At 43.9% G+C, this 57671-nt stretch carries 51 protein-coding genes; 21 read left to right on the top strand and 30 right to left on the bottom strand.

Annotated features, from left to right (window positions below; translation table 11 throughout):
- Positions 1–26: 26 nt before the first annotated feature.
- On the top strand, positions 27–209 hold the full coding sequence (locus tag BIW53_RS00295) for a PA3496 family putative envelope integrity protein (protein WP_070989517.1): 183 nt from the start codon (positions 27–29) through the stop codon (positions 207–209).
- Positions 210–251: 42 nt separating this feature from the next.
- Here the strand turns inward: BIW53_RS00295 and BIW53_RS00290 are convergent, their stop codons facing one another.
- Positions 252–734 carry a glutathione peroxidase gene (locus BIW53_RS00290; protein WP_070989515.1) on the bottom strand — a complete coding sequence of 161 codons (483 nt, stop codon included), beginning with the start codon at positions 732–734 and terminating at the stop codon, positions 252–254.
- Positions 735–1006: 272 nt separating this feature from the next.
- Between BIW53_RS00290 and BIW53_RS00285 the strand changes: the two genes are divergently transcribed.
- Positions 1007–1648, top strand: a complete 642-nt coding sequence (locus tag BIW53_RS00285) for a cytochrome b/b6 domain-containing protein (RefSeq protein ID WP_070989513.1) — start codon at positions 1007–1009, stop codon at positions 1646–1648.
- 47 nt (positions 1649–1695) lie between these two features.
- Here the strand turns inward: BIW53_RS00285 and BIW53_RS00280 are convergent, their stop codons facing one another.
- A complete protein-coding gene (locus BIW53_RS00280; protein WP_415839106.1) occupies positions 1696–2115 on the bottom strand; it encodes a c-type cytochrome in 420 nt (139 codons plus the stop codon).
- Between the two features lie 372 nt (positions 2116–2487).
- Here BIW53_RS00280 and BIW53_RS00275 point away from each other — a divergent pair, with 372 nt between their 5' ends.
- Positions 2488–5961 (top strand): S8 family serine peptidase, encoded by a 3474-nt coding sequence (locus BIW53_RS00275; protein ID WP_070989510.1) that lies wholly within the window; start codon positions 2488–2490, stop codon positions 5959–5961.
- A 66-nt stretch (positions 5962–6027) separates the two neighbouring features.
- On the opposite strand, the gene BIW53_RS00270 is transcribed toward BIW53_RS00275, so the two are convergent.
- Positions 6028–6537, bottom strand: coding sequence for a TlpA family protein disulfide reductase (locus BIW53_RS00270; protein ID WP_070989508.1), 510 nt, complete (start codon positions 6535–6537; stop codon positions 6028–6030).
- Positions 6538–6615: 78 nt separating this feature from the next.
- Between BIW53_RS00270 and BIW53_RS00265 the strand changes: the two genes are divergently transcribed.
- On the top strand, positions 6616–7053 hold the full coding sequence (locus tag BIW53_RS00265) for a YqaA family protein (RefSeq protein WP_070989506.1): 438 nt from the start codon (positions 6616–6618) through the stop codon (positions 7051–7053).
- A gap of 4 nt (positions 7054–7057) precedes the next feature.
- On the opposite strand, the gene folX is transcribed toward BIW53_RS00265, so the two are convergent.
- The 6 genes from folX to BIW53_RS00235 form a co-directional block, all read right to left on the bottom strand.
- Positions 7058–7417 carry a dihydroneopterin triphosphate 2'-epimerase gene (gene folX, locus BIW53_RS00260; RefSeq protein ID WP_070989504.1) on the bottom strand — a complete coding sequence of 120 codons (360 nt, stop codon included), beginning with the start codon at positions 7415–7417 and terminating at the stop codon, positions 7058–7060.
- A 9-nt stretch (positions 7418–7426) separates the two neighbouring features.
- Positions 7427–7981 (bottom strand): GTP cyclohydrolase I FolE, encoded by a 555-nt coding sequence (folE, locus tag BIW53_RS00255; RefSeq protein WP_070989502.1) that lies wholly within the window; start codon positions 7979–7981, stop codon positions 7427–7429.
- 11 nt (positions 7982–7992) lie between these two features.
- Positions 7993–8700, bottom strand: a complete 708-nt coding sequence (gene folM / locus BIW53_RS00250; RefSeq protein ID WP_070989500.1) for a dihydromonapterin reductase — start codon at positions 8698–8700, stop codon at positions 7993–7995.
- A 186-nt stretch (positions 8701–8886) separates the two neighbouring features.
- The gene (gene nadE / locus BIW53_RS00245; RefSeq protein WP_070989498.1) at positions 8887–9717 is read right to left on the bottom strand and encodes an ammonia-dependent NAD(+) synthetase; all 831 of its coding nucleotides are present in this window, start codon (positions 9715–9717) and stop codon (positions 8887–8889) included.
- 58 nt (positions 9718–9775) lie between these two features.
- On the bottom strand, positions 9776–10399 hold the full coding sequence (locus BIW53_RS00240; RefSeq protein ID WP_070989497.1) for a YceH family protein: 624 nt from the start codon (positions 10397–10399) through the stop codon (positions 9776–9778).
- Positions 10400–10422: 23 nt separating this feature from the next.
- Positions 10423–13638: an ATP-binding protein gene (locus BIW53_RS00235; protein WP_245699318.1), complete on the bottom strand. Its 3216-nt coding sequence runs from the start codon at positions 13636–13638 to the stop codon at positions 10423–10425.
- Positions 13639–13994: 356 nt separating this feature from the next.
- On the opposite strand from BIW53_RS00235, the gene BIW53_RS00230 reads away from it, so the two are divergent.
- Positions 13995–16289: a penicillin acylase family protein gene (locus BIW53_RS00230; protein ID WP_070989493.1), complete on the top strand. Its 2295-nt coding sequence runs from the start codon at positions 13995–13997 to the stop codon at positions 16287–16289.
- Between the two features lies 1 nt (position 16290).
- Here BIW53_RS00230 and BIW53_RS00225 read toward each other — a convergent pair whose 3' ends face one another.
- Positions 16291–17346 carry a GGDEF domain-containing protein gene (locus BIW53_RS00225; protein WP_415839105.1) on the bottom strand — a complete coding sequence of 352 codons (1056 nt, stop codon included), beginning with the start codon at positions 17344–17346 and terminating at the stop codon, positions 16291–16293.
- Between the two features lie 242 nt (positions 17347–17588).
- On the opposite strand from BIW53_RS00225, the gene BIW53_RS00220 reads away from it, so the two are divergent.
- Complete coding sequence (locus tag BIW53_RS00220) at positions 17589–19118, top strand: carbon-nitrogen hydrolase family protein (protein ID WP_070989489.1); 1530 nt, start codon at positions 17589–17591, stop codon at positions 19116–19118.
- 4 nt (positions 19119–19122) lie between these two features.
- Here BIW53_RS00220 and BIW53_RS00215 read toward each other — a convergent pair whose 3' ends face one another.
- Positions 19123–19995 carry a DMT family transporter gene (locus BIW53_RS00215; protein WP_070989487.1) on the bottom strand — a complete coding sequence of 291 codons (873 nt, stop codon included), beginning with the start codon at positions 19993–19995 and terminating at the stop codon, positions 19123–19125.
- Between the two features lie 222 nt (positions 19996–20217).
- Here BIW53_RS00215 and BIW53_RS00210 point away from each other — a divergent pair, with 222 nt between their 5' ends.
- Complete coding sequence (locus tag BIW53_RS00210; protein ID WP_070989484.1) at positions 20218–20601, top strand: MAPEG family protein; 384 nt, start codon at positions 20218–20220, stop codon at positions 20599–20601.
- 43 nt (positions 20602–20644) lie between these two features.
- Here the strand turns inward: BIW53_RS00210 and BIW53_RS00205 are convergent, their stop codons facing one another.
- The 3 genes from BIW53_RS00205 to BIW53_RS00195 form a co-directional block, all read right to left on the bottom strand.
- Positions 20645–21862, bottom strand: a complete 1218-nt coding sequence (locus tag BIW53_RS00205; protein ID WP_070989482.1) for a TonB family protein — start codon at positions 21860–21862, stop codon at positions 20645–20647.
- Position 21863: 1 nt separating this feature from the next.
- A complete protein-coding gene (locus BIW53_RS00200) occupies positions 21864–22241 on the bottom strand; it encodes a BlaI/MecI/CopY family transcriptional regulator (protein WP_070989480.1) in 378 nt (125 codons plus the stop codon).
- Between the two features lie 67 nt (positions 22242–22308).
- Positions 22309–23001: a pseudouridine synthase gene (locus tag BIW53_RS00195; protein WP_070989478.1), complete on the bottom strand. Its 693-nt coding sequence runs from the start codon at positions 22999–23001 to the stop codon at positions 22309–22311.
- Between the two features lie 147 nt (positions 23002–23148).
- Between BIW53_RS00195 and BIW53_RS00190 the strand changes: the two genes are divergently transcribed.
- Both BIW53_RS00190 and BIW53_RS00185 read left to right on the top strand, forming a co-directional pair.
- Positions 23149–23988 carry a glycosyltransferase gene (locus BIW53_RS00190; protein WP_070989476.1) on the top strand — a complete coding sequence of 280 codons (840 nt, stop codon included), beginning with the start codon at positions 23149–23151 and terminating at the stop codon, positions 23986–23988.
- A 111-nt stretch (positions 23989–24099) separates the two neighbouring features.
- Positions 24100–24825, top strand: a complete 726-nt coding sequence (locus tag BIW53_RS00185; protein ID WP_070989474.1) for a hypothetical protein — start codon at positions 24100–24102, stop codon at positions 24823–24825.
- A 66-nt stretch (positions 24826–24891) separates the two neighbouring features.
- Here the strand turns inward: BIW53_RS00185 and BIW53_RS00180 are convergent, their stop codons facing one another.
- From BIW53_RS00180 to lptM, 8 genes are all read right to left on the bottom strand, one after another.
- The gene (locus tag BIW53_RS00180) at positions 24892–25776 is read right to left on the bottom strand and encodes a dTDP-4-dehydrorhamnose reductase family protein (RefSeq protein ID WP_070989472.1); all 885 of its coding nucleotides are present in this window, start codon (positions 25774–25776) and stop codon (positions 24892–24894) included.
- Between the two features lie 68 nt (positions 25777–25844).
- Positions 25845–27332 (bottom strand): peptide MFS transporter, encoded by a 1488-nt coding sequence (locus BIW53_RS00175; RefSeq protein WP_070989470.1) that lies wholly within the window; start codon positions 27330–27332, stop codon positions 25845–25847.
- Positions 27333–27430: 98 nt separating this feature from the next.
- A complete protein-coding gene (locus BIW53_RS00170; protein WP_070989468.1) occupies positions 27431–28135 on the bottom strand; it encodes an HAD-IA family hydrolase in 705 nt (234 codons plus the stop codon).
- A 39-nt stretch (positions 28136–28174) separates the two neighbouring features.
- Positions 28175–29113, bottom strand: coding sequence for a tyrosine recombinase XerC (gene xerC / locus BIW53_RS00165; protein WP_070989466.1), 939 nt, complete (start codon positions 29111–29113; stop codon positions 28175–28177).
- 7 nt (positions 29114–29120) lie between these two features.
- Positions 29121–29747 (bottom strand): DUF484 family protein, encoded by a 627-nt coding sequence (locus tag BIW53_RS00160; protein WP_070989464.1) that lies wholly within the window; start codon positions 29745–29747, stop codon positions 29121–29123.
- Between the two features lie 17 nt (positions 29748–29764).
- Entirely contained in the window at positions 29765–30595 is an 831-nt protein-coding gene (gene dapF / locus BIW53_RS00155; protein WP_070989462.1) for a diaminopimelate epimerase, read from the bottom strand.
- A gap of 68 nt (positions 30596–30663) precedes the next feature.
- Positions 30664–31917: a diaminopimelate decarboxylase gene (lysA, locus tag BIW53_RS00150; protein WP_070989460.1), complete on the bottom strand. Its 1254-nt coding sequence runs from the start codon at positions 31915–31917 to the stop codon at positions 30664–30666.
- Complete coding sequence (gene lptM / locus BIW53_RS00145; protein ID WP_070989458.1) at positions 31918–32115, bottom strand: LPS translocon maturation chaperone LptM; 198 nt, start codon at positions 32113–32115, stop codon at positions 31918–31920.
- 122 nt (positions 32116–32237) lie between these two features.
- On the opposite strand from lptM, the gene cyaY reads away from it, so the two are divergent.
- The 7 genes from cyaY to add all read left to right on the top strand — a co-directional run bounded on the left by cyaY (position 32238) and on the right by add (position 39077).
- The gene (cyaY, locus tag BIW53_RS00140; protein WP_070989456.1) at positions 32238–32558 is read left to right on the top strand and encodes an iron donor protein CyaY; all 321 of its coding nucleotides are present in this window, start codon (positions 32238–32240) and stop codon (positions 32556–32558) included.
- Positions 32558–33211: an alpha/beta hydrolase gene (locus tag BIW53_RS00135; RefSeq protein WP_070989454.1), complete on the top strand. Its 654-nt coding sequence runs from the start codon at positions 32558–32560 to the stop codon at positions 33209–33211. Before cyaY ends, BIW53_RS00135 begins: the two co-directional genes overlap by 1 nt.
- 16 nt (positions 33212–33227) lie before the next feature.
- Positions 33228–34082 (top strand): DUF2914 domain-containing protein, encoded by an 855-nt coding sequence (locus BIW53_RS00130; protein WP_070989452.1) that lies wholly within the window; start codon positions 33228–33230, stop codon positions 34080–34082.
- Positions 34083–34102: 20 nt separating this feature from the next.
- Positions 34103–35038: a hydroxymethylbilane synthase gene (gene hemC, locus BIW53_RS00125; RefSeq protein ID WP_070989450.1), complete on the top strand. Its 936-nt coding sequence runs from the start codon at positions 34103–34105 to the stop codon at positions 35036–35038.
- Complete coding sequence (locus tag BIW53_RS00120) at positions 35038–36843, top strand: uroporphyrinogen-III C-methyltransferase (RefSeq protein WP_084228012.1); 1806 nt, start codon at positions 35038–35040, stop codon at positions 36841–36843. Before hemC ends, BIW53_RS00120 begins: the two co-directional genes overlap by 1 nt.
- On the top strand, positions 36840–37949 hold the full coding sequence (locus BIW53_RS00115; RefSeq protein ID WP_070989446.1) for a heme biosynthesis HemY N-terminal domain-containing protein: 1110 nt from the start codon (positions 36840–36842) through the stop codon (positions 37947–37949). The genes BIW53_RS00120 and BIW53_RS00115 overlap by 4 nt, the downstream gene beginning before the upstream one ends.
- 135 nt (positions 37950–38084) lie before the next feature.
- Positions 38085–39077: an adenosine deaminase gene (add, locus tag BIW53_RS00110; protein ID WP_070989444.1), complete on the top strand. Its 993-nt coding sequence runs from the start codon at positions 38085–38087 to the stop codon at positions 39075–39077.
- Positions 39078–39139: 62 nt separating this feature from the next.
- Here add and fre read toward each other — a convergent pair whose 3' ends face one another.
- Together fre and ubiD are read right to left on the bottom strand one after the other, a co-directional pair.
- Positions 39140–39853 carry an NAD(P)H-flavin reductase gene (fre, locus tag BIW53_RS00105; RefSeq protein ID WP_070989442.1) on the bottom strand — a complete coding sequence of 238 codons (714 nt, stop codon included), beginning with the start codon at positions 39851–39853 and terminating at the stop codon, positions 39140–39142.
- 77 nt (positions 39854–39930) lie between these two features.
- Positions 39931–41406 carry a 4-hydroxy-3-polyprenylbenzoate decarboxylase gene (gene ubiD / locus BIW53_RS00100; RefSeq protein ID WP_070989440.1) on the bottom strand — a complete coding sequence of 492 codons (1476 nt, stop codon included), beginning with the start codon at positions 41404–41406 and terminating at the stop codon, positions 39931–39933.
- Between the two features lie 168 nt (positions 41407–41574).
- Here ubiD and BIW53_RS00095 point away from each other — a divergent pair, with 168 nt between their 5' ends.
- Positions 41575–44175: a sensor domain-containing protein gene (locus BIW53_RS00095; protein ID WP_070989437.1), complete on the top strand. Its 2601-nt coding sequence runs from the start codon at positions 41575–41577 to the stop codon at positions 44173–44175.
- Here BIW53_RS00095 and BIW53_RS00090 read toward each other — a convergent pair.
- Positions 44172–44960, bottom strand: coding sequence for a tetratricopeptide repeat protein (locus BIW53_RS00090; RefSeq protein WP_070989435.1), 789 nt, complete (start codon positions 44958–44960; stop codon positions 44172–44174). The two genes, BIW53_RS00095 and BIW53_RS00090, sit on opposite strands and share 4 nt — an antisense overlap.
- Positions 44961–45077: 117 nt before the next feature.
- Complete coding sequence (locus BIW53_RS00085) at positions 45078–46466, bottom strand: M20/M25/M40 family metallo-hydrolase (protein ID WP_070989433.1); 1389 nt, start codon at positions 46464–46466, stop codon at positions 45078–45080.
- Between the two features lie 154 nt (positions 46467–46620).
- Between BIW53_RS00085 and dbpA the strand changes: the two genes are divergently transcribed.
- Positions 46621–48003 (top strand): ATP-dependent RNA helicase DbpA, encoded by a 1383-nt coding sequence (gene dbpA, locus BIW53_RS00080; protein ID WP_070989431.1) that lies wholly within the window; start codon positions 46621–46623, stop codon positions 48001–48003.
- On the opposite strand, the gene BIW53_RS00075 is transcribed toward dbpA, so the two are convergent.
- Positions 48000–48584, bottom strand: a complete 585-nt coding sequence (locus BIW53_RS00075) for a DNA-J related domain-containing protein (protein ID WP_070989429.1) — start codon at positions 48582–48584, stop codon at positions 48000–48002. The two genes, dbpA and BIW53_RS00075, sit on opposite strands and share 4 nt — an antisense overlap.
- Positions 48585–48651: 67 nt before the next feature.
- Here BIW53_RS00075 and BIW53_RS00070 point away from each other — a divergent pair, with 67 nt between their 5' ends.
- Positions 48652–51483 (top strand): ATP-binding protein, encoded by a 2832-nt coding sequence (locus BIW53_RS00070; RefSeq protein ID WP_070989542.1) that lies wholly within the window; start codon positions 48652–48654, stop codon positions 51481–51483.
- On the opposite strand, the gene BIW53_RS00065 is transcribed toward BIW53_RS00070, so the two are convergent.
- From BIW53_RS00065 to trxA, 3 genes are all read right to left on the bottom strand, one after another.
- Positions 51460–52716: a methyl-accepting chemotaxis protein gene (locus BIW53_RS00065; protein ID WP_070989427.1), complete on the bottom strand. Its 1257-nt coding sequence runs from the start codon at positions 52714–52716 to the stop codon at positions 51460–51462. The two genes, BIW53_RS00070 and BIW53_RS00065, sit on opposite strands and share 24 nt — an antisense overlap.
- Before the next feature lie 120 nt (positions 52717–52836).
- Positions 52837–54096 (bottom strand): transcription termination factor Rho, encoded by a 1260-nt coding sequence (gene rho / locus BIW53_RS00060; protein WP_070989425.1) that lies wholly within the window; start codon positions 54094–54096, stop codon positions 52837–52839.
- Positions 54097–54305: 209 nt separating this feature from the next.
- A complete protein-coding gene (trxA, locus tag BIW53_RS00055; protein ID WP_070989423.1) occupies positions 54306–54632 on the bottom strand; it encodes a thioredoxin TrxA in 327 nt (108 codons plus the stop codon).
- 91 nt (positions 54633–54723) lie between these two features.
- Here trxA and rhlB point away from each other — a divergent pair, with 91 nt between their 5' ends.
- Positions 54724–55998 carry an ATP-dependent RNA helicase RhlB gene (gene rhlB, locus BIW53_RS00050; protein WP_070989421.1) on the top strand — a complete coding sequence of 425 codons (1275 nt, stop codon included), beginning with the start codon at positions 54724–54726 and terminating at the stop codon, positions 55996–55998.
- Positions 55999–56042: 44 nt separating this feature from the next.
- Complete coding sequence (gppA, locus tag BIW53_RS00045; protein ID WP_070989419.1) at positions 56043–57545, top strand: guanosine-5'-triphosphate,3'-diphosphate diphosphatase; 1503 nt, start codon at positions 56043–56045, stop codon at positions 57543–57545.
- The last annotated feature ends 126 nt before the right edge of the window (positions 57546–57671 follow it).

Here is a 57671-nt window from a genome sequence, read left to right as displayed (position 1 = left end):
ATTATTAACACTTATTGGAGTGGGTTGTGGGTAAGACATTTTCTTATGATGCGCTTGACGATGATTTTGTAGATGACGAGTACGAGAACCTCGGCCGTAATCAGCATGATAAGCAAAAGCGAAAGGTAAAGAAAAAGCTCGATGACTATCTTGAACAGAAGCGCTTGCGCAAAAATTTAGGTGAAGATGATCTCGATTATCTTGATTAATTAAAAAGGAGGCTTTGGCCTCCTTTTTAATGCTAAAAATATTTATTCGTTCAGAGCGCTTACGATTGAATGAGTGAGTTTCTGAGGTTTTGTCGTAGGCGCAAAACGTTTTAGTGGCTTCCCATCGCGAGCTATTAGAAATTTACTAAAATTCCATTTGATACGCTTTCCAAACAGCCCCGGCAAAGCATCTTTGAGATACTTATAGACAGGGTGAGTGGTATCACCATTTACGTCGACTTTTTCCATCATCATAAAATCAACGCCATAGTTTACTAGGCAGCCTTGCTCTATTTGTTTTGCATCTCCCGGTTCTTGCCCTGCGAACTGATTACATGGAAAACCGATGATGACCAAGCCTTGCCCTTTGTATTTCTCATGTAAGGCTTGGAGTCCTTCGTATTGAGGTGTTAAGCCACACAGGCTGGCAGTATTAACAACTAATACAACCTTGCCTTTTAATTCTTTAAAGTCAAACAACCGTCCTTTTAATGTGGTGGCTGAAAGTTGATAAAATGGGTGCATAGCTTGGGATCCTGTGAAGTGATAAAAGAAAAGCTAACATGTTTACGTAAAACTATCGAATTAGATCTCTACTCGTTATTTCTTATCATTGTGTGACTATAGCAAACCATGTAGCTCTGAGGTTGATAGAAAATGACTGTAAAAGATTGTTGAGTTGAGCTCTTCGACAAAGCGTATTAATCGCTTCTATCTGCCTTTATAATCCGAATTTGATATTGTTCATTATTATTCAAACGATAGAGTGCTTCTGGTTTTAGGTTGGAGAGATATAAATGACAAAAGTATGGGATGGATTTATACGAGGTTTTCACTGGCTACTGGTATTGGCAATAGCGGTACTTTATGTAACGGGTGAAGAAGGATATTTAGAGGCGCATTTTATTACTGGCTATTTGTTACTTGCGTTAATGCTAGCGCGAGTTGTTTGGGGGATTATTGGAAGTGACACAGCAAGGTTTAGTGCGTTGTTTCACTCGCCTAAGTCTGCATTGAGAGCCATGTGCTCTAATGACTCGGAGGTTGGCCACAACCCCGCGGGTAGTTACATGGTGCTGTTGTTTTTCGTATTGATATTCATCCAACTGATCAGTGGTTTAATGAGCACCGATGATATTCTTGTTGAGGGCCCGCTGGTGGCGTATGTGCCTTCATCATGGAGCGAGGTTGCAAGTGATCTTCATCATGAAAATTTTGAAATACTATTGATAGCTATCGCGCTTCATGTTTTAGCGATTGTTGTTTATCGCATTAAAGGTAAGAACTTAGTGAAAACTCTGCTGACAGGTAAAGAAAAAGGCGTGGTAACTACACCGAAAATGCGCTCGGGCAAGTTGGCATATATTATATTTGTGTTGTTTTCGATTGTGATTTTAGGTGCTTGGGGTATGCAACCTTTGCAGGCTTTATTGGGTTAGCAAGTATAGACCTAAACTAAGTTAGTTTAGGTCTTATTTGGTATGCTCTAGTCTTTGAAAGACTTGTGGCAATCTTTACAGCCTTTGGCCCAGTTTTTAAATGCCGGGCCAATAACTTTCTTATCGCCAGAGCTTGCCGCAACGGCGAGTTCTTGAGCGTATTGCGCAAAGGCCTGTGCTTTTTTATCAAATGTTTCACGGTCAGACCAAATTGCAGGTAATGCATCAGTGTCGCCTTTGTCAGAACCCTCGATAAAGGCTTCCCACGGCATGGCTGAAAGTTGAGCTGCATTATTGGCTCGTTCAGCGAAGCGCTTAGCATCAAAAGGAACCTTGCCCTTCATCATGTCGCCCATATCACCAATCTGATAGCGGATCAGTTGAAATGCCGCTTTACGGTATTCAATCGCGTCTTCTTTAGCTTCGAATAGGGTATTCGCCTGACTTGTCGTCGTAAACCCTGCCAACGCAACGGCTAGTATTAGTAGCTTTTTCACTTACTTACTCCATTAATAATGTATCTCAGTCCAGTGTTACGGAAAAAAGCTATCAAGGCAAGTGTAATGCGGTATTGATGTAATAGTGTTAAATATGGGATGCACTTGCTTTACCAAATATATGTACTTTGTGACAGGTTGACGTCATATTTACTTTTTTTTACAAAATAAAAGCCATTAAAAACAACGTGTTGATTATTATTATTTTGGTTTTGTGAACGGAGTACAATATTTGTGTCTTTAGTGTGTTGCTTGTACCTGCACATTTACATTATATTAAATGTCCATTCGCTTTTAAAAATATAGCAACACATAATTAAACAACAAGTCCTAGGGGAAAACATGTCTAATATGATTAAAAAGACTGCGATTGCAGCCGCAGTAGGTAGCGTATTGCTATCCGCAGCAACCTCTGCACAAACAGCTACGCAATTTCAAAAGCAGTTAAACTTTGCGCCTATGGAGGCAAGCGCTAGCGATAAGCTAAAACAAGAACCTGCAGGGTACATGGTTGTTTTAAAAACAACGACAACAGCGGATTTATTTGCACAAGGCACTTATCGCCGCGGTGATGAACGCGCATCTATTGCTAAAATCGAACAGTTGCAAGGCGAAGTTGCAGTTGAATTAAGCAAGTTTGACATCAATGCAAAAGTTGTCGGCAAAACTAAAGTATTGGCTCCAACGTTAATTGTTGAGGCATCTGAAGTAGCAATCGACAAGTTACGAAATGACCCGCGAGTAGCGAAAGTGCTACCTATGTTTGACTCTGAACTTCATATTGAGGAGTCGTCAGATTATATCGAGGCAACGCAGCTAAGAACTGGCGGTGTCGCAACGGGTATGGGCCAAAAGGTTGCCGTGTTAGACACGGGTATTGACTATACGCACGCTATATTTGGTGGTGCAGGTACACTTGAAGCGTATCAAGCAGCTCAAGAAGACCCTACAAGTGTTTCTTGGCCACAAGGCCAAGTTATAGGTGGTTATGACTATATGCGTGATGACGCCGACCCGATTGAAAATGACCCTTCAACTGGGCCAGCTACAGGCAATCCTACAGGCCACGGTACGTCAGTATCTCACTCAGTAACGGGGATTGCACCTGATGTTGAGTTATATGTTTACTCTGTATGTGGTGGCGGATGTCCTTATGCGGCACAAGCGGCTGCACTAGAAGCGGCGATGGACCCTAATGGTGACGGTGATATTAGTGACCGTGTTGACGTGATCAATATGTCATTAGGTGGGATTTATGGTAGCACGTACACGCTTTCTGGTACTCAGTATTTGATCCAAAGAGCTGGAAATTTAGGTGTTAACATGGTTATCTCTGCTGGTAACGATGGCGACTTCCCATTTATTGTTGGTGGACCAAGTACAACACCAAACGCACTTTCTGTTGGCGCAATGAAGCACCCAACAATCGAAGAGGGTGTTGTTTCAGCAACGATCGCAGGCGATGAGGCTGAGGCTGTCAATGCGAGCTGGGGAGCTGGTGGCGCTTATGAAATAAACAATGAAATTGCACCGCTTGTTTATCCAGAAGAGAACCGAGATGCATGTGTTGCTTTTGGTGATGATGTTGACTTTACTGGCAAAGCAGTCTTAATTGACCGTGGTACTTGTTACTTCACTGAAAAAGTGATTAGAGCGCAAGAGAAAGGCGCTGCATTTGTACTTATTGCAAATAACTCTCCTGATGGCCCGACTTCTATGGGTGGTTCAACAGATCAAGTAACTATCCAAGCGGTTGGTATTACTCTTGCGGCTGGTAATAAGTTAAAAGAACAGCTAGCTAGCGGTGTTGCTACATATTCCATAAAAAATGAAATGTTTAATTTAGCAGGTGCTGTGGCTGGTTTCACATCTCGTGGTCCATCTGCTGATGGCTTGTTGAAGCCTGAAATTACGGCACCTGGTAAAAATATCATGGTAGCTGCAACAGGCACTCAAGATCAGCTTGCGCCTGCAACGGGTACTTCTTTCTCAGGTCCAATGACAGCCGGTGCTGTGGCTCTTGTAAGAGAGGCGCTACCAGAGCGTAATGCATATGAAATCAAAGCAACGTTAATGAACACGGCTAATTTGAACGTCACCAATGTTGGCGTGACTGCAGACCCTGATGCTGAGCTTGCTCCTATAAGCCGAATTGGTGCTGGTTTAGTAGACGTAGAAAAAGCTGTAAATTCACCTGTGGCTGCTTGGGTATACGAGGAAAAATTTGATACAAATCAAGCTGCATTATCATTTGGCTTAGTTAAAGTTAACGGCGTAGAAGAATATTCTAAGACCGTAACATTGAAGAACTTCTCATCTGAAGAGAAGACTTATAACTTAAGAACTGAAGCGCGCTATGCAAATGATGAGCAGACAGGTGCAATTAGCTGGACTATCCCAGAGTCGGTAACAGTGCCAGCAGGTCAAACAATTGAGTTTGATGTGAAACTGAGCATTGATGCAAGCAAGTTACCAGAGTGGAGCCTTGAAAACCCATTGGATTCAGCTGGCTTAGCTAAACGTAGCCCAGGCTTAACACTTTCTGAGTTTGATGGTGCGTTGGTATTTGATGACCCTTCAACTGACGGGGACCATGACCTTCACTTGGTTTACCATGCATTGCCAAAAGCTAGCACAGGTATAGAGCTGGGCTACGAATTGGTTGATGGTCAAGTTCGTGTAACGGCACAGAATAACAGCAGCAAAGAGTTCACTCCAATGGCCGAGCAGCTTGTTGCTAAACGAGATGCCGAATCTAGTGAAGAAAAAGCTACTAACTTAGTTGGTGCGTCTTTCAATGTATATGGAGGCATATCGTACTGTAAGTCTGAGCTACTGTTTACATCGTCAATGGTATTCCGTGATGATATTGCACACCTAATTCAACTTGGGTATGAAATGTATCTTGATATCAACGAAGATGGTGAGGCAGATTACCTAGTTGAGCAAACATTTGATGTAGACTCGATAGTAGGTCGTGCCCTTACAACTATCTATCCTATAGTTGCAGGCGAAGTATCTTGGGGAGAGCCTTCATATTCTGGTATGTACCATGAAAGTGGTTCAAACACGGTTACATTTGCAGGTTGTGCCGATAATATTGGCTTAAGCGCAGACGATCTGGGTAAAACCATTGCCTTTGATATAAGAACTGGTTCTGCTAGCATCGGCGGTGTTTATGATCAGGTTGATCAATTAACTGGTTCAGCTACTTTCTCTTCGTCATTTGCAGAGCTTGTTGATGAACAAGGCGAAGTGATTGAAACATTGGCGCCAGGCGCTAAAGCATATGTTAGTGCTAACGCACCATTTGTGCTTGCAAATGGTGATTTATCTGGTGATGTAGTTCTGGTCTCAAATGATGTATTGAACAACCCTATGCCATTTGATGCGCCAGTACTAAACGGCGTTGAAGTGAGCGTTGCTGAAAACACTGCAACAGGCACTGTGATCGCAACTCTAACAACTGAAGAAGTAGAAAATACGCTAGATGTTTCAGAATTCTACTTGAAGTCTTCGACTCATGCTGGCTTGTCTGTCAATGCAGCAGGTGAGATTGTTGTTGCTAATGGTGAGCTTTTAGACTTTGAAGCGGGTAACAATGAAGCGAAGCTTATTGTTAATGCAATCGATGTAATGGGTAATCTCTCAGAGCCTGCAGAAATCGTTGTAAACATCACAAACGTTGTTGATACTGAAGCTGAACAGCCGGTTGTGGAAGTTGTTGAGCCTAAGAAGAGCTCTTCAGGTTCACTAGCTTGGTTAATGCTTCTAGCTGCTCCGTTTGCTGCGCTACGTCGTCGTAAACAAAAGTAAGCATTGAGCTTTAAACTAAAAACGCCAGTCAAATGACTGGCGTTTTTGTTTTAACAAGCAGGTTAATTACTTATTCCATACCAACTTATCAACGATGGTGGGTTCTTCACCTATCAGTGTGTTTACCACTAGATTATTCTCATCTAATAAAATCAGCCTTGGGATACCGGCATTGGCATAGTGGCTATATATTTCTCGCTCAGGGTCGGCGACTAATGGAAACGGAAGCTGATACTCTTCGTTAAACTTATCCAACGTTTCTTTATCTTCATTGCGACCAATAGCAATGATCTGTAAAGTTGGGTCTGTGACCAACGCAGAGGCTTTTATTTCTTTTAATGCGCGTTGAGAGTCACTGCACCAGGTTGCAAATAAGATAACTAACTTACGAGTACCATTGAGCTCTATAGTTTCACCTTGGGTGCTGATAAAGCGATTATGTTTAAATTGTTCGCCCTGCGCGATATATGTTTCATAGCCTTTATCATTAGATGGGGCTGTGTGCGAAGAGACGCAACCCGACATACTAGCAAGTACGGCTGTTGCAATTAAGAGTTTATGAACCTTGTTTGTCATTAGTGCCTTCCTTTAGAACTGTGAGTCTTTAGTTTATGTCATTAGCATAACTATATTTCGTTGTAGGTAGTAGAAATTATGTGGATTTACAGTGGATTATTTATCTCAGCGGTTAGTTCTGCAACGTTGTTGCCAGGCTCCTCCGAAGTGTTGTTATCAGGGCTAGCTATGACTGAGAACGTACAATTAGTGGTGCTGTGGATTGTTGCCACACTGGGCAATGTGCTGGGGAGCTGTATTAATTATTGGTTGGGTATTAACCTAGTTCGTTTTGAAAATGCTAAATGGTTTCCGGTGTCATCACATCAGCTCAGTCAGGCGAGGTTGCACTTCGCTCGTTACGGCACTTACAGTTTATTGTTTGCTTGGGTCCCTGTGATTGGCGATCCACTTACCTTACTTGCAGGGGTATTCAAAGTGCCAAAAAGGTTATTTATTCCCCTAGTCTTGGTTGGTAAAGGCTTACGCTATGCAGTGGTGATAGTACTGGCTGTTGGGGTAGAGCAGCTGTTTTAGCTGCTCATTTATGCCAATCAAGAGTTAAAGAGACCGAGTCAGCAAAGCGCAGAGCGTGTGGTTTATCCACTTTTACTTTTGCGTAGGTGACACTGTGATGGCGGTGGCACTCACTCAACACATCGGCAACAAGCTTTTCTAACAACAAAAAATGGCCATCTTCCACGAGTTTGATAACTGCTTTAGTGACGGTCTTGTAATTTAAAGCATGGTCAACTTCATCATGGTTAATACATTCCGTATCCGCCGGGTAATGAATTTCAATGTTCAACACCACATCTTGCTTTTTCTCACGTTCATCAGGGTTAAAGCCAATGAACGTTCGCAGTCGCAAGTTAGTAATATTGATAATGGCATTTTGCATAGCCTGTCCTTAGTTTTTTACCAGTTGCATAAACTCATTGCGTGTTTTGGGATCTTCTCTGAAGTTGCCTAGCATTACAGAGGTGCGCATCTGTGAGTTCTGTTTTTCAACACCTCGCATCATCATACACATATGCTTTGCTTCTACAATAACACCAACGCCTTTTGCTTGAGTAACTTGCTCGACGGCTTTAGCGATTTGATGCGTAAGCTGTTCTTGGATTTGAAATCGGCGTGCAAACATATCGACAATACGCGCAAATTTAGATAAGCCCAACACCTTGCCATTTGGAATGTAGGCAATGTGGCAACGCCCAACAAAAGGCAGCAGGTGATGCTCGCACATAGAATACAGCTCAATATCTTGAATCAATACCATATCATCTGCATCAGATGTGAAAACTGCATTATTGGTGATGTCTTCTAGTGTTTCACGATACCCTTTGGTTAGGTACTCCATTGCTTTTGCGGCACGCTTTGGTGTTTCTAGCAACCCTTCACGGTTACTGTCTTCTCCCACAGCTTCAATGATTTGCTTATAACTGTCTTTTAAATTGTCGTGCATAATGTTCTCTTTTATTTGAGGTGACGTCCACCATCGACAGGCAAACTGCGACCCGTGATGTAGTCACTGTTGAGTAGCAACTCAACACTATTAATAATTTCCTTACAGCCAGGCTCTATGCCCATGAGAGACTTTTTGAGCGTTTTGGCTTTATATTCGGGAGTATCGTGTTGATTGAAAATAATCAAACTTGGTGCGATAGAATTCACTTTTATGTTCGGCGCGTACTTGCTAGCAAAAGACTTGGTTAGGTTGTCTAGAGCTGCTTTGCTGGCCGCGTATGCGATGTGTTTAGGGCTTCCTGTCTCCACAACATAGTCGGTCAGATGTATGATATCTGCTACACAATCATCAGTGAGTAACAGATCTGCTAGCGCCAAATTGAGCTGATAGGGTACTTTTGCGTGGATGCGCATCATATTGTCGAACAATTGGCTAAAGTCAGGATTGTTCTGTTCGCAATCCCAGCTAGAAGCATTATGTATAATTGCTCTTAACCCGTTGTAATGTGATCTTATAGTCATTTCGAGCGTAGCCAATGATTCGGGGTTATCAAAGTCCACCTGTATACAATGCACACCTTGTTGTTCTAATGCATCAATGGTTTCGTGCCGAGTTCTGTATGTCATCACGACAGGTTGCTTACTAGCGACAAAGTGCTGAACGAGCGCAAGGCCTATCCTCTGCCCTGCACCAGTAATTAATATAGGAGCTGTCATTAAGACCAATTATCCTCTGAAAAATATCAATAAGTTAACTATAACGTAATTTCTACGTCATGTTTTGGTTTGTCGATCACCACAATTTAGAGTTTATTAATGAGTCGTCTCTAAAGGGGTAATCTAGCGAATGGCATTGGGAAATGGCACAGCACACATATCAATCGTGTACTGTGCTAATAAACTTTAATCGTAAACCGTCGGAATTGGTTGACGCTTATGCTGGGTACGCTGATAAATTGCGATCAACTTTTGAGCAACACTATCATCCACTTCTTTACCTTCTAAGAAGTCATCTATCTGATCATAGCTCAGGCCGAGAGCTTCTTCGTCTGTTAGGCCTGGTCTATCACACTCTAGATCAGCTGTAGGGGCCTTGGTTACTAGTTCTACCGGAGCCTGTAAGTGTGCCGCTAAAGCGCGTACTTGACGTTTTGACAACCCAAAAAGAGGTGCTAAGTCACATGCACCATCACCAAATTTGGTGTAAAAGCCAGTGATGTTTTCAGCACTATGGTCTGTACCAACAACCAAACCTTGCGTTAAACCTGCAATTTCATATTGTGCAACCATACGTTGACGAGCTTTAACATTGCCTTTGATAAAATCCACAGAAGTTTGTGTGGGGAGCTCTAACTCAGTTGCTTGCATTGCCAGCATTGCTTGGTCATGCATTGCATCGACAGCTGGCTTTATGTTTACCGTAACACGTTGAGAAGGTTGTATAAAATCTAATGCAAGTTGTGCTTCATCTTCATCAGCTTGAATACCATAAGGCAATCGCATTGCAATAAACTGGTAACAGTTGGTATTGTGCTCAGCGTTTAATTCATCTACCGCAAGTTGACATAATCTGCCACATGTAGACGAATCAACACCACCACTGATCCCCAAAACTAATGTCTGACAGTGTGCTGAAACCAGACGCTGTTTGATAAAGTTGATTCGACGCGTAATTTCAAAAGCCACATCTATTTGTGGTTGTACCTGCATTTCTGCCATAATCGCTTGGCGCATTCTATGCTCCTCTTTGCCAATGCTATTTGGGGATATTATGTTTTTATTAGTGCTGAATTTAAAGTCCTAAGTGCTGTTTGATTACAGCTAACTCTTGCTTTAGCTGTTCAATCTCATTTAGCAAAGCGTCTAGTTCTACATTTTCAAGCTTTTGAGTGTCACTTTTGGTACTGGCTGTGTGTTGCTCAATGTTTTGAAACAAGTGAATAAAGCGGCTCTCACGCTTGCCCGGTTCTCTAGCAAGCTTTTGCACAATACCTTGGGATTGTAATTCCTCAAGTGCCTGTTCGACCTCATTCACTTGTTTAAATGTCGCTAACCGAGCGCTGCGGGTTCTAAGTTCACCTGGAGTCTGTGGGCCTCTTAGCAGCAATAAACACACAATCGCTCTTTGTTGTTCGTCAAACTGCAAGCGGCTGAACTCGGTGTTACAAAATCTATGGCTATATTTATTTACTCGTCCTGATAGCCCTTCTTCAACCAGTACAATGTGCTTTGCTTGTAACTGGGTTATCGCATCTAATACCTCAGATTCACTGAGGTTCAGAACAGGTTCTCTATTAGACTTTTGATTACAGGCGTTGGTTAATGCGTTAAGAGAAAGTGGGTAATGCTCAGGTGTGGTAGTTTGCTTTTCTAGCAGGCAACCAACTATACGTTGCTCTATTTCGCTCAATTCCATGTTTTGACTCCAACATTTTTTTTCTACTGTACGCTATTGGCGAGGTTTTGTTTAGTATTTGCGCCCCATTGTTGTAGCTTTTGTTCGAGTTCTGCTACCTTGATTGGTTTAGCGATATAATCATCCATACCTGCAGCGATACATTTTTCACGATCCCCCTGCATTGCGTTGGCAGTAAGTGCGATGATAGGGGTATCTTTGTGGTGTTTCCCAACACTACCGCTACGTATTTGATTGGTTGCTTGATAGCCATTGAGTTCTGGCATTAAACAGTCCATCAAAATAATATCGTAAGGTTCATTTACTTGTTTAAGGTGGGCAAGTGCTTGCTGACCATCCTCTTTACAGTCTGCATGTATGCCAAACCTTGCCAACAGTTTTAGTGCTACAGTTTGATTTATCTTGTTGTCTTCGACAAGCAGTATGTTTAGGTGACTGAGGTCTTGCTCGCGGGGGGAGGATTGCAGTTGTTCAGAGTCTTGAAGTTGACATAGTTTGAGCATATCTGCCGGTGTTAATGGTTTTAACAGCATTAAATCAGGCTTGAGATGGCTTTGTTTATCATTATTACTCAGGTGCTCGCTTAGAATTGCAAACCCTGCGCAAGAGCTGTTAATCACATGCTCGAGTTGCTCTACTTGACTCGGATCAGCATCATTTAGCAGCTTGGAGGAAATCACTATGGCGGGGTGTTTTAAGTGCTCTTCATTGATTAGCGTTAGAGCTTGCTTTAAAGAGGCTGCATGCAGTAAGCGGATCCCCCATGCTGAAAACAGGCTATGATCACCCGCCTGTTCTTGCAATTGCCCATCAATGACAAGCAAACCATCACTGTCTGTGTTTATGGGGGTTAGGGCTTTTGGCTCATGTAATTCAATGTAAAAACTAAAGGTACTGCCAACGCCGACTTTACTATAGGCATTGAGCGCTCCTCCTAACAGCGAACATAATTGTCTCGCTATGCTTAAGCCTAACCCTGTGCCGCCATACTTGCGAGTAGTTGAGGGATCGGCCTGAGTAAAGGAGTCAAATATCTTTGTGAGTTGGGATTGACTAATACCGACACCGGTATCTTCGATATTACACCAAAGCCTAGTATGCTGAGCTTGCTGTTCTGTGTAACAGGTTAAAGAGACTTTGCCATTATCGGTGAACTTAATGGCGTTGCTCAGTAAATTATTGAGTACTTGTTTGAGCCTGTGAGGATCCGTTTTAGCAAATTGCACCTGCATTCCACGGGTATCTATAATTAATGTAGTATTGTGTTCTAGAGCACTAGGAGCGAAGTTGCTAATGCTCTCACTGACCACTTGGACTAAATCACAATCGATTTGTTCTACATCTAACTTACCCGCTTCAATTTTAGAAAAATCCAGTATGTCGTTGATGATGGTCAATAAAGATTCGGCAGAGCTTTTTGCCAATTGTAGGTGATGCATTTGAGAGGGAGAAAGGTTTGAGTGCATAACAACATCTAGCATACCCAGCACACCATTCATGGGGGTACGGATCTCATGGCTCATACTAGCGAGAAATTCAGCTTTCATTTTCGCGGATTGCTGGGCTAACTCCTTTTCCATCACAGCTTGTTGTCTCGCTTGTTGTTGTTCTCTACTTGCAAATAGGCTTCCCAGAGTAGCAGCAACGGCTTTAATGAGTTTTTCATCGGTTGCATCCCATTGTAAATGCGGGTGCTGATACTCTGCACATAACAAGCCGATGGCATGGCCTTTATAGGTAATACTACAAGCAAACATGGCGTTAACTTCATATGGGCTCAAATAATTATCTTGTAGTTCTTTCGTGCAGTTATGTGTATGAGCAAAGTTAGCTTGGATCATCTTTTGTTTAAATACTGCCTCGAATAATTCCGGTAATTGCTTTTTGCGCCAAGGTGGGAAATATTGGAGGTTGTCGCCGTTAGCATCACTAAAACTCATGGGGATAAGTTGCGTCCCATCGGCATTGAGTAACCAAATGCTGGCACGCTGTGCATCTAAGCCTTCACAGATCACTTTAGTTGCCACTTTTTGTGCGGGTTCCAGTTTCAAGTTCAAAACGGCTTCATGGCTACTTAACTGAGCCAGCAATCCATTATTTTTAGCGACTTTATTACGCTCTATTTCAAGACATTTACGGGCATGAATATTTTGTACCGAGCCGTACACCTGAGTGGTGAAGTTACCGTTTCTAACAACTCTGCCTTTAATTAAAACCCAGCGCTCTTGTCCTTTTGCCGTTTTTATTAGCATTTCTTTTTCAAAATCAACACCTTGCTTTATAGCTTTATCGAATGTGTCCTGCATTAAACGTCGTGGAGCGCCAGCAACAAAAAAATCTGTAGTAGCTAGCCATGAAGGTTGGTAATCATCAGGAACTTCAAATATTTGTTTAGTGACTTCGGACCAGCTAATATTGCGTGTTTTCAAGTTAACGGTCCAGGCTCCCACTTCCGCCAAAGCACCCATGCTAGTTAATGAATGGGCGTTGTCTTCAAGCTGCTTGAGCAAACGATTAAAAAACAAAAATGCACACATAAATAGCAAAATAATGGTGAATAGTGCCAGTCTAAATGGCCAAATAGTGGCACTCTCTGGGCTCCATCCGCTGCGTGGATATACGTAAAGTTTCCATTGACCAGACAATACGTTTATCGACAGTGAAAGGGGCTCTTCGAGTAATATGTTGCTGTCACCATAAAAGAACTCACCATGATCGCCTAGACCATCTTTGCCCTGTATTGCGACGATATATTGCTTTGATAAATCACCTAGCCGGGCCAATGAGAAGAGTTTTTGGGTGTCTATTACAACGGAAATAAGACCCCAGAACTGATTGTCTTTGTCTTTGACAGGAACTCGGGCAATAATCGCTTGCCCACCTTGCACTAAGGGCAATGGCCCGGACAGTACTATTTTGCCGGTATTTTTAGCTTTGAGAGCAGCCTCACTTTGTTTTGGGTGGGTGGAGTAATCTAATCCGATAGCTTTTTCGTTACCAGCAAGGGGAAAGATGTATTGCAGGGTCATATCGGGTGCTGCGCCAATGTTACGTAACACTCCACTTGAGCGGTAAAGGGGCTCTGCGATACGTTCAAAAGATGTCTGTGTGAGGCTTTTTTCACGAGCTATCGCGATGGCTAATCCTCTAACTAATTGAATATTAGTGTTTAAGATCCCCTCAATTTGAGTTCGATAAACGTTGACTGTTTCATAGGTTGTGCTTTTTTCTTCTTGCATTAAGCGATTGTAGTTGACCCTATCAACGTACCAACCCGAAATGATAATTGCACACAAAAAAAGCCAAAAGCCGATTTTGATTGATTGCGTCTTCCTTGGTGCATTAGACAAATTTGCAAACATTGCTTATCGAGAGTTGCTGAGCGTTTTTTAACTATAGTTCACTGTGTGGTTGATCAAAAGGTTTGTTCTACAATAAAAAAATGCGCAGTGATTGGCCTAACTTACTAGAGCCTATTGTCCTATGTGACAAAATTGTAAGCGCTATAGTGTTGTTAAATATCACGTTATGATAGGCAATTGTCACAATCACCTGATTAAATAAAAAGCACATAAGATTGGTTTAGGAAAAGGATATGCTCAAAATACTTAAATGGTTATTAATGTTACTCGTGATAGTAGGTTTGGCTGTAACGGCGATGGTGTACGGCTTGCTATCTTTGAGTCTACCGACATTAGATGGTAAGCAGAGTAGCCATGCCATCAGTGCCGATGTAAAAGTTTCCAGAGATAACTTGGGGCAGGCTGTCATCAAGGCGCAAAACCGTCAAGATGCGGCCTATGGCTTGGGCTTTGCACATGGGCAAGATCGTTTTTTTCAAATGGATTTATTACGTCGTAATGCCGCAGGAGAATTAAGTGAATTATTTGGAGAGGCAGCGCTTAATCTAGATAAGCAAATGCGATTTCATCAGTTTCGTGAGCGTAGTGAGCAAATTTACGCACAGCTTTCACAGTCGCACCAGGATGTGTTAACTGCCTACACTCAGGGTGTTAATGATGGTCAAAGGCAAGCAGGATTTAATACCTTTGAATACTATCTTACAGGAGCACAAGTCAGAGCATGGCAACCTGCAGATAGTATTTTGGTGATATTTGCCATGTATTTGGACTTGCAAGCGGGTAACTATGAGCGAGATGAAGCGCTTATCCAAATGGATAGTCTTTTTGGTCCAGATATGATTGCTTTTCTTACACAACCCAGTCGTTATCAGGCGGCACTGGATGGCTCTAAACTGCCCGTAGGTAGTGTGCCTATTCCTTTGCTTGAGGTAAAAGAAGCCTCTGTTGTCGCTCGCCATATTGAGTCTTTACCACATTATGGCAGTAATAACTGGGCTGTTACTGGGGCCTTAACCGAAACAAATAAGGCCATGATGTCTGACGATATGCATTTGGGGTTGAATGTCCCCGTAATCTGGTATCGCGCACAGCTAAACTACCAATTTGAAGAGCAGCAAATACAAGTAACAGGAGTTTCATTGCCAGGTGCGCCTGCAATTGTTGTAGGTACCAATAACAAAGTGGCGTGGGGGTTTACCAACGGTTATCTTGATTTGGCTGATTGGGTAGAGTTAGATGAGCAAACCAATACTTGGACGGAGTTTGAAAAGATAGCACTGCCCAATGGTGAGCTTCACCAGTATGAACTGACAATGAGCGAATTTGGGCCAGTTAAAGCATTTAATGACAAGCAATATGCACTGAGCTGGGTTGCTCATCAGCCTTATGCTGTTAATTTAAATCTGCTTGAGTTTGAGCGTGCAGGCAACGTTAATGAAGCGATGTCTCTTGCACCAGATGTGGGTATTCCAGTACAAAACTTAATGGTTGTTGACTATTTGGGACACATCGGTTGGCAACCGATGGGAGCCATTCCTAAGCGAACTGAACCTGTCGACCTTGCCGTACTTGCTGCTGACTTCCCTACAGGTTGGCAGCAAAACGAATCACAACGTCCACGGGTTGTTAATCCACCTGAAGGAAGGTTGTGGAGCGCTAATTCCCGTGTAATGTCAGTGGCGGATCACCTGCGCTTTGGTGATGGTGGGTATGCACTGGGTGCTAGAGCGCAACAGATACGCGACCGTTTAATGAGCAAGCCACAGTTTAATGAGCGAGATTTTAATCAATTACAACAAGATAACGAGGCGTTGTTTTTAAAGCCGTGGCATGAGCGCTTAACACAGTTATTAAGCGTGTCAGAGCAAAGTAAGTTGCAGTATGCGACTGATTTAAAACATCTTGCAGCTTGGCAAGCCTGTGCGTGTGCTGAGTCGGTGGGATATACTTTGGTTAAACACTTCAGAGCTGCGGTGATTGACGTTGCGTTAGCGCCCATAGAGGAAAAACTTCGGGCGCGAGGCAGCTCATTGAGCAGTCTAAAAAATTATTTAGAACCGGCGCTTTGGCAGTTAATCACGGAGCAGCCTGATAGTTGGCTAAATGGCCATAAAGATTGGTATGCGTTGCAGCTTGCGGCTTATGAACGAGCAAAAGACGCACTAACCGTGTCATATGGTAGCCAAATGGAAGCGTGGCGATGGGGAAATGTTAATGCGTTGAATATTCGCCACCCGTTTAGTCAGCAGCTTCCGATCTTAAGTGGCTTACTTGATATGCCGCGTATGCCTGCGTTTGGCGATACATTTATGCCCGCAGTGCAAGGATCAAGCTTTGGTGCATCACAGCGTTTTATCGCGCAACCAGGCGCACTCGATAAAGCGATTATGACAATTGCTGGTGGGCAAAGTGGGCACCCGTTATCAGTGTTTTATCGAGCAGGGTTTGAAGCTTATGCAAATGGCGAAGCGACCCCTCTATTACCGAGTGAATCTATACACCAGCTAACCATACAAGCATTACGCTAAGTTATACACTTTCAGGGGCGACAGTGAGGGTATTTCGCCCCTTATGTTTACTGTTGTACAAAGCAATATCGGCATGCTTTAAGGCGCTTTCAAAGCTTTGTGTAGAGCGCCAAAGCGCGATACCGAAGCTCATAGTTACATGTAAATCATCTGCATTGAATGACATTGCTTCAACCGCTTGTCTAATATTTTCAATGCGCTTTTGTGCCTCAGCCAGTGAGCAATTGGGGAGTACCAATAAGAACTCCTCGCCTCCCCAGCGAACACCAATGTCGGCACTATTTAAGTGCTGTTTGAGTTGCCCTGATACACGAAAGATCACTTCATCCCCTCGCTCGTGTCCATATCGGTCGTTGACGCGCTTAAAGTGGTCGATGTCAGCCATAACAACACAAATGGGAGTTTGTTGAGTTGCACAGCTTTTTTGCGCTCGCTGAATAAGACCTAATGCATAACGGCGGTTGAATAAATGCGTGAGAGAATCGTGCGCCGCAAGCGTTTCTAGCTCTTTACGTTGGTTAATCGTAATTTCTCGGATCAGACCTATGGTGTAGATCATTGGAATACCACACACCACAACGTTCAAAAAATGAATGTAAGGTGCATATTCATGATAGGCGATTACATAAGGAGGGTGAGCGAAACCCACATAAGTGTATGCAAACAACACAATGATAGTGGTACACCATATCACCGCTTGTTTCAGTTTAAGTTGAACATCAAGCAGCAATAAGCACGATGCTGCCCATAAATAAAATTGAAAACCATATTCGGTACCTATCAACACGCATACCACGATGGAATGCGCGGTTACTTCTAGACTGAAGATACGCAGAGCCAGAGAAAGGTGATCTCGTTGTAGCAACTTGATCCCAAACCACCACGTTGCAACACTCAGAACATTGAAGACGGCTAAAAGCTCCACCTCGACAAATAAAAAGATCAAGATCAGCATCGCGTGTAAAAACAAGCAATACCATGCAACTTGCATGAGTAACTTACTTTTTAGTTGTTCTACTTCATTGGGCTTTTTATGTGGATGATCCAAGCACGTCACCTCTGTGTATACCTTTACAGATTAATAATCAGCAAGGCTTGATAATCAAGTGAAAATCCAGCACTAAGTATAGATGGTTCTGACTGTTTTTCGCTCATCAAACATGAGATGCTAGTTGAAGATGCAAAGTGAGACTCGCAAAATTAAGGTGATATTATAAACTTTTCAAAGGTCTATAATTTAAAATTTGGAAAATAGAGAAGGCGAATAGTCACAGTAAAGTGTGTCGTTCAGGAGGGAGTATGTCGTTAGAAAAAGCACGAATTACTTTGTGCAATGTTAGCAAAGAAGATTACCCACAGATAAAAACACTCATGGACGAAGCTTATCCTGATCTGGGAGGTGCGTGGCCCAGCCATACTATTTTTAGATTAATTGACCAATTTCCAGAGGGGCAAATAGGCATTTTGGATGAAGGTCGTTTGGTAGGGCTAGCTTTGAGTGTGCAGGTGGATTATCAACGCTTTTCAAACCCCCACACCTACGATGAAATTGTTGACGCTCATAACCGAGTGTTCAGTGACAACAACGGTGATGCATTGTATGGGCTGGATGTCGTGATAGCCAAAAGTCACCGGGGAATGAGGTTGGGTCGGCGCTTATACGATGCTCGCAAAGAGTTGTGTCGTCAGTATAACCTCAGAGCAATTTTGGCGGGCGGACGGATCCCAATGTATACCAATCATTGTAAGGATATGACGCCTATGGAGTACATTGATAAAGTTGACCATAAGGAGCTGTATGATCCAATATTGAGTTTTCAATTGGCCAACGACTTTCAGGTTAAGCGATTGTTGAAGCAATATTTACCGGAAGACGAGGATTCGGGAGGCTATGCCACCTTGTTGGAATGGAATAACATTTTGTTTCAGCCAATGGATACGGTGATCGACACCAAAAAAACCATTGTTCGGGTTGGCGCGGTTCAGTGGCAAATGCGTTCAGTCGACTCGGTAGAGGAGTTGATGCGTCAAGTCGAGTACTTTGTTGATACGGTATCTGAATATCAAAGTGATTTTATTTTATTTCCAGAGTTTTTTAATGCGCCCTTGATGGGGTTGCAGGAACACCGTAATCAAACTGAAGCTATTCGTTACTTGGCGGAGTATACCGAGCTATTTCGCGATGCAATGTCGACCATGGCAATTGAATACAACGCGAACATAGTGACCGGCTCCATGCCCTTACTGGAGGGCGAAAAAATATATAATGTCAGTTATCTATGCCACCGCAGTGGTAAAATTGATGAGCAACGAAAGATACATATCACACCCCATGAAGCCTATGACTGGGTCATCGAAGGAGGTGATGAGATAGGTGTTTTTGAAACCGATGCAGGCAAGGTGGGGATCCAAATTTGCTACGACGTTGAATTTCCAGAGCTGAGTCGTTTGATGGCAGAACGTGGTTTAGACATACTGTTTGTACCCTATTGGACAGACACCAAAAATAGCTATTTACGGGTACGTCATTGTGCTCAAGCCCGCGCGGTTGAAAATGAGTGTTATGTGGTGATAGCGGGGAGTGTTGGCAACTTACCGCAGGTTGATTCACTTGATGTTCAGTATGGACAGTCGGCGGTGTTAACCCCTTCAGATTTTGCTTTTCCTCATGATGCAGCGTTAAATGAGGCAACACCGAATACCGAAATGCTGTTATTCAGTGACCTAGACTTGGATAAACTCAAGCTGCTGCACAGTGAAGGGACGGTCAGAAATCTAAAAGACCGTCGTACTGATTTATATCAGGTGGTGTTGAAACAGCGTGAGTAGTGATTTAACTTAACATTACCAACACAGCGGCGATACCGATGAGTACAAGGCCCAGCTTATCGCTGGTTTTGGTTGGCTGTTTTAACCAGAGCATGGCGATAAGCAAAGTGAAGAAAACTTCAATTTGGCCCAGCGTTTTGACATAGGCGACATGCTGTAGGCTCATTGCGCTAAACCAACCAACCGAGCCGATAAAGCTGGTAACACTGATACCGCAGGTGAGCCTCCGTTTGTGCCACAGCGTTTGCCAGGTCTTCGCTTCTTTGTAGGTAATATACGCACCGAGCAGCAATGTTTGTGTGCACAGCACTAACAATAGTACCCAAGCTGCACTGTGTAAGAAGGGTAAGCCCGTGGCCAGACTTGCTTCTCTTACCCATAGAGAAGTCAGCGCAAAAGCACTGCCACAGGCTACTCCGAGCAATGCAGTTTGGGGTCTAAATAGCTTTAAACTAAAACCGCTTAACATCAACACTGCGACTGCCCCTATGGCTACGCCAACCCAGCCAATTAGGGACAAGCTTGAGCCAAATAGCCACATGCCAAGTATCGCGGCCATGAGCGCTTCACTTTTGGCAAGTCCAGCTCCTACTGCATAATTGTTTTGTTTAAACAGCAGTACCATCAGGCTGGTGGCGATAATTTGCATAATGCTGGCGGCAATCACAAACATGATAAGCTTGCTGTTAGGGGTGAGTGTAGCGACGTTTTGCCACTGGTATAAACTCAGCAGGTACAGCAACGCAAGGGGGCTGGCTATCAAAAATCTTGCGAAGGTGACCCCTGCAACGCTAACACTTTGGCTTAAATGGCTTTGTAGCGCATTACGGCATGCTTGCGAAAAAGCAGCCAAAACAGTAAAAGCTATCCAACTCATTGTCAGTCCATATTATTTTTCTCTAGTGTAACCACGAATCTAGAGGCTTTCGAGTGCATTTTTTTCATCTAAAATGCGATAGTCAGTGACGGTGCTAAACATTAGCAAGCATCGCGTACAGCACATCAGGTTATATGACTTAATCGACCAGACTAAGCGGCTTTTTCATTTTCAACGTGCTATGTTAAAAGCGAATGCTCAATAATTACACAAGGATATGGTATGACTACAATTTTAATCTGTGCGCTTATCGCAGCGCTGCTTCCTTATCTGGCCAAAGTTCCCGTTGCCATCGCTATGAATAAGCTTGGTGGTTACGATAACCAACACCCTAGAGCGCAACAGGCTCAGTTAACTGGGTTTGGGGCTCGGGCGTTGGCGGCTCATCAAAATAGTTTTGAATCATTAGCGGTGTTTACGTTGGCAGTGGCTGTGGTTTTAGGCACCAATACAATCGGCACTACGGTGCAGTATCTGGCGGTGGCACATATTGTTGCGCGGGTACTTTACTGCTTGTTTTACTATTTCAATCTGCATGTTTTACGTTCGTTGATCTGGGCGGTGGGATTAGGGTGTGCCATTGCTATGATAGCGGTGAGTTTATAACGATAAACAGCCAGCACGAGAAATACTGGCTGTTTGTTTTTGTTTAATGAGCGACTTTGATGCGCTCGTGTTTCACCTTCTGCTTGTATGTGGTCGCGTCTTCACTCATTGCATAGTCTAACTGAACTGTATACAACTCAGAGGTATCCGACGCTGGGGTGTATTGCCACTGTCGCAGTGCATTGATTGCGCTTTGCTCAAATACGCCTTGGGGCTGTGCGTCTAAAATTTCGATGTTATTGGTGTGTCCGCGCCCATCAACGGTAAATTGCAAAGTGACATACCCATCTTGCCCCGCATTTGCCGCCTCACTCGGGTAAACGGGTTCTATGCGCATAATAGGGTGTACTTCTGAGCCCTTGTTATGTCCAGTTTGATCAGTCGATTTCGCCAGTGCCATCGCGCTAACAGAGCTACATGCTAATACCAGAGCCAGTGCTTTGGCGGCCATTGAAGGGGGGGTGATATTCTGTAGTTGTTTAAGTCGTTGTACCATAGTTTGCTTATCTCCGTAGTAAGCGTATACCAAAGTCCCTGTACGCGAGTTTTCTGCGCAACGAACCAAGGCTTTTGCATACATTAGCTGTTGATGTGTGGTTTTTTGTTGTAATACGGTTTCGTCGCACGCCAGTTCCTGAGTTTTACGAAAATTGTGATAGCCAAGCCAAAGCACAGGATTAAACCAGCAACTAATGCAAAGCAGTAGCAGGGCCAAGTTGGCTAGGTTGTCACCGCGGCGAATGTGCGTTAATTCATGTTCCATCAGCAAGGTTAATGTATCGGGGTCAAACTGCTGCACGTAATCATGCGGCAAAACAACTTTTGGTTGCCATAAACCGACCACCATGGGCGAGGCTATCTGAGAGCTGGTATACGTCTGTTGCCCTAAAACATGCTGATGTGACGGTTTGATACCAAGTGCATTAATAAACTGATAGTGCTGGTAGAAGAGCCCAAGCAATAGTGCTGCCGTAATGCACCAATAGATGCCTGCGATACTGAACTGCCACTGTGGTACAAAGTAAACTGGTTGTGCGGTAACGCGAAAGTAGCTGATGGTTTCACTGGCAATGGGCTTTAACTCACTGGGCAGCGCAATCGCTAGCAAACCTAGAGGCAAAACCCACCAAAGCGCATAAATCAGCCGACTTCCTAGCCAAGGAGTCGTATATCTTTGCAATGCCATCAGCATCAAAACCATGCTACTGATAATCAGCTGATTGTTGATGTTAAGTACCCAGTCAAAAAGTGACGTTAGCATGTTACTTTCCTTGTTTTTGTTCCCACTGCTCAATGATCTGCTTGAGTTCATCAATGTCTTGTTGTGAAAGCTGCTGTGTTTTAGCAAAGCCGCTGACTAAAGGGGCGACACGACCACGAAACAAGCGGGCGATAAAGTTTTGGCTCTCTTTGAGTGTGTATGCTTCGCGACCGATGGTGGGGGTGTAAATGTATTCTCGGCCGTCTTTTTCAAAGCTCACGGCCTGCTTTTTAACTAAGCGGCTGACCAGTGTTTTAATCGTTTTTTCATGCCACTGGGTGTCATCACTCAGACGCTGTACGATGTCGCTGGCTTTGGCCGGATAACCCTGCCATAGGGCTTCCATCACCGCAAATTCGGCTTTAGAAAGTTCAATCATATTATTGCCTACAAGTGTAATCGATAAATTAAGATTACATCTGTAATCAAAAACGTCAAGTCAATTTTTAATCTAATTTGAGTTTGCTTTGGGTGATGGCGTGATATTGATCCTCACCTAATTCACTTGAATCAAGCTCAAACCCTGCAATGCGTACTCGATACAGGTCAATGACACGGTAGCCGCAGAACTTAGCCATTTTGCGAATTTGTCGATTTAAACCCTGCTTGAGCACAATTTTAAAGCGAGTAGAGGTCAGTAAGCTGACCTCACAAGGTAACGTCAGCTGCCCATCAATGGGGACGCCCGATGCCATTGTTTGGCAAAAGGTATCATCTAATGGGCGTTCCACTTCGACCCAATACTCTTTTTCTACGTGATGATCGGGGTGAATAAGTCGCTGGCAAAGCTCGCCGTCGTTGGTGAGCAACAATAAACCGCGAGAGTCTTTGTCTAGTCTACCAATTGGGTAAACGCGCTCACCACTGGGCAAGTGATGTATCAAGCTATCTGGAGCATTGGCTTTAAGTTTACAGTCAATACCAACGGGTTTGTTGTAGGCGTAGAGCACCTTTGGCGCCGGGCCTGTGACCTTTTTTCCTTCAACCAAGATGTGATCGGCTTTTGTCACATGATCGATATGATTGGCGGGCTGGCCATTAACAGACACTTTGCCCTCGTCAATCAATCTTGATGCCTGACGACGTGAGCAAATGCCAGCATGACCGAGGTATTTGGCGAGGCGCATAGGTTGAGTCATGAGTGTAAAAAAGCATAGAAAATATCACCCACAATATCATATTTGCGGTATCGCTTTTACGAAAAGTGCGCGAGTTGAAACTTTATATCGTAGTTTCTTCCCCACTTAGGGTAAAATGTCGTGACGAAAAAAGGAGCTCGTTGAGTTATGAAAAAAGCCATTTTTACCCTCGCCATTGGTGATAATCCCATGTACCAAGCTGCAATATTAAGCTTTAAGCATTATGCGCAAAAAGTGGGAGCCGATTTAATTATTTCAGATCAGTTGCACTACCCAATAAAAATTGAAAATCCGAAATACAATGCAAGTCCTGCTTGGACTGAAAAGTTAAGAATTGGTGAGTTACTCAAAGAGTATGACCGTGTTTTGTATGTGGATGCTGATGTACTTATCACACCCCATGCACGAGACATATTTGAGCTCTACCCAGATATGAAAACTGCTTATTGGTTTGACGAAGGGGTCATTCAAGAACGAGAAGATGATGTAGCACAAGTATGTGAAGCATTGGGGGAAGTTGACTGGCCTCGTAACAATAACAGACCTGTTTATTACAATGCAGGAATCATACTCACTTCGAATGAATGTCCTCTATTTCAGCAAACACAATTGAGCGACCTACAACAAGTATGTAATAGCATAACACATTATGATCAAAGCTATTTTAACTACACTTTGCATAAACATGGTATCGCACATCAATCATTTGACCGAGCTTTTAACCGTATGGATATGTTTGGTCATGACGGCTACCTTAAGGCCGATTTTATTCACTACGCAGGCAAAGGGTATGCGAAAAATAGTCGCCGCCGTGATGTACAGTTTTTGAGAGACTTTGGGCAATTATATCAGGGAGTGGTTCCTCAGTCTGAAATCGAAAGGTTACAGAAAATGGCTTGGGATAGCTTTTTAAATGTTGTCTATAAGAAATATCCGCTACCAAATTGGTTGATTAAGCTAGGTAGTGAAACTTTTGTAACTAGATGATTTTTTTTGTAAAAAACTGTTCCTAAAAAGTTTACGTGTTGAGCTTGTATGCTATTATGCCGCCGCTGGTCAATGACTCAATCAGCGTTCTATTATTTAAAAGGAAATTTTATGAATTTATCTAAACTAGGCTTATTAGCGGTAATTGGCGCAACCACTCTAAGTGGCGTAGCGAATGCAAGCTCATATCAATATAGCGAATTCCATTGGAAGCAGGGAGAAAATCAGGTTAGCTTGGGCTCTTCACGTGATCGTGTGTGCTTTTTATCAGGCGTACAAGGGCACTTTGAAGGTTGGGGTGAATCAGTATATGTAGGAAAAAGTGGTGCGAGTTACTATCTAGGTGGTAAGTCTAATCAGGATGCTGTCGAAGCAAGAGCGACATGTGTTGTTAACCCAAAAGGCGATAAATACACACAATTTGATACTTGGGAACAAGGACAAAGTGACCTTTACCTTGGTGATCGACATAACGTGTGCTTTTTGACAGCGATGGCCGGTAAATTTGAAGGCTGGAAAGAGGTCATTGAAGTTAAAAATACTAGCTATGGGGTATACTTGGGCGGTAGTTCGGATCAACATAGTGTGAAAGCTGGTGCCGCGTGTTTAAGTCGCTACAACCCGAGCTTAAAGTCTTATACTTGGAAACAAGGTGAATCAGCAAAAATATTGGCTCCCTCGGCGAATACCGTTTGTTACTTAACTAAAGTTTCTGGAAAGTTCGAAGGCAGTGGTGAATGGGTTCGCTTATCACAAAATAATGGATATTGGATGTTAAATGGTGCTTCTCAACAAAGAGATGTAACCGCAACCGCTACCTGTACAAGCAGCTTCTAATCTTATCTGTTGGTAAGATAATTTGGAGCCATGCTCTGTGGCTCCACATAGTTTCCAAGCGAACACTTACATCTGAATATTGTTTGTCTTTGTAAGCACTTCCCCAACCGCCGTTTTAAAATCCCTACTAAATGCTATTCCTAAAGGTTTGAGACGAGAGTCGGCCAATGCACAGTTGTATGGGCGAGCTGCGCTTTGAGATGGTTTACCCAAAGGGAGTAGCAAGTTGCTATCAAGCCCCAAAATCTGTGCCATCACTTGTGCCATTTGGTACTTGGTCATCGCCTGAACATCGGAAATATGAAAAATACCTCCCAGTTCATTGGGCTGCTTGAGTAACTCTCGCAATGTCAGTGCAATATCTTCAACATGTGTTGGGTAGCGAATTGCCCAGTCATCGTGGCTGGTTTGCTCGTTTGCTTTTAACTGAGTTGCAATCACAGTCACGGCTGACTCGCTCAGGGTGGTTACATCACCATAGAGTACAGGGATGCGAATAACGCTGTGTAGAGGGGAAGCGGCTAACACAGCCTGTTCTGCTTGTTGTTTGGTTTTACCGTACAAATTGACGGGATTGGTTGAGTCAGATTCTAAATAGGGTGCGTCGTGACCATCAAACACATAGTCGGTGCTGATGAACAATAAGCGAATATTGCGCTTGGCACATTCGGTGGCCAAAAAAGCACTGGCTGCAACGTTTAAGGCAATGGTTTGCTCAGGCGAATTTTCGCACGCATCAGGCTTGCGCTCGGCCGCGGCGTGCACAAGAACAGTCGGCTTATGCCACTCTAAAAAGGCAGTCACGGCTTCATGGTCGGATAAATCCAGTGGCAAGATAGGCGCTTTGGCGCGACTAAACCCGGTGCCGATAACGGCAAATTCATTTTTGAGGGTGTTGTACAGTGTGCGACCCAGTAGTCCTGTTGCACCGGTGATCATGATCTTGTGCATAGCGGCTCTTCCTATTTATCCGACAGTGAGCCGCTAGCTTAACAAGATTAACTCATTGAAAAAACAAATTATGAGTGACTAAGTTGTTGGTCTTGTTCCCAGTGTTTTGATTTCAGACTCAGCAGCGCAATAATGATACCCACGCCAATACTGAATAAACTGATCTGTAAATACAGGTTAGGCATTTCTTCTACTTTGTTTGGGTCGAAGTTACCAGCAAGCAAACCAGAAATAATGTTACCGATAGAATAGGTGAGTACAAACACCCCCATCATTTGCCCAGCAAAACGTTGTGGCGACAGTCGACTGACTGCGCTCAGCGCCACAGGGCTTAAACAAAGCTCACCCACTGTGTGTAGGAAGTAGGTGGTGATCAACCAATATGGTGCGACCTTAAGACCTTGTGCTGCGTATTGTGAAGCCATAAACATCACCAAAAATCCGCTGGCCATGATCACTAAACCAATAGCGCATTTTAGGTTGTAAGATGGGGTGAGCATGCGCTTGGCGAGATTTATCCATAACGCAGCAAAAAATGGCGATAAAATAATGATAAAGATGGCATTTGCAGATTGGAACCAAGCTGTTGGAATACTAAAAGAGCCAACCATGCGATCGGTGTAGTCACGGGCAAACAGGTTCAGTGATGAGCCTGCTTGTTCAAAGCCAGACCAAAAACAGGCCGAGGCGACGCAGACAAAAAACAGTGCCCACATTTTTTTCTTTTCGTCTTCAGATAAGTTACCCTTAAAATAAATCAGCGCGTAGTAAGCAAAGAAGATTACCGTAAAGGCAACCGCCACATATTGCGCTAGGATCACAGGGTTAATCACAATGACACCAACATAGGTGAGGGCGGTGATAGCGGCAACACCTGAGAGTAACAACACAATGCCCATCCAAACCTTTTTCGCTTGCTCTGGGGTAAATGGGTTGGTGGGGGCTTCGCCCACGCCTTGAATATTGCCGATGGTTTTACGATATTGAATAAGACCGACGGCCATACCTACAGCTGCCGCACCGAAGGCATAGTGCCAACCCGCATTTTCCATAAAGTAACCACAGACGTAGTAACCAATCACCGAGCCGATGTTAATACCCATGTAGTAGATGGCATAGCCGCTGTCACGGCGCTCATCTTCTGAGTCATAGAGTTGGCCGACCATGGCGCTGATGTTGGGCTTGAGTAAGCCGGTACCAAAGGCAACAAAAATAAGACCGATAAAGAACGAGTACTGAGAAGGAATTGCTAAAATAATGTGGCCACACATAATGATGATGCCGCCATACCAAACGGTTTTTTGCCCCCCTAACAGCCTATCAGCAATCCAGCCTCCAGGTAATCCGAGGAAATATACGGCACCGGTGTACAAACCATAGATGGCCGCAGCGGAAGCCACGGTAAACCCGAGCCCTTCCTGTTGCAGGCTGGCAGTCATAAATAAAACCAGTAGCGCGCGCATACCGTAGTAACTCATGCGCTCCCACATTTCGGTGAAAAAGAGTGTTGAGAGGCCCTTTGGATGACCAAAAAAGCCCGTATCCTGTGATGACATAGTTCACTTCCGTTATTATATTTCTCGTGTGAACCATTATTAGTACGTTAAACCATTGCACAATGCAACCATCTCAGTTGAGTTGAATGGTTATCAGGTTAGCGGCATAAAATTTGTAACTCATTGATATTCTTTATTTCTATATCTGGGAGCCCTTGATAGTGATAGTGCGAGTCTTGATTGTTAAGCCAGACACTGTGACAAAGTGCATCATTGGCACCCTGTACATCGGTATCTAAGCTATCGCCAATATGTAGAATATTGTTATGGTTCACTTTGAGTTGCTGTGCTGCGGCATCGAATAGATCGCTAAAGGGTTTCGGGCGGCCATCTTTACCCGCTTGTAATACCAGTGAAAACACCCCCGCCAGATTGAATTTATCAACGTCGGCATTACCGTTGGTAATGGCAATCAGGGTGTAATGTTGCTTTAAATCGGCTAGCAATTGCAATACTGATGAGCTGACAGTTATCTGGCTACGGGCCTGTGCAAATGCTTGGTAGGCTCGTTCAGAATGAAAGCGTGCTTGTTGTTGATCATATCCGCAGGCAAGCATTGCCAAATAAAGTGCCTGCTGTCGCCATGCAGTCACATCATGGGCGAGCTCGGGTGACTCTTGAACCGCCTTATTACGACATTTGCTCCAAAACTGAGCGTCTTGTTGTGGCCAACGGGTATGTTGCTGCAAATAGTTATGCTGCGCTTGTAATGCTAAGCGAATAATAGGGTGATTGTCGTAAAGGGTGTCGTCTAAATCAAAGCTTAATACCTTAATTTTACCTATCGCCCGGTTAAACCTCATATTTACATGCCTTTTTGATCTAGATTGTTATATACAGAGTTAATGTTCATCATCATTTGAGTGGCGCTTTTTGGCCCTAGGGTGCGCTTTATCATACACCTTAGCGAGGTGCTGAAAATCGACATGGGTATATACCTGAGTAGCTGACAAGCTGGTGTGCCCCAACATTTCTTGAATCGCCCTTAAGTCACCACTGGACTCCAGCATGTGACTGGCAAACGAGTGGCGCAATTTGTGAGGGTGAATGGGGGTGCTAATACCTTGTTTTAGGCCCCACACTTTCATGCGTTCACGCACGTGCCGGATAGAAATTCGCTGTTTTCGCTTACTCAAAAAAACCGCGACTTCACCTTCATTGGCAAATTGCGCCCGCAGAGCAAGCCAGCTTTCTAACGCTTTGAGTGCCTTACCTCCCACGGGAATAACGCGCTCCTTATTACCTTTACCCAGCACACGAATTTCGCCATCACGAATATCGCCTAGATTGACATTCACCAACTCACTAATACGAAGACCGCTTGAGTACATCAGTTCCATCATGGCTTTGTCTCTAATGGCCAGTACATCATCATCGTTAATAGAAAGCAGCTGCGTCATCTGATCCACATCGAGGTTTTTAGGGAGAGGTTTGTCAAATTTGGGGCCTTTAATCCCTTCCCCTGGATTGCTAAAAGAGCTGTGCGTGGTATGTTTTGCCTTTAAAAACTTATAGAGACTGCGAATACAACTGAGCTTTAGGTTAATGCTGCGTGGGTTATATTGTTTGCTACGCAGGTGCATACTAAAACGGCGAATTTGCTCACTACTGACATTCAGCCAGTCACTGGCGTGTTGTGAAAAATACTCTGCGGCTTGCAATAGCTGCGTTTTATATTGGCTCAATGTATGCGCTGAGTAGCGTTTCTCAAAGCGCAAATACGCCATAAAATCATCAATGGGTTGCTGCCATTGTATGTCGGGGGCGTACCTATCTGTCATAGGTGACTTAAGCCAATGCGCTTAAGCGCACCTGTAAGGTTGTGACAAACTCTTGCATGAATAACGTATCATTGCTTGGTGAGAAGTGCTCCGCATGATCACTGGCAAATGCCAATATGGCCTGCGGCTTGTCGCTATTTTCTATCAAGTAAAGCGCGACTGAGCGTACTTCGCTATTGTTCGGCCAAAGCTGTTGCTGCTCTTGTTTTGACAACCGACCCAAATAAACACTGTTACTATGTAAGCGGGTATTAACTAACTGGCTAAGCTCTGTGTCATAGGGTAGCAATTGACAGCTCATGATATTCGCTGGGCGACTCAGGGTTTCAGCAAGCGCAGCGGCCAGTTCATCGAAACTATTACAGTGCCACAGCTGCCTTTGGCACTCACTCAGTAATTTGAAGATCTGTTCGTTCTCCAACGCACTACGAGACATGCTTGCTAACTGTTGTTTAAGTTGTTGGTTTTGCTCCCTGAGCAAGCGCTGTTGTTGTAATGCCAGATTTGGCAAACCTTGACTTTTACCATGTAGGTCCAGTTCTAACAGTACGTAGGGGTGATTGAGTAAAAAATCAGGGTGACGGCTTAAGTAATCACAGATTGATTGCTCATCAATAGTAGTTTTTGTACTCATAATATACCCCAGTATTGTTACAACGAGATCTGTCCATCAAATACATGCTCGGCTGGACCGGTCATCTTGACGCTGTGCCCTTCGCCTTGCCAACGTACCTGCAAGCTGCCACCGGGTAAGTCAACTCTAACCGTATTCGCGAGTTTCTTTTGCATGATGCCAATCACAACGGCTGCACATGCACCACTTCCGCATGCCATGGTTTCTTGTGCGCCACGCTCCCAGACTCTGAGTTTAATATGCTCAGGGTTCAGGATTTGCATAAAACCAATGTTAGCACGTTCAGGAAATCGCTCATGGGTTTCCAAAAGAGGCCCCAAGGTTAATACTTCAGCGGTATCAATGTCTTCAACTTCCAGTACGCAATGTGGATTACCCATTGAGACTACGCCACAAAACACCGTATGCTCCTGAGCTCTCATAATATATGTTAACTCAGACTTGCTGGCTTTAAATGGAATACTGGCTGGCGCAAATTGTGGGTGCCCCATATTGACGGTCACCTGACCATCTTTTTCTGAATAAAGGGTGATGTTCCCCGACTTTGTCGAGACGGATACTTTGTGGCGGTTGGTTAGCCCTTTCATGCGCACAAAGCGTGCAAAACAACGTGCGCCGTTACCACATTGCTCTACTTCGGTGCCATCGGCATTAAAAATACGATAATGAAAATCCAACTCAGGTGAATAGGGTGCTTCAACCATGAGTAGTTGGTCAAAGCCCACACCAAAGTTTCTATCTGCGAGTTTCTTAATTTGATCGCGGGACAAAAATACATTCTGGGTGATGTTATCAACCACCATAAAATCATTGCCCAAGCCATGCATTTTTGAAAAATTTACAAACATAATGTCTTAATTACAACTCCTGATGAGCTAACTTTGCCATGCTAGGGGCACCGCTGTCATTAATAAAATTAAGGTAACAAATGCTCGCCTTGCCAAAGCGAAGACTGTGACTCTCGTTGACGTACTAGATAGCATTGGTCACCGTCCACCATTAGTTCTGCAACCCGCGGCCGTGAATTATAATTTGAGCTCATGGTAAAACCATAGGCCCCCGCACTACGTTGCGCTAATAAGTCACCCTCTTGTATCGCCAAAAGTCGGTTTTTACCAAGAAAATCACCAGTTTCACACACAGGCCCTACGACATCATAGTTATGTATGGGCGTGTCATCATCGCGCGGACTGACAGCAATAATGCTTTGCCAAGCTTGATATAAAGACGGACGTAGCATGTCATTCATACCCGCATCCACAATAGCAAAGTGTTTATCTTGCGAGCATTTTAAATATTCAACTTTAGTGACCAAAATCCCAGCATTGGCAGCAATGGCTCGGCCAGGCTCAAATACCAATTCTAATTCAGGATAGGCATGCAACTTTGTTTTCACCTCAGCGGCATAGGCGCTTGGGTGAGGTGGTTTTTCGCTATCGTAAGGAACACCTAAACCACCGCCAATATCTAAATGGTGTAATTGTATGCCAGCGGTTTTGAGTCTTTCAACCAATGCTAAGACCTTATCGAGTGCTGCCAAAAAAGGTTCTATTTCTGTTAGTTGCGAACCAATATGAAAATCAACACCGACTACTTCGATGCCTGGTAGAGCAAAGGCTAGCTGATATACATCAAAGGCTTGTTTGATATCGATGCCAAACTTATTTTCTTTCAATCCAGTGGAGATATAAGGATGTGTTTTAGCGTCGATATCTGGGTTTACACGAATAGAAATACGCGCAGTGGTGTTCATTTGCGTGGCTACTTGACTGATACGCTTAAGTTCTGCGCTGGACTCGACATTAAAACACTTAATGTTATGAGATAGCGCAAAGGCGATTTCATCAGCTGTTTTGGCGACTCCTGAGAATACCACCTTACTTGGGTCTCCTTTAGCCTCCAAAACACGCGCCAGCTCTCCCTTTGAAACAATATCAAAGCCAGCTCCTAAGCGTGCAAGGACATTGAGCACCGCGATATTAGAATTAGCTTTGACTGCATAGCAGACCAAATGCGGATGGCCTGCTGCCGCGTCGGTAAAAGCATGGTAGTGTCTTTCTAATGTTTTGCGAGAATACACATAACATGGGGTGCCATATTGGTTTGCAATATCCGTAATGGATACATCTTCTGCAAACAAGTGTTGCTCTTTGTAGTGAAAAAAGTCCATCTAACCTTCCTGCTGTTTATTGAGCGCATCTTTTTTTTGCTGTGTTTCAGCATCTGATGCTTTGGGTGTTTGGTTAGTGCTCTTAGGTTGTTGCTGTTTGGGTAAATATAATGGCCCACTTTGTCCACAGCCTACTAACATAAGCGTAGTGAAAATTACCAAAAAGAATAAGCCAGATTGAGAGAGTGTCGCTTTCATTAGATTAATGGTGTCAGTGCCTTTATAATCGCAGAGTAACAGAATTCGTAAAAAAAGCAGCTATTGAAACGAGTATTTTCATGCTTGAATAGCTAAAACTTTGTACAAATGAGGGATATCATATGACTGATTCCGAGTACCATGAGTTGGCTGATGCCTTAATGCTTACTATAGAAGAACAAATAGATGACTGTGACGCCGATTTAGACTACGAATCCGCCGCAGGTATTTTAGAAATCATTTTTGCTGATAAGAGTAAGATTGTGATCAACAAGCAGGCCCCTCTACATCAAGTGTGGGTTGCAACCAAATTTAACGGCCATCACTTTGAATTACATGGTGATAAATGGATAGACAACCGTTCAGGCGCTGAGTTCTGGCAGTTTATGTGTGATGCGGCAACGCGTCAGGCTGGTTCTGAAATTAAATGGCAGCATAACTGATGTTGCCGTATGTAGAATACGCCGCCAAAGGCGAACACAAAGCGAGTATAATTTGGTTGCACGGACTGGGTGACTCAGGTGAAGGGTTTTTGCCAATCGCACCTGAGCTAGAGTTACCAAATGAGCTGGGTGTTAGATTTATTTTTCCTCATGCCCCGCAGCAAGCTGTGACCATCAATGGTGGGATGGTGATGCGTGCTTGGTATGACATAAAATCTTTAGAGCTTGACAATCGTGCTGATGAAACAGGTGTCAGGGAATCTGCCGCGGCGGTTGAAGCGTTAATACAAAGTGAGCTAGATAAAGGTATCCCTCCTGAGCGCATTATTCTGGCTGGATTTTCTCAAGGGGGCGTGATCGCGTTGCATTTAGCACCTAGACTTGCATATAAGCTTGGCGGTGTGATGGCGCTGTCTACCTATATGTGTGCTGCGCATAAGCTTGCAGATGAAGCGAAGCAGAACGAATTAAACATTTTCATGGCCCATGGGAGTCAAGATCCTGTTGTCGCGATTTCTGCCGGACAACAAGCTTATGCAGCCTTGCACAAACAAGGCTATCAGGTAAGCTGGCAGGATTACCCGATGGCCCATCAGGTGTGTTACGAAGAACTCATTGCGATCCGTCAATGGTTGATCGCGACATTGTCTTAATTTAGGAGCTGCAACAATGACACAAAGGATCGTTATAAAAACCTCGGTTAGCAAAGCACCACAAGCAAGCCCAGAGGTCAGTTACCAATGGCACTGGCGACGCATATTTGTCGCGTCCAGTGTGGTGTTGTTGTTTGCAGTGGCTATCGTATATGGGTTGATGAATTCTGTTAATGCTATAGAGATGACCCCCATGGATACTCAATTGCAGTCTTCACGCGATAGTGAACTGACTGTAACGGCTAACAGTGAGTCGATTGATATCGATAATGGACAAGGCGACACTATTCAGGCACAGCAGCCGGAATCCAACTCGACACGCTCTCACAGTGCTTCACCATCGGATAGCTTACCGGTAGATGACGAGCCTGTAGATGACAAGGTAGCAGATGAGTTGGACTTCGTGGCCGATGATGAAATTAACCCACCTGAACCGGTTCAGGCGATGCAATCTGACAACGAAAGTGAAACGCTCAATACCTTCGCAGCAGATGCCAATATTACGAATGTTGCACTGGGTGCGCAAATCGACAGTAACTTGGTCAGTCGAGCAGTACTAACAACAGGTATTGCTGATAGAGAACCTATTGATGTACTCAAAGAGCATCTTGAGCAAACCGATTTCACTGAGAAGCTATTTTTCTTTACCGAAATAAACAATATGCAAGGGCAAACGGTGCAGCACTTGTGGTTTCACCAGGATCAGTTAATGGCTGAGATCCCACTGCAAATTAGTTCTATACGTTTTCGCACTTATTCAAGCAAAAATATCATGCCAAGCCAAACAGGGCCCTGGCGCGTGGAAGTGGTGACCGAGCAAGGTCAGCTACTTGCACAAAAATCTTTTCGAATTTTATCAGAGGCCGATTAAAGGTCCATCAAAGGTTGACTATGACACAACAACATACCCTACGAATTGCAACGAGAAAAAGTGCGTTGGCGCTGTGGCAAGCGGAATTTGTTAAAGCACAACTGATGCATTTCCACCCAGAGCTCAACGTAGAGTTGGTGCCCATGTCCACTCAAGGGGATATTATCCTTGATACGCCTTTGGCAAAAATTGGTGGTAAAGGGCTATTTGTAAAAGAGCTTGAGCAAGCTATGTTGGATGGTCGCGCTGACATAGCAGTGCACTCTATGAAAGACGTACCTGTTGAATTTCCGGAGGGTTTGGAACTTTACACTATTTGCGAGCGTGAAGACCCTCGTGATGCTTTTGTTTCAAACAGCTACAAACAATTAAGTGAGTTGCCACAAGGGGCCGTGGTCGGTACTTCAAGTTTACGCCGCCAATGCCAGATCAGAGCATTGCGCCCCGATTTAGATATCCGCGACCTGCGCGGTAACGTCAATACCCGTCTAGCTAAATTAGACAACGGTGATTACGACGCTATTATCCTTGCGGCTGCAGGTTTGTTACGTTTAGAAATGTCTGATCGCATTGCCAGCTACATCGAGCCTGAGCAGTCATTACCTGCAAATGGGCAGGGGGCTGTTGGGATTGAATGTCGTAGTGATGATACGTTGACAAAACGTCTCCTGGTGCCACTGGAACATGCACAGACTCGAGTGAGAGTACTTGCGGAGCGTGCCATGAACCGTCGCTTGGAAGGTGGCTGTCAGGTGCCAATCGGTGCCTATGCTGAAGTCAGCGGTGATCAGGTCTCGTTACGAGGCTTAGTTGGCTCTGTCGATGGCAAAGAAATTTTGCGAGCCCAAGTATCTGGTCATAGCAAGCACGCTGAGCAGTTAGGTACCGAACTGGCTGAGCAGTTACTGGCACAAGGCGCAGATAAAATCCTCGCCGAGGTTTATAAAGGCGCTTGATGATGCGCATTGCCATCACTCGCCCCGAGGGAAAGGGGCTGCAACTTTCTCAATTGCTTGACAAACAAGGTATCTATAACGTGCGCACTCCGGTGTTGCGTATTGAGTCCTGTGCACTTAGCGCATCTCAACTGGCGCCACTGGATGATGCGGATATTATTGTCTTTATCTCCCAAGATGCAGTCAAACAATTGGCCGCTCAGGTGGATAGTTTACCGGCAAATGCGCAGCTATTTACGGTGGGAGAGCAAACCGCAAGTGCAGTTAAAGATTGTTTTTCACGCAGCGCTGTAGCGCCTGTTCAGCAAGACTCGGAAGGGTTGCTTGCGCTTCCTCAGTTACAACATCTAGATAGCAAGCAGGTCGTTTTAGTCAAGGGGCGTGGTGGTAGAACGCTACTGGCAAAGACCTTTAAACAGCGCGGTGCTATTTTAAATATGTGCGCTGTTTATCAACGTGTTCCTGAGCAGTCAGATTCTAGCATCTGGTTAGACCTCTGGCGAAGTGAGAGAATTGACGGTATAGTCATTACCAGCAATGCGGCAATTGACGCGGTGTTTAATTGCCAACAAAGTGAATATATAGACTGGCTGAAAAGTTGTCACTTTTTCTTGGTAAGCCAGCGTAGCGCAAGCTATTTACACGACACTTATGCCATTAGTAAAACGCGTATAAGTGTTGCAAAAGGGCCAGATGATCTGGCGATTTATAAATGCATAGTGCCAAATCAACATCAGCAAGGTAGCCATATGAGCGAGCAAGAAAAGCAACCTGAAGCATCAAATCCTGAGAGCGTAACACAGCCATCTCAGCCTGTTTTTAAACAAAAAGTTAGTAAACTTGCGATGTTGGCTTTATTGGTGGCCCTCACAGGGGGCGCGGCGACTACTGGGCTCATTATTCATGGTCAGCAAATTAGTGATAAGACTTATGCCGCTTTAGCACAGTTGCGCACTGATAATGCAAAACTAGGCGAACAATTAAAACAAACTCAATCGCAACTGGCCTCTGTGCAAGCCACGCTACACGGGCAAAGAGATGTAGTTGAACAGCAGCTCACTGTGCACTCTCAAGCGATAGACGCACAGCTACAGGCAGCGCTTTCTCAAGCCAAACAACAGATTAGTGGCGCACTGAGCAGTGAAGCTTTGTACTTGCAACGTATGGCACAGTTTAAGGCAAATGCTGAACAAGATTTTCAGGGGGCAAGTGCGGTACTACAGCGTTTATATGAAGTAGTACAGAACGAAGCTGATAACACCGCGCTGCTCGGTGCCATTGCAACAGATATCGCCATGCTAAAGGCTCAGCCTAAACCAGCCCTTGAAGACACTTATCTTAAGCTGCATGCCATGTTAAAGCAGGTAGATGATTTGGCTTTGAAAACATTGCACCTTCCTGAACCAAAACAAACACAAAATACCGAGTTGTCTGGCGATTTAAATGATTTCCAAAGTAATTTAAAAAAGACTTGGCAGAACCTAGTCGACGATTTTATAAAAATCAGAACCCGTGAAGTTGCGGTGATTGATCCCCTGCTCGATAGCGAGCAACAACAATTGCTTAGAGCGCAACTACGAAGCCATTTATCACAAGCACAAAGCGCCTTGATGGACAAACAAGCAAGTATCTTTTTTAGTGCGCTGGAATCTGCCAGTGAAACGTTGAGCAAATATTACGACACGCAACATGATGGTGTTCAAGCTATGCTTGAGCAAATTAAGCAGTTGCAGCACATGCCATTGCAATTCAACACGCAAGTTGAGCTGGACAGCAGCGCTGCGCTCAAGGAGTGGTTACAATGATTAAAACGCTGATGGTGATAGCCGTGGTTGCTTTGGCCATGGCAGCAGGTCATTTGCTCATTGACGAGAAAGGGTATGTCTTAATCGCCTTTAATGATAAGACGATTGAAGGCACCATCGTGGCGTTTGTGATCCTGTTTTTTATGGTACTGATTGGGGCGTGGCTAGTATTTAAACTGCTAAGCTTGTTGTGGCAAATTTACCATAAAACCACAGGACATTTTGGCAATAGAAAGCGAGTTAGATCACTACAGGCCTTGAACCAAGCCGTGTGGGGCATGTTAAACGATGACGCTGACACCGTACAAAGTGCCTTCGCTAAGAGTAATGCTCCCAGCCAGTGGCAGGATCAACAACATGCTCTGCAAGCCAAGGCTGCATTGCAAGCGGGCGATCAAACAGGCGCGTTACAGCATTTGCAAGCCATGTCAGATGAGGCGCAAGCTCAGGTGCCTAAGCTGTGGTTAAAGGCAAACCAAACGGAACAAGCGTTAGCGCTTTTATCACAACCTATGCAGCAGAAAAAGCCTAGTGCAGCGGCAGTGAGTAGTTATTTGGATGGGTTGTTGCAAGAGCAGAAGCTGACGGAAGTCGTAGATACACTGTCCAGCAAATACAAGCAACTAGATTTAACACAAGCTTATTGGCAAGGTTTTTTTAAGCGCTTTTTTAGCCTCGCACAGCAAGATGCGACGAGTTACTTGTCACAACTCCCTAAAGCAGTACAGGCACACGCTCAACAGGCATATCTGCAAGCAATGGCCAGCCAGGGCCAGCTATCAATTATTCATGATGCGCTGACAAGGTTACTCAAAAAGGGGCAGTATCATCAGCTTGCATCGGTTTTGGCACATGCCAAGGGCGGTGATACCAAGCTTACTCAAGCCATTCAAAGCAGCTTGAAAAAACAAGAACAAAACAGCGAGTTACTTTTTTGTTTAGCTTGTATGGCCAATGCTGAAGGCGATTTTGAACTCGCAGCAAAAATATTTGCCAGTTTGCCCGAACAAGACTGGCAACCGACTTGGGTAGAACCTGCTTTGTATAGTTTTGAGCAAACAGGGCAGTATCAGCGGGCTTATCAACTCGCGCGCCATCAGTGGTAACAGACAACGCCAGCTTCGTGCTGGCTTTTTTATACTTGCATTAATATTGAGCAGTGCTAAAAATGGACATGTGTCCTTGATCTTTATGTGAGGGCGCGTATGATCCGCAAAATTTTATCTGCAGCCGAGTGACCTATGATCAATAACAACCTACCTTTGCTTGATTTACACCGCCACCTAGATGGGAACGTGCGGGCGAGTACGATTTTAGAGCTTGGTCAGCAATTTAATTTGCCCCTACCTGCTCAGGATTTAGAAGGCTTAAGAGAACATGTACAGGTGCTGGACAATGCTCCTGACTTAATGGCCTTTTTGGCGAAGCTGGACTGGGGTGTCAAAGTGCTTGGTGATTATGATGCTTGTCGTCGTATTGCCATGGAAAATGTGGCGGATGCACAGGCTCAGAATATCGACTACACCGAATTACGCTTTAGTCCCTACTACATGGCCCAGAGCCATAACTTGCACCCACAAGGGGTTGTTGAAGCTGTTGTTGATGGCATAAGAGCGGCGACAAAAGGACAAGATATCAAAGTCAATTTAATTGGTATCATGTCAAGAACATTTGGTGTAGAGAAATGCCAGTATGAACTGGATGCTTTGCTGGCTTTTAAAAATGATCTAGTAGCAGTTGATTTAGCTGGAGATGAAATCGGCTTTCCAGGCGGCCTTTTTATTGAACATTTCAAACAAGTGCATGATGCCTACTTAGGTGCGACAATTCATGCTGGTGAAGCGCGGGGAGCTGAAAGCATTTGGCAGGCAATTCAAGAGCTTGGCGCTAATCGCATCGGACATGGTGTCAAGGCCATTGAAGACCCTGCATTGATGGATTATCTGCGTGATAATCGCATTGGTATTGAGTCATGCTTAACAAGTAATATTCTAACCAGTACCGTATCAAGCCTTCAGGCTCATCCACTTAAGCGCTTTTTAGACCATGGTATTTTGGCTTGTATCAACACCGATGACCCTGCGGTTCAGGGTATTGAACTTGACCATGAATATCAGGTCGCTGCACCTCAGGCAGGACTAAGCCAAAGTGATATTGAACAAGCGCAACGTAATGCGCTGGAGATAGCTTATCTTAGCGACAGTGATAAAAAGGCGCTGCTAGCTAGTAAATAAGGATATCGCCAAAGCAATAAAAAACGCGCCATATGGGCGCGTTTTTTTAAGTACAGACTTTGTTATTTAATAAATGCAAATGCATCTGCATACATGTGCTCGCGCTCTGCACCATGATTAATAAAGTCGTCGCGCACGATACCAATCATGTCAAAACGACCTGCCATGTAGATACTGTATGGTTCTAGTGAAACAATGTCTTTCATCACCGCTTTGTGCACAAAGCCTGTGTGTCCTTGCCAACTGTCACTAGGGTTTTCAACTACTGGAATAAATTGGAAGTTTTTACGCGTTGCAGCCCAAGCTTCCATTTCTTGTTTTGCGTAAAGAGCCGACTCATCTTTAACACCCCAATAAAACAAAACAGGTTGGTCAAAGCCAATTTCAGCAAGATGGTCAGCCATGGATTTCACATAAGAGAAACCAGTGCCTCCAGCGAGCAATACGATAGGACGTTGACTATCTACACGTAGTTGCGACACGCCAAGACCTACTTCTAGTAAGACAGGGGTATTATTTTGATGCGCCTCTCGTAAATGCTCTAAGGCTTGCATGGCGTATGAGTCTGCACCTGAGGCGCCAATGTGTAATTCAAGTTCATTGCTTAGTGATGGTCGGCTGGCGATAGAAAAGGCGCGCTTGTCTTTTTCACCTAATACCAGTTGTAAGTAATGTCCTGCTTCAAATGTAACAGCTTCCTCAGGAGTCAATGTTACTTTATGAACGAACTCTGTAAGTGGACTGATGGCGGCCACTTCAGCTTTAACTAATTGCATATTTTACCTTTAGCACGGCGGTTATATTAATTATTTGTATAAAGTATCAGCACTTTATCACAGCCAAGATAGTTATCCTATTGCTCCAGTTTAATACCAAGGCTATCCCAGATTTTATCAACACGTTGTTTGGTCGCGTCGTCCATTACGATGGGCTCTCCCCACTCACGCTCCGTTTCACCTGGCCATTTATTGGTGGCATCCATACCCATTTTTGACCCTAGTCCAGATACTGGCGAAGCGAAGTCTAGGTAGTCGATCGGGGTATTATCAATTAAGGTTGTATCGCGAGTTGGGTCCATGCGTGTTGTGATGGCCCAAATGACATCGTTCCAGTCGCGAGCATTCACATCATCATCACATACGATCACAAATTTGGTGTACATAAACTGCCTTAAAAAAGACCAAACGCCCATCATTACCCGTTTAGCGTGACCTGGATATTGCTTCTTCATAGTCACGACGGCCATGCGATAAGAGCAGCCTTCTGGGGGGAGATAAAAGTCTACAATTTCAGGAAACTGCTTTTGCAATATAGGCACAAATACTTCATTGAGTGCTACACCTAAAATTGCAGGCTCATCGGGTGGTCGGCCCGTATAAGTGCTGTGATATATCGGATCCTTGCGATGCGTAATATGAGTAACTGTCATCACAGGGAAATCATCGACTTCATTGTAATAGCCTGTATGGTCGCCATAAGGCCCCTCTGGAGCAAGCTCATCAGGCATGATATGGCCTTCAAGTATAATTTCCGCATTGGCTGGCACTTGTAGATCGTTAGAGACAGATTTTACCACTTCCGTTTTGGCCCCGCGTAGTAGACCTGCAAATGCATATTCACTGAGAGTATCAGGCACTGGGGTAACCGCCCCCAAAATAGTGGCAGGGTCGGCGCCTAGCGCGACCGATACTGGATATGGCTCGCCGGGATTCTCTTTGCACCACTCTTGAAAGTCTAGTGCTCCGCCACGGTGAGATAGCCAGCGCATGATGATCTTGTTTTTACCCAGCAACTGCTGGCGATAAATTCCCAGGTTTTGTCGCTTTTTGTAGGGGCCCCGGGTCACCGTTAAGCCCCAAGTGATGAGCGGCGCGGCATCGCCCGGCCAGCAGTGTTGAATAGGTAACTTGGTTAAGTCTACCTCATCGCCACTTATCACCACGTCCTGACATGGCGCTTTGCGTAATTCTTTTGCTGGCATATTTAGCACCTGCTTATAGGCGGGTAACTGGCCTAACGCTTCCCTTATGCCCTTAGGTGGCTCAGGCTCTTTCAAAAAGGCAAGTAACTTGCCTACTTCACGCAGCGCGCTGACATCATTTTGCCCCATACCCATTGCAACGCGTTTGGGGGTACCAAATAGATTAGCAAGCACGGGAATATCAAAACCAATGGGGTTTTCAAAAAGTAACGCTGGACCGCCCGCTCTCAGAGTGCGGTCTGCGATTTCGGTCATTTCTAACTTAGTGGAAATAGGCGCACAGATACGTACCAACTCACCTTGTTCTTCTAAGCGCGCGATAAAATCTCGCAAGTCTTTATATTTCATTTCGTTACTGGGCACTGGAATTTGTGCTCCAGTATATCAACTTGACTTTGAAATGGCAGTAATCTGCGCTTTATTTGATATTGTGCAATACTTAGTGACTTATCGTGTTTCCAAAGGATGTGCTTTGTTTTATAGTCGTTTTCAAGCCTTTAAGAGTGTGGTGGCTGGATGAAAATAATAAAAATAATACTGGCGTATCTGTTGCTTTTCAGCGGTGCGGTGAGCGCATTGTCTGCTGATGACCCATTGTTTGTAGAGCACAGTGCGGTCATGTTGGTGATCAACCCGCAGTCTGGGCAAATAATTGCTGCAAATAAGGCCGCTGAAAAGTTCTATGGCTATTCGCGAGCGACGCTCGAAGAGATGCAGATACAGGATATTAATCAGCTCAATGCTGAACAGGTTGCAGAGGAAAGAGCGTTGGCCGCGAGTGAAGGCCGGAACTATTTTATCTTTCGCCACCGACTGGCTGATGACGCCATACGCACTGTTAGCGTTTACTCTACGCCATTTGTTGATAGCACTGGGCAAACTCAGTTGTTATCTATCATTCACGATATCAGTGCCCAACGAGAGCTACAAGACTCCCTGTGGTATTACCAAAATAATCTAGAAGAACAAGTCGCTGCGCAAACACAAGAAATTCAACAGATGAGCAACTTAAAAATGCTATTGTTGGCGTTGATCATCGCCCTTTTACTTGTTTCTATTCTAGTGTTAGGTACGCTGTTGTTTCGTTTGCGAACCGCCAAACGTCGCTCGGAGGCACAAGGTGCAAGATTGGAAGCGATTTTCAACGGCATTGATGATTTGCTTATTTTTACTGATGGACAAGGGCAGATCTTGTCAGTCAATAAAAGGGTGGAAGATGCCTTCGCAGGGCATGATACGCTACTGAATCAGCCTATTGCAGAGGTACTACATGGCAGTGCCAGTGTGGAGAAAACAACATGTTATCAATTATCTTACTCATTGCAATTGGCTGAGAAACTTAGCACCTTTAGCATCACTAAAACCGAGGTGCTAGACATTAATCAACAGCTATTGGGTTATATCTATGTGCTACAGGATATCACAGAGCGTCTAGCCCGAGAGCGTGAACAGAGATTAGCTCAGACTGTATTCGATACCACCGCAGAAGGAGTGTTGGTGTCTGACAAAGATAATCGCATTCAAATGGTAAACCGGGCCTTTAGTCAGATCACGGGATTTGAAAGTAACGAAGTGTTAGGCCAAACACCTGCGATGTTCAATTCTGGACACCATAGTCCCGCCTATTTTAACAAGCTTTATCAAACTTTACATGAGAGAGGACACTGGGAAGGTGAGATCTGGAACCGTCGAAAAACGGGGGAGGTTTATCCTAGTTGGTTACAGGTTTCAGCGGTGTTTGATGAGCAAGGTGATATTGAAATGTATGTGGCCTTGTTTAACGACATCACATCGCGCAAGCATCATGAACAGCTCATGTGGCAACAGGCTAACTTTGATACGTTAACTGGGTTGGCTAATCGGCACCATTATCATGAGAAGTTTGATTTGGCACTTGTTGCGGCAAAAGAAAATCATACTCGTTTGGCTATTTGCTTTATTGATTTGGACCGCTTCAAAGCAATCAACGACACGCTCGGTCATCATATTGGTGATTTGTTATTAATTGAAGCGGCGCAGCGTATTCAAGACTGCACACGCAGCAGTGATGTGGTGGCCCGCCTAGGTGGTGATGAGTTCGCAATATTGTTAACGGACATTAAGCACATTCGCGATGTAGAAACTATTGCTAATAAGATTTTGCACCAGTTAAGTAGTCAGTTTTTACTAGAGGGTCATGAGGCATTTGTGTCCGGTAGTATAGGGATCACTTTTTATCCTGATGATGGCGATGACCGAAAAGTGTTATTGCGCAATGCTGATAGCGCAATGTACAAAGCCAAAGAGCATGGGCGTAATTGCTTCCAATTTTATACCTCTGTGATGCATGAGAGCGCTAAAGCGCGCAGCCAACTTGAAGGGGCGCTTCATAAAGCACTGATAAATGAGGAGTTATCTGTTGTTTATCAACCTATTCATGCAAAAGACAATGAGCGCATTGGATGTGAAGCCCTGCTTCGCTGGCAAAGCGAAACATTGGGAGCTATTTCTCCTGCTGAATTTATTCCGGTCAGTGAGGAGTTGGGTCTCATTTTGGCGATGGGTGAGTGGGTGTTATTCCAGGCATGCAAGCAGGCCAAAATCTGGTGTGAGCAAAGCGAAAAACCGTTCTTTGTAACGGTAAATGTTTCCAGTACGCAGTTTAAACGTCAAGATGTGTCAGTATTGGTTGCAACAGTATTACGAGAAACGGGATTACCAAGTCAATCATTAACTTTGGAAATCACCGAAAACGTATTGGCCGACAATTCTGAGCATATTCTCTCACAGTTAAGAGCGATACGAGACATGGGAGTAGAGCTGGCGATTGATGATTTTGGCACTGGTTACTCATCGTTGAGCTACTTGAAGCGCTTTCCACTTTCTAAGCTAAAAATAGATAAAGAGTTTATTAGTGATTTACCCAATGATGCGGAAGATCGTGCTTTAGTCAGTGCGATTATTTCTATGGCGGCGAATTTGAATTTACAAGTGGTGGCTGAAGGTGTTGAAACAGCAGAGCAGTTGGGCTTATTGATGCAGCTAGGCTGTGATTTTACACAAGGGTACCTGCATGCTCAGCCACTGGCAGTGGATGAGTTTGATGTTTATCTAGCACGCTTCAGCGAGGGGCGCTAACACACCGAAGGATACTCAGCGCATAATGCATTAAGGGCTGCCTGAGCTTTAGGGTTTTGTTGTTTGGCTGATTGCTTTAACCAGTACACCGCCCTTAGTAAATCTTGTTCTCCACCCTGAGCATGTTCAAGCATACCAGCTAAATTATATTGACCCCAGCTATCACCTTGCTTAGCTGCTTGTAAAAACTGCGCTCTGGCAGCCTCAAAATCTCCTTGACGAAACAGTGCAACTGCTTGGTCGTTGTATTGATTCAGTGCTATTAGTGTAGTGGATTTGTTATTGATAGCAGTGGGCCTATTACGTCTTTTTACTATGCCGCCCAGCACATAAATATCGTTGGGGCGGTACACACTATCAATGGCCTGCTGTTCGAACAAAGAAGCTAACTTAGTACGTTCAAAAGTCATCGTTTCTTGCCTAAAGTAGCTATCTAACATCAAGGAGTCTAATGTGATGGCGCGCTCTGCACCACGTAGCTTGCGATAGGTAAAGCTTCCCTGTAAGAGCTCAACGTGTGAATCTGACACCTGCAGTACCTGTGCAACACGATATTGTGCTTGGTACTTACGTTGAGCCTCAAGGTAGCCCATGTTGAGGATCCAGACATCGTGTTTACTGGGCTGTTCGAGTAGAGCACTTTGTTGTGTTTGATTGTGTTGATATTGGTAAGCCAGATAGACTATACCAAGTAAAGAGGCTGCAACAATCATAGGGCGTTTGTAGTGAGCAACACATGTTTCAACGAGCTCATGAAGAGCATAGACTAAGCGTAATAATGCCATTGGACACACTTCCTTGAATGATAATAACACCTTGTTTTCGCTAGGTAATAATTAAGTTGCAACAAATGTACACCCTACCACTTAGTCCAAGCTACAGTCACTATGTTCACTTACTGATTATTTGTTAGTGATTTTGTTTTTTGAGTTTGCAGCCATCATAGCAAAAACCGCATAGGCAGCCGTATTTTGTTTTAATTTGATAGGGTCTACTTTGTCTAGTGTGTCGTTGGCCGTATGGTGGTAGTCAAAGTAATCAGTGCCATCCTGATGAAGCGCAAAAATTGGGGCATTGAGACGTTCTCGCAGAGGGATCAGATCTGGGCCCCCATGTGCGGCATTGGCTCTAATATACTCAATATTCAGTGGTGCAAGCTGTTTGGCTATGGCTCTAACAATGGGTAAAGCATTGGCGGTCACATTGCTTTCAAAGCCATAGATGAGGCCTGCACCAAAATCAGATTCGGCAGCAGCGACAATATTGCCTAACGACTTCGCATGGCGCTCAAAGTAAGCCTTAGCGCCCCATAACCCAAGCTCTTCAGCAGCAAATAACACTACACGAATACTGCGTTTTGGCTGCGCGACTGCTTTGATATGCTTGGCCGCGGCCATCGTGAGCGCAACTCCTGCGCCATCATCCAATGCACCGGTGCCTAAATCCCATGAATCTAAGTGACCACCGATAAGCACATACTGATTGGGGAATTCAGAACCTGTTACTTCACCTATCACGTTGTAACTTGTGCCCTCTCCTAAGTCTTCACTTTGCACATTGATATTGACAGAAACGCTATGCCCTGAGCTTATAAGGCGCTCAAGTTGATCAGCATCTGGATTCGAGATGGCGGTAGCTGGCACTTTATTCACTCCTGGCTGATAGTGGCTACCTCCAGTATGCGCAAAGCGGTGCTCTGTGGTGCTAACTGAGCGCATCATATAAGCAATGGCACCCTTTTTAGCAGCCTCAACGGCACCATTGTTACGTGCGCGAACCGCTGGACCATAGCCATTACCATCAACATGCCTATTCATGCGGTAGTTAATAAAAGCTATTTTGTTTTTTAGGCTATCTTGTGGGGCTGCGATCAGTTCGTCCAATGTCTCAAATAGCACCACTTCACCCGTTATGCCCTGTTCAGGAGTGCTAACACTATTGCCTAATGCGGTTAGATGGATAGGTTGTTCACTGGGTGTGATAATACGAGCTGATTCATGATATCTGCGCCAGTGTGGAAACGTTGCAGGTTCTGTCCAGACTTTATCAAATCCTAGCGCTTCGAATTGCTCTACAGCCCAAGCTACAGCTTTCTTATCGTTTTCAGTACCTGGTAAACGAGGACCAACTTCGGTAGTAATCGACTCCAGCAGTTGCCAACTTAGGTCACTATTTAGGGCGTTTTCTCTAACCTGTTTAACTTGTTCTAGTTGTTTTGGGGTGAATTCTTGCGCCTGCACACCGACACAAAAGATAAATGTGCTACACAGTGTGATTAATCGTTTTTTCATTATATTCCTGATTGAGCTGCTAGAGTTATGCGTAGTGTTACATCGAATATCAGATAGACCAAATAAACGGGACTAAATACTTATGTAGATGCGATATTCGCACACTTAGATTTCTGCTAGAATCTCGAATCATTTAATCCTTTGAGAACGGCACATGAGTTCAGCTGCATTTAACACCTTACCTTTGGCCCAAGAGCTATTGGATACCTTGATTGATTTGGGCTTTAAAAATATGACGCCCATACAAGCGCAAAGTTTACCTGTGGTTTTATCTGGCAAAGATGTCATAGCACAGGCTAAAACAGGTTCAGGTAAGACAGTCGCGTTTGGTTTAGGTGTGTTATCGCGTTTAAATGTAGCCCGTTATCGAATCCAAGGTTTGGTGTTATGCCCGACCAGAGAGTTAGCTGAGCAAGTGGCTTCAGAGCTGCGCAAACTCGCACGAGGTATTCACAATATCAAGATTTTAACTTTGTGTGGTGGCGTGCCTATCGGACCACAGATAGGCTCTTTGGAGCATGGAGCGCATATCATAGTGGGCACACCAGGCAGAATAGAAGACCATTTGTATAAGGGCACACTAAATTTATCAGAAGTATCAAGCTTAGTACTGGATGAAGCGGATCAAATGCTTGATATGGGTTTTGCAGATGCGTTGGATAACATTGTTTCTTATTTACCACAGCAAAGACAAACGTTGTTATTTAGTGCCACCTACCAAAAGCGCATAGAAGCGATTGCAGAGCGCGTGATGCATGACCCTGAAATGGTCAAAGTTGAAGAACAGATGGTCAACACCAGCATCAAGCAATTGTTTTTTAAGCTAGATAACAATAAGCTTCGATTCAATACGTTGAGGCTGTTGTTATTACAGCATAAGCCACAAAGCTGTGTGGTGTTTTGTAATACAAAGGTAGAAACACAAAGAGCCTGTGATGAACTGCGAGCTGCTGGCTTCAATGCGGTGGCATTACACGGTGATTTGGAACAAAGAGAGCGTGAACAAACCTTGATCCGCTTTGCCAATAAAAGTGCATCTATTTTGGTTGCTACAGATGTAGCTGCTAGGGGATTGGACATAGATGATATGGATATGGTGATCAATTATCATCTAGCACATGACTCACAAACGCATGTGCATCGAATTGGGCGCACTGGTCGCGGTGGGAAAAAAGGGCTAGCGTGTTCAATTTATGGAGAGAGCGAAGCCTTCAAAGTCGCACAGATTGGTGATGTCTATGATCGTGACTTTGAACCATCACCAATGCCGTCATTAAGTTTGCTTGATAAACCGCCGTACAAACCTGATATGGTTACACTACAAATTGATGGTGGTAAAAAACAAAAGATTCGCCCTGGTGATATCGTGGGGAGTTTAACTGGCGAGCAGGGAATTGCTTTTGCACAAATTGGCAAAATTAATGTGCTTGATAACAGCGCATATGTTGCGGTGGCCAGAGATGCGGCAAAGCCTGCATTTCGTAAGCTAAGCGAAGGCAAGCTAAAAGGTCGAAAATTTCGAGTTCGCCGTATTTAGTCAATAACAACTAAATGTGCTTTAAGTAAGTCATATTCTTCTTTGAGTTGCTTAAAGCGCTTTGCACACCCTTCATCTTTATCAGGATGTTGTATCACAGCCTGCTGTCGCCAGACTTTTTTGAGTTGTTGCCTTTGGTATGGGTAGGGGAGCTGCCAGTGTTTGCAAATATCTTGAATTACAGCTGCTGGCACGCTTGTTAGCGAGCTGGGCGAGTCAAAATTTTGCCAGAAGGCGTCAAGCAACTCAATCACTTCATCCTTAGTGGTTTCATAATTTTGCCAATCTAAATAATAGTCGCGCAGCGGATCTGAGGTTTGCGGTGTTTTTTTTGAAATATTGCTTAGCTGAATATGCATACCGCTGACACTGAGGTACAGACCTTCTTGAAGCAGCTCATTTTGCAATTGATACAAAGCGTTCATGATCAAAAAGTTTTTTTTAAACAGTTCTTTATTAGGCTCTTCGTCTAGTTTAGGAAAGACTTGCTGGTGGCTTAACATGCCCGCTAATGTATGCACTTTATGTATTTGCTGGTCACTTATGATGAGGAAAATCGTATCGACTAAAGGGTTGAGCATTGTTCCACCAATTGAGTTAGTGTATCTTCAGCATAGCATTATTTTGGTTGAAGTGGTGGGAACAAGGATGGCTAAAGGGCTTATAAGCAGAGCACTCATATATACAATGTTGATTTTTAACATAACCTTTGCTGTATCTGCACAAAAGGCTACGCCATCGCTTACGACACAGATAGAAGGACTGGGTGATTTAGAAAGTTGGCAAGATATTTCCATCAAAGGGCATCAGTTACTTTCTCATCCAGATTTAACGTCGAAGCAGCGCTTTGAACTATTAAAGTCACTCGCCCGCGAGGCGTTTGAGCGTGACGACTTTGCGACAACAGAATACTATCTAAAAGAAATCGAAACAGAATATGTGCAGCAACCACTTAGCGACGCATATTATTTTGCGACCAAACTGTTGGCGATTAACGCCTATCATCAAGGGCTGTATACCACAGCCATCCCTCAGTATCTAAAAGCGCTAAGCATAGCGAGCAAACGCAACAACCCATTAGAACAAGCTAACATGCATAACAACCTCGGGCTGGCGTATGTCAAAACCAATGAACTAGGCTTAGCTATTTCTCACTTTGGTGAAGCACAGAAATTTTACCAAGGCTTGGGTGAAATGCAGCACGAAGCTGACATTATGCTTAATATGTCATCCGTATATATTCGTCAATATCAGTTTGATGTCGCACAAGAAATGATCAATACCGGTATGAAGATGTTTTCAGAGCTAGGTGATAGCTACGGGGTTGCATTAGCTCACACTTATTTGGGCGAGTTATTCAGCAAAAAAGGAATGACACACTCTGCACGATATCACTACCAGTCAGCAATAGATTACTATGAGCCTCAAAACAATATGGACCATTTGATGGTTCAGTACGCCAACCTTGCTGGTGTGAGCCTAGTACAAGGAGAGTTTGACAAGGCAGAAAAGGAGGCCAACTTTGCTTTGTACTATGCGGAAAAGATAAATAGCAATACGGGGCGTATGTCGGCTTTATTTCCTCTCGCGAAAGCGATGTTCGTTAAAGGTGAGTTGGATAAAGCGGAACAGATGATCAACGAAGCAATGTTTTTGGCAACTGATACCGGAGCGCGCTACCTAGAGAAAGAAGAACTCGCTACGTTGTCTCTTATTCAAGCTGGTGTGGGAAAGCATGAGCAAGCATTGTTAAACTTTACTCAATATCAAACGAATCAGTATGAGTTTTTGAATAAAAACGTTCTTGCAAAAATGATGGAGTACCAGAATCGGATAGAAGCCGCAGAGTTAAATCGGGAAATTACTGAGCTGAAGCAAAAGCAAGCGTTTCAAACATTACAAATAGAGAAGCGTGAGCAAGTGATCTGGTTAAGTTCGATGGTTGTGTTATCGCTGTTTATCGCTGTAGTTAGTTTGTATTTTAAGCAAGCCGAGAAAAACGCGAAAGTCGAATTACGTGAAAAAGTCGCAGAAAGAACGGCCGAATTGCAGCGGGTTGCGGACGAACTTAGAGAGGCCAACCAAGTTAAGAATCAGTTTCTTGCCAATATAAGTCATGAGATCAGAACACCCCTAACGTCGATTATTGGTCAGGCCGAAGCTATGCTAAATGAACATGGTCAAAACATTGAACTCAAGGCATCTCTTGGGGTTATTCAACGCCAGGGAGAGCACTTAAAAGATCTGGTGAGTGATGTATTAGACCTGAGCCGCATAGAAGCACAGCGTTTAGAGTTAGAGTACACAGAGTTCTACTTACAAAGCCTACTCGATGATATCAGTGATATGTTTTATAACGCTTGTAATGTGAAAGCGCTCCAGTTTAGCATCAAAAATGACAGTGATGATTTTGTCATGGTCAAGCTAGACTATGTGCGCCTTAAGCAGATCTTGATTAACTTGCTGGGCAATGCGGTTAAGTTTACCGAACATGGTGTTGTTGAACTGCAAGTTAGCTGTCAGCCCTCTGGACTGGTTTTTAAAGTCTTGGATACCGGTATAGGTATGAGTCAAGAGCAACTGAGTCGAGTATTTGAAAGCTTCCAGCAAGGTGACAACAGTATTACTCGTCGTTTTGGAGGGTCGGGCTTAGGTTTATGTTTGTCACAGCAGCTAACAGACATGATGGGTGGGAGTATCAGCGTCAACAGTGAGATCAATAAGGGAAGTGAGTTTATTGTTTATATCCCATGTGCGCCACAACATTGTGAATTACCTGAAAGTATAGAGCAACAACAAGAAGTCAGCTGGGACTATGGAAAAATTCTAGTTGCCGAAGATCATGATGATAATCGCGCACTCTTTAAGCGGTTGATCGAGCAACTTGGCCTCGAAGTGATTGTTGCCAAAAATGGTGAAGAAGCTGTAGAGCTATGTCTAAGAGAGTATCCTGATGTGGTATTGATGGACATACAAATGCCAAGAATGGACGGTGTCGAAGCGCTCAATTTACTACATCAATCAGGTTTTGATCAGCCTGTATATGCATTGACGGCTAATGTGATGGAGCATGAGATCCAGTCATATTTAAAAGCTGGGTTTACTGGCCATTTGGGCAAACCTCTCGATAGAAAGCTACTGATTAAAGCGCTACAGAGGCACCTATCAACAGTCCCTGAGTTCGTATCTAGTCAGGTGGATATTAGCGACTTGGCTTCAAGTTTTGTAGAAACATTGCCCAATGAGCGCTCTGTAGTCATTGAGCTTTGGCAAGCGCAACAATGGCAAAGCTTACAAAGAGCATGTCATCGCTTATCGGGTGCTGCGAGTACATTTAATTTTGGCTCACTAGCAAATACCTCGCGACAACTAGAGAGTGCGCTATCAAAAGAGCAGTACAAACAAGCTGAACACTTGTATTTAATCTTATGTGATGAGCTGCAGTATCTTGGCTTGTCAGAACAACTCGACGTCGGATGATGGCCCACTTTCGGACGTGTCGGGTTTGTCCTGACTGTTGCTATGTGTTTTTTGGTCTCTTTTAGATATGTCGGGTGGATCATAGTCAGCTTTAAAAAGTGATAACTTGTCATGTATGGTGACGGCTAAATTGAGCAAGTCACTGCTCGATACGGCTTGAATTTTGGAGCTGGATAACGCATCTGAATTTAGCTCAACCATCGACTCAATACTGTTTTGCGCTTCGTCATAGACTGCTTTTTGCTGTGCCACTTGTGCGTGAATATTTTGAGACATGTCGTTAACATTCACCATTGCTTGCTCGATTTGATCCATTTCCTTCGTAGAGGCTTCGGAAAGAGACACTGTTTGCTCTGTTTGTGCCAATGCTTCTTGCATTAGGCTATGAGCACTATCAGTACCGGCCTGAATTTTTGCGACCATATCTCGAACTTGCTGTGTAGATTGACTGGTCCTCGCTGCAAGACTTCGTACTTCATCTGCCACGACCGCAAAGCCACGACCTTGCTCACCCGCTCTGGCGGCCTCAATAGCTGCATTGAGCGCGAGTAAGTTTGTTTGTTCAGCGATAGAATTAATGACATCAATGACAGAGCTGATTGAGTCACTATCTGTTTTCAACGTTGCTATCTGCTTACTGGTTTGCTCAATATTATCGACAAGCCCGAGTAAACTGTTTTGGCTTTTATTGGTATCTTGGCGGGTTTGTTTAACTGCGTACGTCGCAGCTTCAACCGAGTGATAGATTTTTTCTAAATTTTCATCAAGTTCTCTAGATACTTCTAACATACGGTTTATAGATGAGGCCAAGTCTTGGCCATGGGCATGTTGAATTGACGCTTTTTGCGTCATTGAAGCGTATGTATCACGCAAGTTATCTGCCATTGGAGATAGTCTTGCTGATGACGCATATACTTCACCAATGATATGCTCAATGGCAATCAGGCTAGCATTAAGCGCGAAACAAGCAGTGGGTAGGCTTTTGTCGTTTTCGTCGAACCGAAAGGTAAGATCAATACAACCTTCTTTAACGAGTGCTTGTACTAAGTTGTCTAAGTGAGAGCTGTTTTTGAGTCTTCGTTGGTAGTAGAGGATACAGCAAACAGCGGTGATAGATGAGGCCGCTACGAGCACGGAAATAGAGGTCGCGGATAATGAAAAAAGCACACCTATACTTATCAATGACAAGGCATTTAAGGCTAAGTAAAGCATCGCTAGGTGCTGCATTTTCATTGCTTAACGAGTCCATTTAAATTTTAAAAGACTCATAATATATAGTTGAAAAAGCCCTCATAGCCAAGCGATAGGCAATAAAAAAGCCTGTAAAAACAGGCTTCTTATAAATCCAGTGAACTACTTTCTTCGCATTAGCTCAAAGAATTCATCGTTTGTTTTGCTCATTGATAGCTTATCTATGAGGAACTCCATGGCGTCAATCTCTGACATTTCATGAACGATTTTACGTAAAATCCACATTTTCTGAAGCTCGTCGGTTTTCGTCAGTAATTCTTCACGACGCGTACCTGAACGGTTAAAATCAATAGCAGGGAAAACACGCTTTTCAGCAATCTTACGATTAAGGTGTAATTCCATGTTACCGGTTCCTTTAAACTCTTCGTAGATAACTTCATCCATTTTAGAGCCTGTATCGATAAGGGCCGTTGCGATGATGGTCAAACTACCACCTTCTTCAACATTACGAGCTGCACCAAAGAAGCGCTTTGGTTTATGTAGAGCGTTTGCATCTACACCACCTGTTAGCACCTTACCTGATGATGGGATCACGGTATTGTAAGCACGGGCTAAACGCGTTATTGAATCTAGCAAGATAACAACATCTTTTTTGTGCTCGACCAAACGTTTGGCTTTTTCTATAACCATCTCTGCAACTTGCACGTGACGGTTTGCTGGCTCATCAAATGTTGACGCGATTACTTCACCCTTTACTAGGCGTTGCATCTCGGTCACTTCTTCTGGGCGCTCGTCAATCAGCAATACCATCAGTGTTGCATCAGGATTGTTATAAGTGATGGATTGTGCGATGTTTTGAAGAAGCATGGTTTTACCAGCTTTCGGTGGAGCCACGATAAGGGCACGTTGTCCTCTACCGATTGGTGAAGCAAGGTCCAATACTCGAGCCGTTATATCTTCCGTACTACCATTACCACGTTCCATAACAAAGCGTTCGTTCGCATGGATTGGTGTAAGGTTTTCAAATAGTATTTTGGTACGAGAGTTTTCAGGCTTATCGAAATTAACCTCATTGACTTTCAGTAACGCAAAATAACGTTCACCATCTTTAGGTGGGCGGATTAAACCGCTGATGGTGTCACCTGTGCGCATACTAAAGCGTCTAATTTGGCTTGGAGAGACATAAATGTCATCTGGACCAGCTAAATAAGAAGCTTCTGATGAGCGTAAAAAGCCGAAGCCATCTTGTAGAATTTCTAAAACACCGCCGCCGTAAATGTTTTCGCCGCTTTTGGCGTGGGCTTTTAAAATGGCAAAAATAATGTCTTGTTTTCTAAGACGGGCTACGTTTTCGAGTCCCATAGACTCGGCTAGTTTTACAAGTTCGTTGATTGACTTGTCTTTAAGTTCGCGTAAATGCATATTGGTGGGTTCTTTATTACAATTGTCATTCTCGTAAACGAGAGAGGTTGATTTGATAAATCTAAAGGTTAGTGGTGATATAAATTAGCAGCTAGGTCGCTGGGCGTCCAGTCTTTATACAAATTTTGTGTGAAAAATCTAAAATAAACTGGAAAATAAGGCAATATGCACCCGTTTTTTTAATCCACGGGTGCATATTTCAAGCTTTGTTAAGCGTTGCTCTCTAAGAACTCAACAAGTTGAGTTTTAGATAGTGCGCCTACTTTAGTTGCCACAACTGCACCATCTTTAAATAGCAGTAGAGTAGGAATACCACGAATACCAAATTTAGGTGGTGTACCTGCATTTTGGTCAATGTTAAGTTTTCCTATGACTACTTTACCTGCAAACTCTTCAGCAACTTCGTTTAAAATTGGGGCGATCATTTTACAAGGACCACACCATTCAGCCCAAAAATCAACAAGTACTGGCTTGTCTGATTTAAGTACGTCTGCTTCAAAGCTGTCATCGGTAAGTTGAATAATTTTGTCGCTCATTGCGCTCTCCGTTAGAATTTGGCGAATTATTTAATGCGTATTTAAACACTCTTGTTTCTTATTGCAAGTTTAAACGTTATGCTTTATCGCTATGACTAAGACACATTTGACCAATAAAAAATTTTCTGACTTTGCTTTAGCGCCGGAAGTGGTCGCCGGCTTAACCGCGAATGGCTTCGAATATTGTACGCCAATCCAAGCAAAGTGTTTGCCTTTTGTTGTTGATGGCCGTGATATTGCAGGCCAAGCTCAAACGGGGACAGGTAAAACTTTGGCTTTTTTAACAGCCACTTGTCATCGTTTGATGCAATCAGAAGGTATTTCCAGAAAGCAACCAAGGGCACTGATCATGGCTCCCACTAGGGAGCTGGCGATTCAGATACATAAAGATGCAAAAATTATTGCGCCACACTGTGATCTCAAACTAGGTTTGATATATGGTGGCGAAGATTACGAAAAACAACGTGCACAACTAGAAAATGGTGTAGATATTTTAATTGGCACCACAGGACGCCTGATAGATTTCTACAAACAAGGTGCATATAGCCTTAACGAGATCGAGGTTGTGGTGTTAGATGAAGCTGATCGAATGTTCGATTTAGGCTTTATCAAAGATATTCGTTATTTGTTCAATCGGATGCCGGAGACATCTGAGCGACTAAACTTATTATTCTCGGCAACCCTATCGTATCGGGTTCAAGAGTTGGCTTTTGAGCATATGACTAATCCAGAACATGTGCAAATTGAGCCGGGAGTAAAAACTGGGAAACGTATTCAAGAAGAGCTATTCCACCCTTCACACGATGATAAGATCCCATTGTTGCTTACATTAATTGAAGAAGAGTGGCCGGAAAAAGCGATTATTTTTGCTAACACAAAGCAAAGTTGTGAAAACGTGTATGCATGGCTTAAAGCAGATGGACACCGCGTGGGACTACTTACAGGTGATGTTAATCAGAAAAAACGTCAGAGTATTTTGGCGCAATTTTCCAAAGGGGATGTTGATTTTCTGGTAGCTACTGATGTTGCCGCGCGCGGTTTACATATTCCAGAAGTAAGTCATGTATTCAACTTTGACTTGCCGGATGACTGCGAAGACTACGTTCATCGAATCGGACGTACAGCGAGAGCCGGTGCTTCGGGACACGCAATTAGCTTTGCCTGTGAGCAATATGCGTACAATTTGCATGAGATCGAGTCTTATATCGAACATGCAATCCCTTTGTCGCATTATGATAAAACAGCTTTGCTAGATGACTTAACTAAGCCTAATATGCAAAGAAAAAGGAACTACTCATCTGGACCACGCAACCGTAACAACGGACGTCGCCAAGGTAGTTACCAAAAGCAGCGCTCTAATAATTAAATTTGAGCGATCACATTGGTACTTGTTTCTAGAGGTTTACATTAGTGAGGCAGAAAATTCCTCAAAGTAACGTGTTTGCGGTTATAGATCTGGGCTCTAACAGCTTTCACATGCTTATTGCACGGCATGTTGCGTGTGGCGTACATACCATTGGGCGTGTTAAACGCAAAGTGCGTTTAGCAGCAGGTTTAGACAAAAACAATGTGTTGTCAGAAGACGCGATGCAAAGAGGGTGGGAGTGCTTGGCCCTGTTTGCAGAGCGATTGCAAGATATACCGAAGGAAAATATCAGTATAGTAGCGACAGCAACACTCAGACTTGCCAAAAATGCGGACCAGTTCAGAGTTCGTGCAGAACAAATCCTCAATCATAAGATTAATGTGATTAGCGGTGAGTTAGAGGCAAAGACCATTTATAAGGGAGTTGCACACACATCTGCTTGTCAGGGTCGTCAATTGGTGATCGATATCGGTGGAGCTAGTACCGAGGTTGTGATTGGGAAAGGATTTGATGCTCTGCTTTATAAAAGCTTGAATATGGGCTGTGTCACCTTTCTTGAGCAATATTTTTCGGATGGTTTACTGAGTTCTGAAAACTTTAATCGTGCTATCACTTCAGCGAAGAAGGTAATCTTACCAATTCAGAAAGACTTTGTGGCGTTAGGATGGGAACTAGCCATAGGTGCTTCTGGGACGGTACAGGCTATTCAAGAAATACTCGCTGCAGATGGTCAAACAGATTTACTTACCCTTGAAAAACTTCAGGACATCCAGATTCAAGCGATTGCTTGTCAGACTATTACAGAGTTAGATTTAGCGGGTTTAAGTGAAGAGCGCCGATTGGTGTTCGTATCTGGTTTGGCTATTCTTATTGCACTTTTTGAATCTCTTCACATAGAGCAGATGGGACTTGCAGGCGGAGCTTTGCGTGAAGGTGTCTTGTACAGCATGATTCCACAGCTCCATAACTCGGATATTTGCAAACGAACGTTAGACAGCTTTATGGATCGTTACCATGTTGATAAACGACAAGCCAGCTATGTTGCCGAACTTGCTTTGTCTTTAGCTAAGCAGCTCGCAGACAAGTGGCAGCTTGACCTTGAAGTAACGAAGAAAATACTTTGTGCAGTTGCGTGTGTGCATGAGATAGGATTAATTGTCGATTATAAACAGTATCACAAACATAGTGCTTATATCTTAAATCATACAGGTATGCCTGGATATTCAAAAATAGAAAAGCAGATGATAGTTGCATTGACTGCATCACACAGGGCTGATCTTAATTTAAAGACTTTTGAAAACCTAGGAACTCACGCTAAAACCACTGAGCGATTGAGTCGTATTGTTCGGTTGGCGGTTATTCTGTCTATGCGTAGGCAAGACGATATGGTGCCACCTGTTACAATTACGGCGGATGATAAGGAACAACTGACTCTAGGTTTTGAAGCTGATTGGTTGGCGAATCATCCTCTTATGGAAAGTGAACTGGAACAAGAGGCACAATATCAGCACAAAGTTGATTGGAATATACAAATAGAGCGCGGTTGAGCGCTTTATTTGTATATAAAACCCTCAAAAACACAACTTTCGCTCAAAAATAGTGCGAACAGCCTGTTTTTATCACTTTTCTTCAAAAATCCTTTAAAAAGGGCTTGCGCTTTTTATTCGCCGCCC

Source organism: Pseudoalteromonas byunsanensis, from assembly GCF_001854475.1.
Lineage (GTDB): Bacteria > Pseudomonadota > Gammaproteobacteria > Enterobacterales > Alteromonadaceae > Pseudoalteromonas > Pseudoalteromonas byunsanensis.
Note: the sequence above shows the minus strand (reverse complement) of the source record. Positions and strands in the feature narration are given on the sequence as shown.

Bases quoted from the DNA above. Each gene is read 5' to 3' on its own strand.
- BIW53_RS00185 (WP_070989474.1), top strand. From the start codon at position 24,100: ATGAATTTATCTAAACTAGGCTTATTAGCGGTAATTGGCGCAACCACT.
- BIW53_RS00115 (WP_070989446.1), top strand. From the start codon at position 36,840: ATGATTAAAACGCTGATGGTGATAGCCGTGGTTGCTTTGGCCATGGCA.
- BIW53_RS00190 (WP_070989476.1), top strand. From the start codon at position 23,149: ATGAAAAAAGCCATTTTTACCCTCGCCATTGGTGATAATCCCATGTAC.
- BIW53_RS00175 (WP_070989470.1), bottom strand. From the start codon at position 27,332: ATGTCATCACAGGATACGGGCTTTTTTGGTCATCCAAAGGGCCTCTCA.
- BIW53_RS00160 (WP_070989464.1), bottom strand. From the start codon at position 29,747: ATGAGTACAAAAACTACTATTGATGAGCAATCAATCTGTGATTACTTA.
- dbpA (WP_070989431.1), top strand. From the start codon at position 46,621: ATGAGTTCAGCTGCATTTAACACCTTACCTTTGGCCCAAGAGCTATTG.
- nadE (WP_070989498.1), bottom strand. From the start codon at position 9,717: ATGCGCCAAGCGATTATGGCAGAAATGCAGGTACAACCACAAATAGAT.
- BIW53_RS00095 (WP_070989437.1), top strand. From the start codon at position 41,575: ATGAAAATAATAAAAATAATACTGGCGTATCTGTTGCTTTTCAGCGGT.
- BIW53_RS00230 (WP_070989493.1), top strand. From the start codon at position 13,995: ATGCTCAAAATACTTAAATGGTTATTAATGTTACTCGTGATAGTAGGT.
- folM (WP_070989500.1), bottom strand. From the start codon at position 8,700: ATGACAGCTCCTATATTAATTACTGGTGCAGGGCAGAGGATAGGCCTT.
- BIW53_RS00265 (WP_070989506.1), top strand. From the start codon at position 6,616: ATGTGGATTTACAGTGGATTATTTATCTCAGCGGTTAGTTCTGCAACG.
- folX (WP_070989504.1), bottom strand. From the start codon at position 7,417: ATGCAAAATGCCATTATCAATATTACTAACTTGCGACTGCGAACGTTC.
- lptM (WP_070989458.1), bottom strand. From the start codon at position 32,115: ATGAAAGCGACACTCTCTCAATCTGGCTTATTCTTTTTGGTAATTTTC.
- hemC (WP_070989450.1), top strand. From the start codon at position 34,103: ATGACACAACAACATACCCTACGAATTGCAACGAGAAAAAGTGCGTTG.
- BIW53_RS00075 (WP_070989429.1), bottom strand. From the start codon at position 48,584: ATGCTCAACCCTTTAGTCGATACGATTTTCCTCATCATAAGTGACCAG.
- BIW53_RS00290 (WP_070989515.1), bottom strand. From the start codon at position 734: ATGCACCCATTTTATCAACTTTCAGCCACCACATTAAAAGGACGGTTG.
- BIW53_RS00235 (WP_245699318.1), bottom strand. From the start codon at position 13,638: ATGCAAGAAGAAAAAAGCACAACCTATGAAACAGTCAACGTTTATCGA.
- BIW53_RS00135 (WP_070989454.1), top strand. From the start codon at position 32,558: ATGTTGCCGTATGTAGAATACGCCGCCAAAGGCGAACACAAAGCGAGT.
- trxA (WP_070989423.1), bottom strand. From the start codon at position 54,632: ATGAGCGACAAAATTATTCAACTTACCGATGACAGCTTTGAAGCAGAC.
- lysA (WP_070989460.1), bottom strand. From the start codon at position 31,917: ATGGACTTTTTTCACTACAAAGAGCAACACTTGTTTGCAGAAGATGTA.
- BIW53_RS00200 (WP_070989480.1), bottom strand. From the start codon at position 22,241: ATGATTGAACTTTCTAAAGCCGAATTTGCGGTGATGGAAGCCCTATGG.
- cyaY (WP_070989456.1), top strand. From the start codon at position 32,238: ATGACTGATTCCGAGTACCATGAGTTGGCTGATGCCTTAATGCTTACT.
- BIW53_RS00215 (WP_070989487.1), bottom strand. From the start codon at position 19,995: ATGAGTTGGATAGCTTTTACTGTTTTGGCTGCTTTTTCGCAAGCATGC.
- BIW53_RS00065 (WP_070989427.1), bottom strand. From the start codon at position 52,716: ATGAAAATGCAGCACCTAGCGATGCTTTACTTAGCCTTAAATGCCTTG.
- BIW53_RS00270 (WP_070989508.1), bottom strand. From the start codon at position 6,537: ATGACAAACAAGGTTCATAAACTCTTAATTGCAACAGCCGTACTTGCT.
- ubiD (WP_070989440.1), bottom strand. From the start codon at position 41,406: ATGAAATATAAAGACTTGCGAGATTTTATCGCGCGCTTAGAAGAACAA.
- BIW53_RS00210 (WP_070989484.1), top strand. From the start codon at position 20,218: ATGACTACAATTTTAATCTGTGCGCTTATCGCAGCGCTGCTTCCTTAT.
- BIW53_RS00195 (WP_070989478.1), bottom strand. From the start codon at position 23,001: ATGACTCAACCTATGCGCCTCGCCAAATACCTCGGTCATGCTGGCATT.
- xerC (WP_070989466.1), bottom strand. From the start codon at position 29,113: ATGACAGATAGGTACGCCCCCGACATACAATGGCAGCAACCCATTGAT.
- rhlB (WP_070989421.1), top strand. From the start codon at position 54,724: ATGACTAAGACACATTTGACCAATAAAAAATTTTCTGACTTTGCTTTA.
- BIW53_RS00180 (WP_070989472.1), bottom strand. From the start codon at position 25,776: ATGCACAAGATCATGATCACCGGTGCAACAGGACTACTGGGTCGCACA.
- BIW53_RS00090 (WP_070989435.1), bottom strand. From the start codon at position 44,960: ATGGCATTATTACGCTTAGTCTATGCTCTTCATGAGCTCGTTGAAACA.
- rho (WP_070989425.1), bottom strand. From the start codon at position 54,096: ATGCATTTACGCGAACTTAAAGACAAGTCAATCAACGAACTTGTAAAA.
- folE (WP_070989502.1), bottom strand. From the start codon at position 7,981: ATGCACGACAATTTAAAAGACAGTTATAAGCAAATCATTGAAGCTGTG.
- dapF (WP_070989462.1), bottom strand. From the start codon at position 30,595: ATGTTTGTAAATTTTTCAAAAATGCATGGCTTGGGCAATGATTTTATG.
- fre (WP_070989442.1), bottom strand. From the start codon at position 39,853: ATGCAATTAGTTAAAGCTGAAGTGGCCGCCATCAGTCCACTTACAGAG.
- BIW53_RS00205 (WP_070989482.1), bottom strand. From the start codon at position 21,862: ATGCTAACGTCACTTTTTGACTGGGTACTTAACATCAACAATCAGCTG.
- BIW53_RS00070 (WP_070989542.1), top strand. From the start codon at position 48,652: ATGGCTAAAGGGCTTATAAGCAGAGCACTCATATATACAATGTTGATT.
- BIW53_RS00120 (WP_084228012.1), top strand. From the start codon at position 35,038: ATGATGCGCATTGCCATCACTCGCCCCGAGGGAAAGGGGCTGCAACTT.
- BIW53_RS00170 (WP_070989468.1), bottom strand. From the start codon at position 28,135: ATGAGGTTTAACCGGGCGATAGGTAAAATTAAGGTATTAAGCTTTGAT.
- add (WP_070989444.1), top strand. From the start codon at position 38,085: ATGATCAATAACAACCTACCTTTGCTTGATTTACACCGCCACCTAGAT.
- BIW53_RS00085 (WP_070989433.1), bottom strand. From the start codon at position 46,466: ATGAAAAAACGATTAATCACACTGTGTAGCACATTTATCTTTTGTGTC.
- BIW53_RS00240 (WP_070989497.1), bottom strand. From the start codon at position 10,399: ATGGAATTGAGCGAAATAGAGCAACGTATAGTTGGTTGCCTGCTAGAA.
- BIW53_RS00220 (WP_070989489.1), top strand. From the start codon at position 17,589: ATGTCGTTAGAAAAAGCACGAATTACTTTGTGCAATGTTAGCAAAGAA.
- BIW53_RS00275 (WP_070989510.1), top strand. From the start codon at position 2,488: ATGTCTAATATGATTAAAAAGACTGCGATTGCAGCCGCAGTAGGTAGC.
- BIW53_RS00285 (WP_070989513.1), top strand. From the start codon at position 1,007: ATGACAAAAGTATGGGATGGATTTATACGAGGTTTTCACTGGCTACTG.
- BIW53_RS00130 (WP_070989452.1), top strand. From the start codon at position 33,228: ATGACACAAAGGATCGTTATAAAAACCTCGGTTAGCAAAGCACCACAA.